We start from the raw sequence: 57,671 nt of genomic DNA, 5'->3' as shown, positions 1-57,671 counted from the left end.
CGTTGCGTGAAGGAAAAATTGTCGCAGAGGGGGCGCCGAAGGAGATTGTCACCGCAGAATTAATTGAGAAAATCTATGGGTTGCGTTGCATGATTATCGACGACCCGGTAGCGGGCACACCGCTGGTGGTGCCTCTGGGCCGACGTTAACCGCTGGCCGGAAGGCGCTGAGCCTTCCGGTCGTCAATCAGACCAGATGCTCCCGGATCATGGTTTCATCCCGTTTACGCGATACCATAGCATGCTGGAGAAGTACACCAGCACAGGCCATAATCCCTCCGATCAGTGCAGCCAGCACAACCACGATCATTCTACCCGGCCCCTGTTTTTTCACCGGTAATGAAGGCTTGAGCTGATATTTGAACGGCGAGAATTTCACATCCTGAACATTGACTGACTCCAGTTGCTCAACATAATACTGCCGGTTTTTTAACTCGGCATTCAGTTCAGCCACATCCGTGACCGATTTTTCAATCTCCAGCTTTCGCTGGATCCCATCAGCGCCCAAAGAAATAGAAAAATCAGGATCGTCTTTCACCGCCTGGCCATTACTGTAAACCGGTTTTTTAATTCCGGCGGCATTTGCAATCTCCAGAGAATAATTGAGTCGTTGAATATTGGTATCCAGCTGATTTTTAAGTTTGACGCGATCCAGAGCCAGACGCTCTTTCTCAAAGCGGGTTTTGACTTCCAGCTGATTGCGAATATTTTCCAGCGAGTCCTGCACGACTATCTCAGAAATAAACTGGATATAGCCCGCCAGTACCTGCTGCGCCTCTTCTTTGGCTGGAGCCGTAAAACTCAGCACCCATGACGTGTACAGTGCCGTTTCGTTTTTCTTTCCGGCATTGCTGTCCACCGCGCTCATCTTTTCGCTCAGCGCGACAATGGCCCGATGCAGGTCCATTTCATCGATTTTCGCCCCTTTTAACTGCTCCATCACATACGGTGATGAGCGTAAATATTGCTCCAGCAGTGAAGACGACTGAAATTTTTTGATGAAGAGATTGAAGGTATTGTTACGATCCACACTGACATCAAGGTCCAGAACACGTAATCCCGTCAGCGTTCTTTGCAGATCCTGCCACTGAATTGGCTCAGCTGGCGTCACCACCGCTTCGCTGGTCCAGCGTTGTGGCAAAAAGAAGGTGATGAATAGCCCCACACACGCAAACGCAAACGTGCACGCAATAATGCGTTTTTTCGCCTGCCATAAAATATCAATCAGGTTTAATAAATCGATTTCATTACTCTGGGTCTGCGGCAACGGAAAACTCGTAAATTCCGTATTTTTATCCTGCTTCACATTGAGTGACGGCATACCGTACGTCCTGATGCTTGTTCCATGAAAGTTATTTATGCCAATAGCGTAGCAAACCCCTAAAACATTCCGAAATACTAATGCACGGATAAAGTCAAATTCAGAATTTGACCCCTGGCGGTAATATTCCTAATAACAGAATTATCACAATAAAAAATCCCCCGTAACAATGACGCGTTGTTACGGGGGACAAATAACTGGCTCAGTATTAATCAATCACGGTTATATTTATTACAACACCCGGCGATGATTGGACCAATATTTTCAAAGGCTGACGGAGAGATAATCTCCACATGTGCACAGTCCTGGCGATACACCTCCAGCTCCGCGATCCACGGCGCCCAACTGCGCTCCGGACTTACGCCTTCCGGCAGGGTGCGCTCGGCAACAAACAGCGTCGCGCGCCCATCAAAGGGAACGCTGTGCGCGCTGGTCAGTAAGCGAACCGCATCAGCGTAGTTCCCTTCAATAGTGCTAAACAATTCGCCAGAGGCGTTCCCCTGCTGCGCGGCCAGAAAGGCTTCCCGCTCGCGGTCAATTTCTGCCAGTACTTCCGGGTCGAGTCCATTGGCCTCTTTTTCTGACCAGTTCTGCGTTTCCGGCGGCCAGGTATCTAGCAGGCCGAGGAAGGCGACGGTTTCACCCCGCGCCCGCAGGCGTGCGGCAATACCGTGCGCCAGCGTGCCACCAAGAGAATAGCCCAGCAGGTAATACGGACCGTGCGGTTGTTGTTTAAGGAGCATCGCCAGATGGTGTTCGCAGACCGCGTCCAGATCGGCTGCCGTCTGCATCGGCCCTTGCGGACGCGGCGACTGGATACCGGTAATGGACCATTGCGGACTGAGATAGCGCGACAGTACGCTAAACTGCCAGGCAAATCCTGATGCCGGATGGAAACAAAATAGCGTTGGGCCGTCGCTTTTGCGTAACGGCAGCAGCGTTTCAAACCCCAGACGCTGTACCTGTGCGTCATCATCCGCATCCAGCAGCGCCGCCAGTTGCGCTACCGTCGAGGCCACCATGACCTGCCCCGGCGTCACCTGACGGGTGACGGTCCGGCTCAGTTGCGCCGCCAGCTTCATGGCCAGTAGCGAATGGCCGCCCAGCGCAAAGAAATCGGCCTCAACGTCGTTGACGTCACAGCCCAGCAGCTCACTGAATGCCTTCGCCACCGTTGTTTCACTGCCCGGCTGTGGGGCTCTTCCTTTGGCTCGCGACGTTAATTCCGGCATCGGTAGCGCTTTACGATCCAGCTTACCGTTGGCGCTGAGCGGCAGTTGCGCCAGCTGCAGCAACACCACTGGCACCATATGCGGCGGGAGCTTTTCCCGCAGTTGTGCCTGGAGCGCGGGGATATCAAGCGGAAGTCCTGACTGCGAGACCAGATACCCCACCAACTGGCGGGCATCGCCCCCTGTTGCCGCCGCCTGATTAAAGACGCAGGCGTGAACCACCGCCTGTTCAACATCAGGCAACGCCTGCATCACACGATCGATCTCGCCCAGTTCGATACGCTGACCGCGGATCTTGAGCTGATCGTCACTGCGTCCCAGATACTCCACCGCACCGTTATCCAGCCAGCGCGCAACGTCTCCGGTACGGTACATTCGCTCTCCCGGCGCAAACGGATCGGCGATAAACCGACTCGCCGTGAGGTCCGGCCTGCCAAGATAGCCCTGTGCGAGTTGGATACCGGTCAGATAGAGATCGCCCGCCACGCCAACAGGAACCGGATGCATCATCGCATCCAGGATCCGCAACCCGGTATTCCATACCGGGAAACCAATCGGTACGCTGCTGCCAGTGACGTTTGCCAGTTCATCGCCCCAGGCCGGATACCAGCTGACATCAACCGCCGCCTCCGTTGGGCCGTACAAATTATGTAACGGGGCATGCGTCAGCCGTTCCCATTCACGACATAAATCAGCAGGTAAGGCTTCGCCGCTGCAAAAGACATGCTTTAACGTTGCGCAGCTTTCACCGGCACTCTCTGGCGTCAGTGAGGCGACGAATGCCGCCAGCATCGATGGCACAAAGTGGGTCGTTGTCACCTCGTAGTGGGCAAAGAAGCGCTGCATGGCCAGCGGATCGCGATGCGCTTCCGGTTCCGCCATCACCAGCTTCGCCCCGGCGATAAACGGCCAGAAGAATTCCCACACCGAGACGTCAAAGCTGCACGGTGTTTTTTGCGCCACGACGTCCTTCGCCGTCAGCCCATACTGGTTTTGCATCCACAGCAGACGGTTAACGATGGCGGTTTGCCCGACCATCACCCCTTTCGGTCTGCCCGTTGAACCAGAAGTAAAGATGATGTACGCCGTATGCTGCGGTTGCGATAACCCCAGCGGCGCGCTATCGCCTGCCGACAGCGGTTCACTATAGCAGAGGCTTTCCAGCCCCGGAATATCGCTAAAGCGTGGTAACTGTTCTGCTGTGGTGATCAGCAGTTTCGGCTGCGCGTCTTCCAGCATCATTCGCAGACGATCGTCCGGATAACCGGTATCTAATGGCAGCCAGGCCGCACCGGCCTCAACAATCCCGTGCAACGCCAGCGTCAGAAATACGGAGCGCGGTAAGGCCACCGCGACGCTATCACCCGGCTGCACACCGTGTTCTCGCAGCATACCGGCGAGCGCCACCACCTGTTCGCGCATTTCGCGGTAGCTGAAATCATAGCGGGCATCCGCCAGCGCGGGCGCGTCCGGCGTTCTGCTCGCCTGTTCCGCCACCAGCGCACTGAGCGTCGTGGACGGGATCTCAACCGCCGTGGCGTTGACCTGCGCAATCTGCTGATATTCAGCAGGAAGCAGCAGATCGGCATCACCACAGCACAGGGCTGGATTAGCGGCAAACTGTTCGATCAGCGCCATCAGACGCAACGCATGCTGTTTGAGCGTGGCTTCATCATAACGTTGTTGGTTGGCGAGAAGCTCAATGCTCAGTCCGCCTTCTTCATCCGGGAACAGCGCCAGTTCAAGATCGTTAACCGGTCCCGTCGCCAGCGTATGGGTTTGCGCCGTGACACCCGGGATCTCCAGTTGATAGTCGAAGACTTTGACGTTAAGCACCGGGCCAAAAAGCGGATCTTCTCCGGCCGCCCGGCCGCTGTCGCGGACGATTTGCTCCGCATCATAGCGCTGATGACGGCGCATTTTCTTAAGCTGAGCGGACAACCGTTTTGCCAGTTCTGGCAGTTTTTCTGCAGCATCAATACGCACGCCCAGCGGTAACACGTTGAGCACGGGGCCGGTGGCGGTCAGCGCCGCCGAGCCCATGCGGCGCATAAAGATAAAGCCTGCCGCGTATTCCATCCGGCTGCACAGTCGTCCCAGCCAGAGCGCTACCAGCGCCAGCGCCAGATCGGTTCGCTGCACGTCAGGCAGTTGTGCCGCCAAGTGGCGAAACGCGCCTTCCGGGGCGTTAAGCTTCATGCGGTAAATGTCAGACGTCGCCGCCCGCCCCGGCAGCGGTGCGGGTGAAAGCGACGCTGGCGGCGGAAGCTGTTTGCGCTGCTCGGCCCAGAACGCGCCATCGCGTTGCCAGGCCTCACTCTGACGATACTGCTGATACTCTTCCACCACCTCAGCAAACGGCGTGAAGGGTGAGTCAGGCGTCGCGTCCCCCCGGAGCCATGCGCTGTAAATTGCCGCTATCTGGCGGGTAATCGCCGGGAAACTGAAACCATCGACCAGTAAATGATGATAGCGCTGATACCAGTACCACTGGTCGTCACCAACCTGGAACAACTGATGATGTACCAGCGGCTTGCCGCCATCGACGCGCAGATTTTGCTGCAGGTCGGCCTGCATCAGCGCCAGCGCGGCATCATGCGGGTTCGCCGCGCTGCGGAGATCGCAAATCTGCGGTTCAGCAAACGTAAAAGCGTCATCGACCCATTGCCAGACGTCGCCGTTATCCTCGGTAAAACGCATCCGTAAGGTATCAGCCTGCTGTAAACCGGTGACGACTGCGCGCGCCAGTCGTTGCGCATCCAGTTCACCGGTTAACACCACATAATGTGCGACGCTCCAGGCGGAAGGTAATGTGGAGAGTTTTTCCGCCATCCAGATGCCAGGCTGTGCGGCAACAAGCGGTAAACGAGGGCTCATTGCGCCTCCTGCGAAACGGCGTAATAACCGGGAATTAACGTGGTCCAGTGACGCGCCAGCCACTGCTGGCAAGCTTCCTGAGACTGCGGTTCGCATACCATCTGCCAGCCAGTAGGTAATGCGCAATGCTGCGGCCAGAGGCTAAACTGTTGTTGCGAATTTTGCAGAATGTAGAACTGTCCCTGCGGGTTATCGAAGGGATTACTGAATTCCATACTCAACTCCTGTCGTGGAAAATCGTTCGCTCAGAGCAGCGGCTTCCAGAGGTCGATCAACCCCTGCGTCAGGCCACCACGCCAGCAAAGCGCATCATGTCCGCCGTCAACCTGACGCCAGAAAACCGACTGCTGTGTCGTCTGTAGTTGTGTGTAGAGCGCCTGGTTCGCGCGAAAGATAACCGGCTCGCGGACTCCCGCCTCGAGGACAATCCGCAATCCCTTTGCGGACAGCGTACCGGTGCGAAGTTGTTCAATAATCAGCCCGTTCTGTTGACCGCCGCGATGGGGCCACCAGTAAGAACCGGACTGGCTGAGCACGCAGCCAAAGCGCTGCGGCCAGTGCAACCCGGCAAACAGCGATGACAACCCGCCAAAACTTTGCCCTGCAACGACCGTGCGCTCAGGACGATCGCTGAATGGCGCAACGCGCCGGACCTGCGGCAATAACTCGTGTTGCACCGCCAGCCAGAAATCCGCGTTGCAGGGAAGTTCACGGCTGCGGTGTGTGGTATCAATGGCATCAATAAGCAGATAAACCGCTGCTGGCAGTTGCCCCCGCTGAGTGAGTGAAGTGAGCGCTGGCCAGACGGGCATGCTCTGCGCCCAGAATTGCCCATCGAGGAGAACCGCCAGGGGGCGATCATCCGGCTGCGCATCACCAGTCGTAAAGACCCATACCCGACGCGTATTGCCCAGACGCACGCTGTTCCAGTGCAGAACCACCGGCGATGACACTGGCGTTTGTGGGGAGTCCCAGCCCGGTTGTGCAGGGGCCTGCGGCATCTCAAGCGCCGACACGGCGTGCCCTCGCCCTCCTTTCCAGCTCACCGGATTAAGCGGATCGGCAATCGCCTGTGGCAACAGTTGCCGCCAGCCTTCGCGCAATGCCGTGCGATCCAACACGCCATCAGCCTTCAACGAGGCAAACGACTCGTCCCGCGTTGAGGGAATAAAACAATAACTGCCGCGCCAGTTAGCGCTTAATACAGTCTGCCACTGCCAGACATCCGTTCCGGCAATACGCTGCATCGTCTGAGGAAAGACATTCTGGTGATGATCGGTAACGCCAGTGATGTATACCCAGACGCGCTGAATGGCTGAGTGAAACTCACTCCCCTGCGGATCGCGCCACCAGAAGGTCACCCGGTAATTTCCGTCTGCTTCACGCGTCCATTGCGGACCGTTTTTTGACTGCCACCAGGCCTCACTGCCTACCGTTAACGCCGTCACCGTCATAACCTCATGTTTATTGTGATTTTTTTCATTGTTTGATGAAATATATTGATAATATTATTGATAACTATTTGCATTTGCAATAGCGTATTGACGCGCCGTGGGAAGCGCGAACAGTTTTTAACCAACCGCGCTGCGGGCTTTTCTGGAACGGAGGGTTTTCGCAGAGGCGGGCGACATCGGGCCGGATACCGATCTCAGGTGTCTGGTACACGTGGCTAAAGAAAAGCAGGAAATACAATGAACAAGAAGATTCATTCCCTGGCCTTATTGGTCAACTTAGGGATTTACGGGGTAGCGCTGCCCGCAATGGCAGAAGAAACCGCTGATAGCACCGCCGTCTCTCATGAAGATACTATTGTGGTTACCGCCGCCCAGCAGAACTTGCAGGCTCCTGGCGTGTCGACTATCACCGCAGATGAAATTCGCAAAAACCCTCCCGCTCGCGACGTCTCTGAAATCATTCGTACCATGCCTGGCGTTAACCTGACCGGTAACTCGACCAGCGGCCAGCGCGGCAATAACCGTCAGATTGATATTCGTGGGATGGGGCCAGAAAACACCCTGATCCTGATCGACGGTAAACCGGTGACCAGTCGTAACTCCGTGCGCCTCGGCTGGCGCGGTGAGCGCGATACCCGTGGCGATACGTCATGGGTGCCGCCGGAGATGATCGAACGCATTGAAGTCCTGCGCGGGCCTGCTGCCGCACGTTACGGTAACGGCGCCGCCGGTGGCGTGGTGAATATCATCACCAAAAAGGGCAGCAACGAGTGGCACGGCTCCTGGAATACCTATTTCAACGCACCGGAACACAAAGAGGAAGGCGCGACCAAACGCACTAACTTTACCCTCAACGGTCCGTTGGGCGGGGATTTCAGCTTCCGCCTGTTCGGTAACCTGGATAAAACGCAGGCCGATGCGCGTAACATCAACCAGGGCCATCAGTCTGAACGTACCGGCACCTATGCCGACACGCTGCCAGCCGGTCGTGAAGGCGTCATCAACAAGGACATTAACGGTGTGGTGCGCTGGGACTTCGCGCCGATGCAGTCGATTGAACTGGAAGCCGGTTACAGCCGTCAGGGTAACCTGTATGCCGGGGACACGCAGAACACCAATACCAACCAGTTGGTGAAAGATAACTACGGCGAAGAGACCAACCGTCTCTACCGTCAGAACTACTCGCTGACCTGGAACGGCGGTTGGGATAACGGCGTCACCACCACCAACTGGGTGCAGTACGAACATACCCGTAACTCCCGTACGCCGGAAGGTCTGGCGGGCGGTACTGAAGGGATCTTCGACCCGAAAGCGTCACAGAAATATGTTGATGCCGACCTGAACGACGTCACGCTGCACAGTGAAATCAGCATGCCGTTCGATTTGCTGGTTAACCAGAACCTGACGCTGGGTACTGAATGGACCCAGCAGCGCATGAAGGACATGCTCTCCAACTCGCAAACCTTTATGGGCGGTGATATTCCAGGCTCCAGCAGCACCGACCGCAGCCCTTATTCAAAAGCAGAAATTTTCTCGCTGTTCGCTGAGAACAACATGGAGCTGACCGACAGCACCATGCTAACGCCGGGCCTGCGTTTCGATCACCACAGCATCGTGGGCGACAACTGGAGCCCATCGCTGAACCTGTCACAGGGCCTGGGCGATGACTTCACTCTGAAGATGGGCATTGCGCGGGCGTATAAAGCGCCAAGCCTGTATCAGACCAACCCGAACTACATTTTGTACAGTAAAGGCCAGGGCTGCTATGCCACGGGTGCCGCGACCGGCATCGGCTGTTACATGATGGGTAACGACGATCTGAAAGCAGAAACCAGCATCAACAAAGAGATTGGCCTTGAGTTCAAACGTGATGGCTGGCTGGCAGGTGTGACCTGGTTCCGCAACGATTATCGCAATAAGATCGAGGCCGGTACGGTACCGATGGACCGCACATCGATTACCAACAAAGGCAAAACCACCTACACCGATATCTATCAGTGGGAGAACGTGCCTAAAGCGGTCGTGGAAGGGCTGGAAGGGACGCTGAACGTACCGGTTAGCAACACCGTTAACTGGACCAACAACATCACTTACATGCTGCAGAGTAAAAACAAAGAGACCGGCGAACGCCTGTCGATTATTCCAGAGTACACGCTGAACTCAACGTTGAGCTGGCAGGTACATCAGGATGTTTCTCTGCAATCCACCTTTACCTGGTACGGCAAACAAGAGCCGAAGAAATACGATTACCAGGGTAAACCGGTGACCGGTTCGGATAAACAGTCCATCAGCCCGTACAGCATCGTGGGTCTGAGCGCGACCTGGGACGTGACCAATAATGTCAGCCTGACCGGCGGCGTGGATAACGTCTTCGACAAGCGTCTGTGGCGTGAAGGTAATGCGCAAACGACCGGTAGCACGACCGATGTCTCTTATATGCGTGGCGCAGGTGCGTACACCTATAATGAACCGGGTCGTACGTGGTACATGAGCGTTAACACACACTTCTGATGCCCTCTTCCCTCCTCCATTCGGAGGAGGGATTTTGATGACGCGATGCAGACAACCCACTTCCCTCTGATTCTGGCGCACCATACGTTGCAATGTGTGACGTTCGAGCCGGACACCTTCCACGAGCACGATCTGCTGTGGCTTCCTCATCATGCGCAACTGGCACGAGCCGGGCGTAAACGTAAAGCCGAACACCTGGCCGGTCGTATTGCCGCCGTTCATGCGCTACGCGAGTGGGGTCATAAAAACGTACCGGGAATCGGTGAACAACGACAACCGTTATGGCCACATGGTCTGTTCGGCAGCATCAGCCATGGCGCCACTACCGCTCTGGCGGTGGTTTCCCGCCAGCCAGTAGGCGTCGATATAGAAACGATTTTCACACCGCAGACGGCGGCTGAGCTGGCAAGCAGTATCGTCACTGAAACAGAAAAAGTTCGATTGGCAGGAAGCGGATTACGCTTTGAACAGGCGCTCACACTGGCATTTTCCGCCAAAGAGAGCGCCTTTAAGGCAACCCCGGAACGCTCGCAGGCAGGCTGCGGATTCATGCACTATCACATTCTCGACGTTCAACATAACCAGATAAGGCTACAGGCCTTCGACCAGATCTGGCGTGTGCAGTGGCTCGTAAAAGATAGCCATGTCATTACCGTGGCAACGGGTTAGCCCTTACAGCATCGCCCGGGCCTGAGCCGCAATCGACTGTGCATCGAAACCGTGGTGCTGGCGCATCCAGCCGCGATCTGCTGCCGCAGCATATTCACCATCCGGGATACCTAAGCGCTTCAGAACTGCAGCCGTGCCGCCTTCCGCCAGGACTTCCGCCACCAGGCTTCCCAGCCCACCGTTGATATTATGTTCTTCAACGGTGATCACCGCTTTGCAGCCTTTCAGTGCCGCTAACAGGGCTTTGGTATCGCACGGACGAATGGACGGTACACTCACCACCGTCGCCTGAATACCGGAGTCGGCTAACAACGCGGCCGCATCAACAATTTCGTGAACAGTTGAGCCCGTCGCCACCAGCGCCAACGTGTCGCCTTCACGTAAAGTCACCACGGCCCCCGGAACAAAGCGATAGCTCTCGTCATGCAACTCCGGAAGCGCCTTTCCGTCCATACGAATATACACCGGCCCCTGATAGCCAATGGCATAGTCAATGATCTGCCGACATTCTCGCGGTGAAGAAGGGGCGAAAATCTGGATATTGCCAAACCCACGCATAATAGCGATATCGTCGATCGCATGGTGCGTGCTCGCCAGCGGGCCATAGCTGGCTCCCGCGTTCAGACCAAACAGCTTCACGTTGGTATTGTTGTAGCAGACATCAACTTTAATTTGCTCATTAGCACGGGAAATCAGGAAAGGTGCCGCGTTACAGGTGACCGCAACCTTGCCACCGAGCGCAAGCCCTGCCGCTGTCCCGACCATACTTTGTTCGGCAATCCCCACGTTGACCAGTCTGTCCGGATACTGCTTAATGAAGGGGCCAATTTTCGCGGTGGAGGTTGAGTCCGCCACGACCGGCACCAGATCAACGCCATTTTCTACCGCATCGATAAACGCCTGAACCATGACGTTCGCGAGGTGTTCTGCATTACTCATCTTTCAACTCCTCCAGAGCCAGTTCAATCTCTTCACCTTTCGGCACCCGGTGGTGCCACTCAGGACGCCCCTGGATAAACGAGATACCCGCGCCTTTTGTGGTATTGGCAATCACGACGTTAGGTTTCCCTTCCTGTTTCAGTCCTTCCAGCGTACTGACGACCGACGCCATATCATTTCCCTGGCATTCGGTAACCTGCATGCCGAAGGCGCGCCATTTATCCGCGAGCGGATCGGTATTCATGATTTCACGCGTGGGTCCAGCCAACTGGAGATTATTCTTGTCATTAATGATCACCAGGTTATCGAGTCCATAATGCGCCGCCGCGAGCGCAGCCTCCCAGTTGCTGCCTTCAGCCAGTTCACCATCGCCGGTAATTAAAAAGATGCGGCGGGCACTGTTGCTTTTCTTCGCTGCCAGCGCCAGTCCCACCGCAACAGGCAAACCGTGGCCCAGCGCGCCAGTGTTCAGTTCAATACCCGGCGTTTTCTGGCGTACCGGGTGACCCGGAAGATGGGAGTTGGCGTGCTGGTATGTGCTCAGCCAGTCAACCGGGAAAAAACCGGCCTCCGCCAGAACACAGTAGTAGCAACCTACCGCGTGGCCTTTGGACTGGATATAGATGTCCCGATCCTCATCGGCGATACGATCCGGAGCGACATTCAAAATACGGAAATAGAGTGCGGTGAGCAGTTCAACCTGAGACAGATCCGCACCGGTATGCCCTCCTGCTGGGCTGTAGGCGTTTAATTTAACGATGTGACGGCGCACCGCTCGCGCTGTGCGCTCAAGAGTCTGGATATCATAGTGCCAGGGATTCATTTAACACCTCTGAATTTATTTTCAATATGGAATATTTATTCCATCAGGGACTAAAAAAACCAGAAATCCCTTTGCTTCGCATCAAACGGCTTACGCCACGACATCTTACCCAGGAACATTCTGCCTCCTCACCGCGACCACATTAACGTCGGGAATAATCAGTTGACCTGAAATCACCATGAATATATATTCACAAATGATTCTTTATTCAATTATGCAACCACATTTCCGTATTTGTCCATCCCTGTTTTTGAGGATTGGTTAAAGTTAGAGCTTTATCACACTTACCTGCCTTTTGTTTTCGCGTATGATAAAAGTCTCTAAGATAATGGCTGTACGTAAATGATTTTCGGGGAAATATATGGCTAAGCAGGATGAACAACGGCTATTGGTTAAAATCGCCACCCTTTACTATCTTGAAGGACGTAAACAGTCCGATATTGCTCAACTTCTCTCGCTTTCTCAGTCGTTTATCTCCCGAGCCATCACCCGCTGTCAGAAAGAAGGGGTGGTAAAAATCAGCGTCGTACAGCCCTCAAATATCTTCCTGAATCTTGAAAAAGGGATCGAAGATCGTTACGGACTCAAACAGGCAATCGTGGTGGATACCGAAGACGATGCTACGGACCACAGCATCAAACGCGCCATCGGTTCCGCCGCCGCCCACTATCTTGAAACTCGCCTGCGGCCCAAAGATCTGGTGGGCGTCTCCTCGTGGAGCTCAACCATCCGGGCGATGGTTGACGAAGTGCATACCCAGAATCTGAAAGCGGGTGGCGTGATCCAACTCCTCGGCGGTGTCGGACCAAACGGCAATGTGCAGGCGACTATTTTGACCCAGACGCTGGCGCAACATCTTAACTGCGAGGCCTGGCTGCTCCCTTCACAAAGCATTGAGGGGTCGGTTGAGGAGAAAAATCGTCTGATCGCCAGCAAGGATGTCGCTGAGGTGATCTCGCGTTTCGATAATGTCGATATCGCCATTGTGGGGGTGGGCATTCTGGAGCCGTCCCAGTTGCTTAAGACGTCAGGTAACTACTACCACGAAGATATGTTACAGGTCCTGGCCGATCGCGGCGCGGTGGGAGATATCTGCCTGCACTACTACGACAAAAACGGTGAACCGGTTTTACAGGATGATGAAGATCCGGTCATTGGCATGGCGCTCGATAAAGTCAAAAAATGCCCCAACGTGGTAGCGCTGGCGGGGGGAACAGACAAAGTTGCCGCCATCAAAGGGGCGCTGAACGGTGGTTATATCGACGTGTTGATCACTGATTATCCTACCGCGCGGATGCTAGTCACTGCCTGAGCCCTCTCTCTCTTCGGTCTTTGCGTAAAACGGACTCAACGCAAAGATCGTATAAAAATCCCTATATTTCAATAAACTGAAAGGATTCACCTCTGCGTTAATTTCGTACAAACCTGATATTCTTCCCGTTGTGTAAGTGTGATTCCCAGCACAATTGATGATTTTTTCTATAGCCCAACTGAAAGATTCTGGCTAAGGTATTAAATAAATAATCAGTATCGAATATATATTCAAGACATTAAAAATACACAATGTCACAAACAAGCCTGATTAAGTAAAGACGCGACAGTAAGGGAGCCCTCTTCCCTTCAACGCCGGGACGCAATGTGACTCAGGAGATAATCATCTATGTGTGCAGCAACGAAAGAGTTCATCATTGCGCTGGATGAAGGTACCACCAACGCAAAAGCCGTAGCACTGGACGCACAGGGTCAGGTGATCGCCAAATTTTCTCAACCGCTGGCTATTCAGACGCCGCGAGAAGGTTGGGTTGAGCAATCCGGTGAGGTATTGATTGATGCCTCACTCGATGTGATTGCGAAAGCGATCAATCATGTTGGTGCTGACAACGTCGCAGCCCTGGCGATCAGTAATCAGCGTGAAACCGCCATTGGCTGGTATCGCCAGACGGGCAAACCGTTGAATTCCGCCATCACCTGGCAGTGCACACGCAGTGCGGCGTACTGTGAAGAACTGCGCCACGAAAACAAAGAACACCTGATCAAAACCACCACCGGCCTGCCGATTGCACCGCTTTTTTCCGCCTCTAAAATGCGCTGGCTGCTGGAGTCGGTAGCCGATGGCCCGCAGCTCGCGGCCCAGGGGAAAATCTGTCTGGGCACTATCGACAGTTGGTTGCTGTGGAATTTAACCGGCGGTGAGGCCTTCTGCTGCGACTACTCCAACGCAGCCCGCACCCAGTTGCTCAATCTGCACACCGGGCAGTGGGATGACACCATGCTGGAACTGTTCCACATCCCTCGCGCCGCATTACCGGAAATTAAGCCCTCCAGTGGATTATTTGGCTATACCCGTGGCCTGAGCGGCATTCCGGATGGCATCCCGGTGATGTCGATGGTCGGCGACTCGCACGCCGCGCTGTTTGGTCACGCCCTCGGCGAGATGGGGTGTGTCAAAGCCACTTACGGCACCGGGTCCTCCGTGATGGCGCCGGTGACCTCAGCCCAGTGCGATATTGGCGCACTGGCGACCACCATTGCCTGGCACGATGGTGAGAACATCATTTATGGCCTGGAAGGGAACATTCCACACACCGGGGATGCGGTAGCGTGGATGGCAGATAGCACCGGGTTAAGCGAACTCACTGACGCCGAACTGGCTCATGAGCTTAATACGCTTCCCGCTTCCGTTGAATCAACCCTGGGCGTGTACTTCGTCCCGGCATTAACCGGACTCGGCGCGCCCTGGTGGGATGACAGCGCGCGCGGCGTGATCTGCGGACTCAGTCGCGGCGTCAAACGCGCTCATCTGATCCGCGCCGCCCTGGAGTCGATCACCTATCAAATCGCCGATGTAGTGGTCGCCATGCAACAGCATGAGGACTTTAGCTTGTCGGCACTAATGGTCGACGGCGGCCCAACAAAGAATGACTGGTTAATGCAATACCAGGCAGACCTGCTGGGTTGCCCGGTGATGCGCAGTGATGTGCCTGAGTTGTCGGCCATTGGCGCCGCGTTACTGGCGCGCAAAGCGCTCCATCCTGGCTCGCTCACTGATTTAAAAGCCTTTTTAACCGTACATAGCGCATTTCAGCCTGATATGGCCCGCCATCATCGCCTGCAAAAAAGATGGCAAGAGTGGCGCAATGCGGTGAACAGAACACGATGGAAACCGGCCCCGTCCGCCTGACGCCTCACCAGGGAAGATGCGTGACGCCCCTACTCATTAACAAAAGGAGAACTCCGGACCATTAGCCCTGTTTACAAGAATTCATGCTTTACGTTGTTTCACCGTACCCGACAATAACAACACAGAGAGAACATTGTCATGAAATTACGTTTAACGCTGTTAACCGCTGCAACCCTGACTGCTTTGTCTTTTTCTGCCCATGCGGCAGAAAAAGGGACAATTATGATTATGGTGAATTCACTGGATAATCCGTATTACGCGTCGGAAGCCAAAGGTGCCAGTGAAAAAGCCCAGGAGTTAGGCTACAAAACCACAATTTTGTCGCACAGCGAAGATGTCAAAAAACAGAATGAATTGATTGATACCGCTATCGGCAAAAAAGTTCAGGGTATCGTTCTGGATAATGCGGATTCAACGGCCAGCGTTGCCGCCATTGAAAAAGCGAAAAAAGCCGGTATTCCCGTCATATTAATCAACCGCGAAATTCCCGTTGATGATGTGGCGCTGGTGCAAATTACCCATAATAACTTCCAGGCCGGTTCTGAAGTTGCCAACGTTTTCGTTGAGAAAATGGGGGAGAAAGGGAAATACGCCGAGCTGACCTGTAACCTCGCCGATAATAACTGTGTTACCCGTTCAAAATCCTTCCACCAGGTTATTGACCAATTCCCGGATATGGTCAGCGTTGCCAGACAGGATGCCAAAGGGACGCTTATCGACGGTAAGCGAATTATGGACAGTATTCTGCAAGCTCACCCGGATGTGAAAGGCGTCATCTGCGGTAATGGTCCTGTTGCGCTGGGCGCTATCGCTGCGTTGAAAGCCGCAAATCGCAATGACGTTGTGGTCGTCGGCATTGACGGCAGCAACGATGAGCGCGATGCGGTGAAAGCCGGCACCTTGCAGGCCACCGTCATGCTGCAGGCTCAGGCGATCGCCGCACAGGGCGTAACCGATCTGGATAACTACCTGCAAAAAGGGGTGAAACCAGAGAAACAGCGGGTCATGTTCCGCGGCATTCTCATCACCAAAGATAACGCAGATAAAGTACAGGATTTCAATATCAAGTCCTGATCTCGGGTAGTTGCGCCTCTCCGGAGGCGCAGAGGAGAACATTATGTCTAAAAAAGCCTGGCTGGCGCTGGTCGTATTGACTGTGGGCGGATGCCGCATTGTCTCGCAGCAGGAGCTTGCGGATCTCAAATCTCCGCCAAATCCTCATATGGCCAATATAGACCAGACGTGGCAAAACAAAATTGTGCCGCAAATTGTTGGGCAGGCTCGTCCGGTGGCAGATTTAATCACTGCTTTACAGGCCGAGAAAGACTTCGACAGCGCCTGTAAAAAACTGGGCTATCGTTCTCAGGAAGAGAATCCCTGCATCTTTTACGTCAAGGTTGAAGGCAACATTGGCACAATCGATACCGCCTCCCGCAGCGGAAAGATGACCGTCGCAGATAAAAGCGGCAGCAATATTATTGTTCAGATTGGTCCAACGCTACGCGGTACACAATTACGTGATGCCTATAAAGGGGCGACTTACGGTGATTTTAACGACCAGGTGTTATTTGGCGAGTATGGACGCGCCATTAACGACCAGGCGATAAAAATGATTCAGGCGGCCCAACTTAAAACCGGTGAAGCCACGCAAGTGTATGGCGTATTTTCCGCCTGGGATATTCCTCAGACAATCCCTGATATTACGCCCGCAAAAATTGCGCCTGCAGGAGGACAATAACATGCAACAGCAAGATATCGTCGCTCCCCAACCCGTCGAATCAGAAGTCATTATCGAAACCCGCAGCCTGTCTCGTGTCTATCCTGGCGTGGTGGCATTAGATAACGTCAATTATCGGGTATATCGGAATAAAGTGAATGTTCTGATCGGAGAAAATGGTGCGGGTAAATCCACCATGATGAAAATGCTTGCTGGTGTCGAAACCCCATCCTCCGGTGAAATTTTTCTGGATGGTACGTCTGTTTCGATGAATTCGACGCATCAGGCTGAAAAATTGGGTATTAGTATTATTTTTCAGGAGTTGAATTTATTCCCGAATATGAACGTCATGGACAATATTTTCATGGCGAATGAGTTTTTTCAGAAAGGGAAAATTAACGAAAAATACCAGTACGCGCTGGCACAAAGTCTGCTAAAGCGACTGGAACTGGATGTTGATCCCTACACGCCCTTAGAAGAGCTGGGGATCGGCCACCAACAACTGGTCGAGATTGCCCGCGCGCTCTCAAAAGATACGCGCGTCTTAATCATGGATGAACCCACCTCTGCGCTGAGCCAGTCTGAAGTCAAAATCCTGTTCAACGTGATTGAGCAACTCAAACGACGCGGCGTCACCATTATCTATATTTCCCATCGGCTGGAAGAGCTGATGGAAATTGGTGACTACATCACGATTTTCCGTGACGGTCGCTTTATCAGCGAGCGTCCGGTCAGTGATGCCAGCATTCCGTGGATCATCGAACAGATGGTGGGCGATAAGAAAAAACACTTCGATTATCAACCGGCTCCGCAAGGCAATACGGTTCTCGACGTGCAGGGACTGACCGCGCTCCATTCCAGCGGCGGCTATAAACTCAATGACGTGTCGTTTAGCCTGAATAAAGGCGAGGTAATTGGGATCTACGGTCTGCTGGGTGCCGGACGCACCGAGCTGTTCAAAGGACTGGTGGGCCTGATGCCCTGCCAGAGCGGGAGCGTTCAACTGAACGGTGAGTGTATCGATAAAGCCCACTTCCAGTCTCGACTTAAGAAAGGGCTGGCGCTGGTGCCAGAAGATAGACAGGGCGAAGGCGTCGTTCAGATGATGTCGATTCAATCCAATATGACGCTCTCTGACCTCAGCCTGCAGGGTTTTCGTCGAGCCTGGAAGTGGCTCAATCCACAAAAAGAGCAGGTCAGCGTGAAGGAGATGATTCAGCAACTTGCCATCAAAGTCAGCGATCCCGAATTGCCCATCACCTCACTCAGCGGTGGAAACCAGCAAAAAGTGGTGCTGGGTAAAGCATTGATGACGCAGCCGCAGGTGGTGTTTCTCGATGAGCCGACCCGTGGCATCGACGTCGGGGCGAAAACCGACGTGTATCACCTTATCGGCAGAATGGCGCAACAAGGGCTGGCTGTGATGTTCTCTTCATCAGAGCTGGACGAAGTGATGGCGCTGGCGGACCGTATTCTGGTGATGGCGGATGGCCGGATCACCGCTGATGTCCCCCGTCATGCAGTCACCCGCGAGAAGTTGATCGCGGCTTCTACACCGCAAGATTAATCAGGCTGGAATCCATCATGAACCAGAAATATATGATTTACATGTACCTGCTGAAGGCCAGAACGTTTATCGCGCTACTGCTGGTCATCGCATTCTTCAGCGTGATGGTACCGAATTTCCTGACCACATCTAACCTGCTGATTATGACCCAGCACGTTGCGATTACCGGCTTACTGGCAATTGGGATGACGCTGGTGATCCTCACCGGTGGCATTGATCTGTCGGTCGGCGCCGTTGCAGGCATCTGCGGCATGGTGGCGGGAGCGTTACTCACCAATGGCTTGCCCATCTGGGGCGGTAACATCATCTTCTTCAACGTACCGGAAGTGATCCTCTGTGTCGCCATCTTCGGCGTTCTCGTCGGGTTCGTAAATGGCGCCGTCATCACCCGCTTTGGTGTTGCGCCTTTCATCTGTACCCTCGGCATGATGTACGTTGCCAGGGGATCTGCCCTGCTGTTTAACGACGGTAGCACCTACCCCAACCTTAACGGTATGGAAGCGCTGGGAAATACCGGTTTTGCTACTCTGGGTTCCGGCACGCTGCTCGGGATTTACCTGCCAATCTGGTTAATGATTGCCTTCCTGGTGCTGGGCTACTGGATCACCACCAAAACTCCGCTTGGCCGCTATATCTACGCGATCGGCGGTAACGAATCCGCGGCGCGTCTGGCCGGTGTGCCGATCGTCAAAGCGAAAATTTTCGTGTACGCCTTCTCCGGGTTGTGCGCTGCCTTTGTTGGGTTGATTGTCGCGTCTCAGCTACAAACATCGCACCCGATGACCGGCAACATGTTTGAGATGGACGCCATCGGCGCCACCGTCCTGGGCGGAACCGCGCTCGCTGGCGGTCGCGGACGGGTATCCGGTTCCATCATCGGGGCCTTCGTCATCGTCTTTCTGGCCGATGGCATGGTGATGATGGGCGTCAGTGATTTCTGGCAGATGGTCATTAAAGGTGTCGTGATCGTCACCGCCGTGGTTGTCGACCAGTTCCAGCAAAAGCTACAGAACAAAGTCATTCTGATGCGTCGTCATGAAGAAAAACAGACGACAGCACCCTCAACAAATACCGTATCCAGTTAAGTAGCATCACTCCGCCGGGCATCGCGTGTCCGGCTTATACAGGGGAAAGAAATATGCAACGTGATTTTCATGGTAAGACGGTCGTCATCACCGGAGCATGCCGGGGGATTGGCGCAGGTATCGCTGAACGTTTCGCCCGGGACGGCGCAAACCTGGTGATGGTCTCCAACGCTGAGCGCGTTCACGAAACGGCAGAGCAACTGCGCCAGCGCTACCAGGCTGATATTTTATCATTGCAGGTTGATGTCACTAACGAAGAGCAAGTACAGGCGTTGTATGAACAAGCCGCTGTGCGCTTTGGTACGATTGACGTCTCCATCCAGAACGCTGGCGTAATCACCATCGATTACTTTGACCGGATGCCAAAAGCAGATTTTGAAAAAACCCTTACCGTCAATACCACGGGGGTGTGGCTCTGCTGTCGGGAAGCGGCGAAATATATGGTGAAACAGAACCACGGTTGCCTGATTAATACCTCTTCCGGTCAGGGACGTCAGGGCTTCATTTACACCCCACACTACGCCGCCAGCAAAATGGGTGTGATTGGTATCACGCAGAGCCTGGCGCATGAACTGGCCCCGTGGAACATTACTGTCAACGCCTTCTGTCCAGGGATCATCGAAAGCGAAATGTGGGATTACAACGACCGCGTCTGGGGCGAGATCCTCAGTACCGATGAAAAACGCTATGGCAAAGGTGAACTGATGGCGGAGTGGGTAAAGGGCATCCCCATGAAACGCGCGGGTAAACCTGAAGATGTCGCCGGACTGGTCGCCTTCCTTGCCTCTGACGATGCGCGCTATCTTACCGGACAAACCATCAACATTGATGGTGGCCTGATTATGTCGTAATACCCGACAGGGTATTTGTGAAGAGAGTTATCACTATGATCGCAAAAGATTTTGCTCAACAACTGTTTAATCTGCAAGGACGCGTCGCTTTCGTCACAGGCGCGGGTAGCGGCATCGGTCAGACCATTGCCTGGGCACTTGCCAGCGCGGGTGCACGGGTTGTCTGTTTTGATCTACGCGAAGACGGCGGACTGAAAGATACGGTCAATCATGTTGAAGCGATTGGCGGCCAGGCGGCACTCTATACGGGAGATGTTCGTCAGCTTAATGACCTTCGCGCCGCCGTTGCCCTGACCAAAGAACGGTTTGGTCGTCTGGATATCGCGGTCAACGCCGCCGGTATTGCCAACGCCAACCCGGCGCTGGAAATGGAAAGCGAACAGTGGCAGCGCGTTATCGACATCAACCTCACGGGCGTGTGGAACTCCTGTAAGGCCGAAGCGGAACTGATGCTGGAATCTGGCGGCGGCTCGATCATCAACATCGCCTCGATGTCCGGGATCATCGTCAACCGTGGCCTTGAACAGGCGCATTACAACAGCTCTAAAGCGGGGGTGATTCACCTCTCGAAGAGCCTGGCGATGGAATGGATTGAGAAAGGCATTCGCGTCAACTCAATCAGCCCGGGATACACCGCCACGCCGATGAACACCCGTCCTGAAATGGTTCATCAGACGCGTGAATTTGAGAGCCAGACGCCGATCCAGCGCATGGCAAAAGTGGAAGAGATGGCAGGTCCGGCGCTATTCCTCGCCAGCGATGCAGCCTCGTTTTGCACCGGCGTCGATCTCGTTGTTGATGGCGGATTTATCTGCTGGTAAACCGAAATTCGCCCGCAGCCATGACTGACTGCGGGCGATGGATAAAGCGGGCGCCGTCTCATCCAGACCTGACAAGCGGATATGCGGGGATAACTCCCCGCATAACGGCTACTTCTTCGATTCGTAAGCGAGAACTGCCTTAAACTCAATACCACGCTCCCTGACGCTAAACTCACAGAGTGAGTCCCTCACCAGAAGCGTGAATCCCAGCACCGTAATACAGAGTGCGATGACTGCCATTAAGGCATATTTCGTCAGCATGTATTGCCTCCATGCGAAGAAGAGACTACCATCCGAATTGTTCAGGTTTGGAATGGTAGCCTCAAGGTTGATAGTACTGTCACCTTGGGGCTTTCTTCTTTCCAGACCTCAGCAATGGCCTGAAGCTGGACAGCATCAGGCACCCGCCGTTATCGTACTCTTCTTCTCACCCATCACTGTATATTTACACAGCTAAAGCGCATTTTCGGAAAACGTATAGAGTGTCCTACATACCCGGGAACAGCACGCCATTGCCTGGCGCTTCGCGATCCAGATGGATGAAATTCAGATGGCGTTCATACTGGTCGAGAATATCGGTAATCACCTGCTCTTTGCTGTAGTCCATCAGGTCATTGCCCTGACTGCCTTCCAGCAGGAAGGTCTCCAGACGGTAATAGGTCGATTTCCCGCTGCGTGCGCGATAGGTAAAACCCGGAATCGCATACTGCTGCGGCCAGATTTGGTAGATAAAGTTACGTTCATCCCCCATGTGCACCCGCAAATCAAGGTGCCCCAGGCTTTCGCCTTCTACCGGCGGCAGACTTTTCAGTTCTACGTGCGCACCACGCAGTGTTAACTCTTGCGCCACCTCTTCCATCGCCGGGAAACACACGTTTTCCATCATCTCGCGGGTGTAGCGTGTGCCGGGATAGTTCATCAGACGTGACAGACGTTTTTTCCAGCTCAACCGGTCCTGTACGCCCATTGGTCGCGGCGCCGTATTCCGGTTAGCACTCTCACGGCGATAATCTTCCACCTTCAGCGACTTATACAATCCCGCCATAATAAAGAAAATGACGAAGCTGAACGGTAGCCCCATGATCACCGTGGTGTTCTGCAAGGCTGAAATTCCGTTCGTCATCAGCATTCCCAGGGTCAGCAAACCGATCGCCACCGACCAGAAGACACGCAGCCATGACGGCGCATCGCTGTTGATATCTTTCAGCTTCGAGGTGAAATTTCCCAGCACCAGCGCGCCGGAATCCGCTGAGGTCACATAAAACAGCAGGCCCGTGATGGTCGCCACCGAGGCGCTGAAGGTAAACGCCGGATATTGCGCTAACAGGCTGTAGAATCCACGTTCCGGATGCGCCATCGCCTCCTGAGCAAAACCCGCATCGCCGTGGATAATTTCATACAGCGCGCTGTTGCCGAATACCGACAGCCACAGCAGCGTAAAGGTGAACGGAATAATCAACGTACCGAAGACAAACTGACGGATGGTGCGCCCACGTGAGATTCGCGCGAGGAACAGGCCAACAAACGGCGACCATGCCACCCACCACGCCCAGAAAAATAGCGTCCAGTTATTCATCCACTCAACCGGACGATCGAAGGCAAAGCTGTTGAGCGTCATCCCCATAAAGCGATTCACATAGTCGCCCACATTGAGCACCAGTGCGTTGAGCAGAAATGAGGTGTCGCCCATAAACAGAACAAAGAGGATCAGCCCCAACGCCAGCAGAACGTTAAGCTCTGAAAGTACGCGGATGCCCTTATCCACCCCGGACGTGACCGAAATCGTGGCGATCACCACTGACAAGACAATCAGTGCCGCTTTCGCCGCCATCGAATCCGGGATATCAAACAACACGCTCAGACCGTAGTTAAGCTGAACCACACCAATCCCCAGCGTCGTGGCGATACCAAAAATAGTACCGATAACAGCGGCGATATCGACGCTATGCCCAATCGGTCCGTTGATACGTTTACCAAAGATCGGATAGAGCGCAGAACGGATGGTCAGCGGCAGATTATAGCGATAGCTGAAATATCCCAGCGCCATGCCCATCAGGGCATACATTGACCAGCCGGTCAGACCGTAGTGAAAGAGCGTCCAGACCATCGACTGACGCGCCGCTTCAATGGTCTGCCCTGCCCCTTCCGGCGGCTGCATATATTGCGTCACCGGCTCCGCCACAGAGAAGAACATCAGGTCGATACCAATCCCGGCGGCGAAGAGCATAGCTGCCCAACTGAGCAGACTGAACTCCGGTTTCGATTGCTCCGGCCCGAGCTTTACCGAGCCAAAACGCGAGCAGGCAATGAAAACAACAAAGACAATGTACAGCGTGGCCGCCAGCAAATAGTACCAGCCAAACGTTTTTGAAACCCAGTTCAACGTCCGGCCAATCCAGACTGCGGAGAAATCACTAAAAAAGATGGTGGTCAGGGAAAACAACAAAATCAGCCCGGCGGACGTGTAGAAAACCACCGGATTGATTTTGTCCTTTTCTCTGCGCTGGGGAAGGTCTGACATCCAGTATCCTCACATTTTTTGTAACTATTAAAAATCAAATTCGCAACAATTAAGACACATTTTATATTGAACGTCCAATCAAAAACCGCTTTAATGGTGAAACAAAACTGATGAATGGAGTCCCAAAATGCCCAAACTGGGGATGCAGTCGATACGGCAGCGGCAGCTGATTGACGCCACGCTGGAAGCGATAAATGAAGTCGGGATGCACGATGCGACGATTGCGCAAATCTCCCGTCGTGCCGGTGTTTCTACCGGGATCATTAGCCATTACTTTAAGGATAAGAATGGATTGCTGGAGGCAACGATGCGCGACATCACCAGCCAGCTGCGTCATGCCGTTTTGCATCGACTCCATGCGCTACCGGGTGCGCGCGCCGAGTTGCGATTGCGCGCCATCGTGGCGGGAAACTTTGACGAGACCCAGATCAGCCACGCCGCAATGAAAGCCTGGCTGGCGTTCTGGGCCAGCAGCATGCACCAGCCGATGCTGTACCGCCTGCAGCAGGTCGCCAGTAAACGCCTGCTGTCAAATATCGTGGCCGAATTCAAACGCGAGCTACCGCGTGAACAGGCGCAGCAGGCGGGCTACGGATTAGCGGCGCTGATAGACGGGCTATGGCTGCGTGCTGCGCTAAGCGGTAAGCCGTTCAACCTCAGTCTCGCCCAGGCGCTGACCACCCATTTCATCAGTCAGCACTTACAAAAAAGTCACTGACTCACCGAGGAGAATGCATGTCCCGAATGGCAGAACAACAGCTTTACATTGATGGTGGCTATACTGCTGCCACCAGCGGTCGGACTTTCGAGACGATCAACCCTGCCAGCGGCGAGGTCCTGGCCACCGTACAGGCCGCAGGACGTGAGGATGTCGACCGCGCGGTGAAAAGCGCTCAGCGCGGACAAAAAATCTGGGCGGCGATGACCGCCATGGAACGCTCGCGCATTCTGCGCCGGGCAGTGGAGATTCTGCGCGAACGTAATGACGAACTGGCGACGCTGGAAACGCTGGATACCGGCAAACCGTTCAGCGAAACCGCCAGCATCGATATCGTCACCGGCGCAGACGTACTGGAATACTACGCCGGGTTGATTCCCGCGCTGGAAGGCAGCCAAATCCCGCTACGCGAGACCGCGTTTGTCTACACCCGTCGCGAGCCGCTGGGCGTCGTCGCCGGGATTGGCGCGTGGAACTACCCGATTCAAATCGCATTGTGGAAATCCGCACCAGCCCTGGCGGCAGGCAACGCGATGATCTTCAAACCCAGCGAAGTCACCCCGCTGACCGCCCTGAAACTGGCAGAAATCTACAGCGAAGCCGGCCTGCCGGACGGCGTCTTTAATGTCCTGCCGGGCGAGGGCGCGGAAACGGGCCACTATCTGACCGAACATCCGGGTATTGCCAAAGTTTCCTTCACCGGCGGCGTCGCCAGCGGCAAAAAAGTGATGGCGAACGCTGCCGCGTCCTCGCTCAAAGCGGTGACGATGGAACTGGGCGGGAAATCGCCGCTGATCGTTTTCGAGGATGCCAACGTCAACCTTGCCGCTGACATCGCGATGATGGCGAATTTCTACAGCTCCGGCCAGGTCTGCACCAACGGGACGCGCGTGTTTATTCCGGCACGGATGAAAAGCGCATTTGAGCAGACCATTTTATCCCGCGTGGCGCGGATCCGCGCAGGCGATCTGTTTGATTCAGCGACCAATTTTGGCCCGCTGGTCAGCTTCCCGCATCGCGAAAATGTCCTGCGCTATATCGAAAGCGGTAAAAACGAAGGCGCGACGCTGCTTTGCGGTGGCGATGTACTGAAGGGCAGCGCATTCGACCATGGCGCCTGGGTTGCCCCGACGGTGTTCACCGACTGCCGTGATGAGATGACCATCGTCCGCGAAGAGATCTTCGGCCCGGTCATGACAATTCTGACTTACGAGAGTGAAGACGAGGTTATTCGCCGCGCCAACGACACCGACTATGGTCTGGCCGCTGGCGTCGTCACCCAGGATCTCAATCGCGCGCATCGCGTCATTCACCAACTGGAAGCCGGGATCTGCTGGATCAACACCTGGGGGGAATCCCCCGCAGAAATGCCGGTTGGCGGCTACAAGCATTCCGGTATCGGGCGTGAAAACGGCGTGATGACGCTACAAAGCTATACCCAGGTGAAATCCATTCAGCTCGAGATGGCGCCATTCCAGTCTGTATTTTAAGCAGGAGGTTTCATTGCATTTTGACTATATCATTATTGGTGCCGGTTCTGCCGGCAACGTACTGGCAACACGACTGACAGAAGACAGCAATACCACCGTTCTGCTTTTGGAAGCGGGCGGCCCGGATTACCGTGCGGACTTCCGCACCCAGATGCCGGCGGCGCTGGCTTTCCCGTTGCAGGGGAAGCGCTATAACTGGGCATATGAGACCGAACCAGAACCGCATATGAACTATCGCCGCATGGAGTGCGGCCGCGGCAAAGGGCTGGGCGGATCCTCGCTGATTAATGGCATGTGCTACATCCGTGGCAATGCGCTGGATCTCGACCACTGGGCAGAAGAACCCGGACTTGAGCACTGGAGCTACCTCAACTGCCTGCCCTATTACCGCAAAGCGGAAACCCGCGATGTCGGCGCGAATGACTATCACGGCGGCGACGGCCCGGTCAGCGTGACCACCTCAAAATCGGGCGTGAACCCGCTGTTCGACGCGATGATCGAGGCGGGCGTCCAGGCGGGTTATCCGCGAACCGATGACCTGAACGGCTATCAGCAGGAAGGCTTTGGCCCGATGGACCGCACCGTCACGCCACAAGGGCGTCGCGCCAGCACGGCCAGAGGCTATCTGGATCAGGCGAAAAAACGGCCGAACCTTACCATCGTGACCCACGCGCTGACCGACCACATCATTTTTGACGGTAAAAAAGCGATCGGCGTGGAGTGGCTGGAAGGCGACAGTACAATCCCCGTCCGCGCGACGGCCCGGAAAGAGGTGCTGCTGTGCGCGGGCGCGATTGCTTCACCGCAGATCCTGCAACGCTCTGGCGTAGGCGATGCCGCGCTGTTAAAAGCGCATGCCATTCCGCTGGTTCACCATCTGCCAGGCGTCGGTGAAAACCTGCAGGATCATCTGGAAATGTACCTGCAGTATGCATGTAAAGAACCGGTCTCGCTCTACCCTGCTCTGCAGTGGTGGAATCAGCCGAAGATCGGCGCTGAATGGCTGTTTGGTGGTACTGGCGTCGGCGCCAGCAACCATTTTGAAGCGGGCGGATTTATTCGCAGCCGTGAAGCATTTCGCTGGCCGAACATTCAATACCATTTCCTGCCAGTGGCGATTAACTACAACGGTTCGAACGCGGTGAAAGAGCACGGTTTTCAGTGCCACGTTGGTTCGATGCGCTCGCCGAGTCGCGGTCATGTACAGATCAAGTCGCGCGATCCGCGCGAGCATCCGGCGATTCTGTTTAACTACATGTCGACAGAGCAGGACTGGCAGGAATTCCGCGATGCGATTCGCCTTACCCGTGAAATCATCAACCAGCCGGCGCTGGATAAATTCCGTGGACGAGAGATCAGTCCCGGCATTGACTGCCAGAGCGACGAACAGCTGGATGCGTTTGTTCGTAACCACGCGGAAACGGCGTTCCACCCCTGCGGCACCTGTAAAATGGGCTTTGATGAGATGGCCGTAGTCGATGGCGAAGGCAACGTGCACGGCGTGGAAAATTTACGCGTGGTGGATGCGTCGATCATGCCGCAAATTATCACCGGCAATCTGAATGCAACGACTATCATGATTGGCGAGAAAATTGCCGATGCCATTCGCGGTCGCGCGCCGCTGGCAAAAAGCACCGCACGCTATTACGTGGCGGGCGATGCGCCGGTACGTAAACCGGCACAGCGCTAAGGAGATTTCCGCTCTGGTAACAGAGCGGAATGTCGTTTATGGCAACCGACACTGCGCCAGCGTTTGCCGCTGCCGACCGTGCTCGTCAAAATTCTCCGGCGCTAACCAGCGCTGTAATGCGCGGTCACACTCAGGCCACTCGCGATCAATCATCGACAACCAGTCGCTGTCCCGATTGCGGCCTTTGCGGACAATTTTCTGGCGAAAACGGCCTTCAAACACAAACCCTAACCGCTCTGCCGCCCGGCGCGACGCCAGGTTCAGAGAATCACATTTCCACTCCACGCGGCGATAGCCCAGCGCAAACGCATACCGCAACAGCAGCCAGACGGCTTCTGTGCCCAGTACGCTATTTTTCATCCGCGGCGACCAGGTGACATGGCCGATTTCAACGCTGCCGTGCTCGCGTTCGATCGCCATAAAGCAGACTAACCCCACCGCACGGTCAGCGCGGATATCCACCACGGTGAAAGGCACCAGCGCGTCATCATTCGCTTTCCCGCTGAGCCAGTGGAACGTCGCCTCTACGCTGTCGGGGCGACTGCTCGCCAGCCACGTCCAGTCCCGCTCGTCATCGGCCTGCGCATAGGCGTCGAACAGATCTCCGGCATGACGTTCTGGATCGAGCGGCTCAAGGCGGCAGTAACGACCTTCCAGCACGGTTCGTTGCAGAACCGACGCGCCATGCCAGTCCGGCAACGCGTCGCCAACCGTCTGACCATACTGATTAATTTCCGGCACAGCTCACTCCTTACGCAACGGTAAAATCTGGTTATAACAGTTCCCGATTCGTCTTCAAAGCGCCACTTTCAGATTTCTTCTGCCGCTGCGGATTGACCTATCGCTTCTATACTAAAAGCACATCACCAGGGGAGCGAATGCCATGCCACTACCCGATTTTCACGTCTCGGAACCGTATACCCTCGGCATTGAACTGGAAATGCAGGTGGTGAATCCGCCTGGTTATGACCTGAGCCAGGACTCTTCGACGCTGATTGCCGCAGTGAAAGATCGGGTGAGCGCCGGAGAGGTGAAACACGATATCACCGAAAGCATGCTGGAGATGGCCACCGACGTCTGCCGCAACATCGATCAGGCCGCCGTGCAGTTTTCCGCCATGCAACAGGTGATCCTCGAGGCGGCGGCCGACCATCACCTTGAAATTTGCGGCGGCGGCACTCATCCGTTTCAGAAATGGCAGCGCCAGCAGGTGTGCGACAACGAGCGCTATCAGCGTACGCTGGAGAACTTTGGGTATCTCATCCAGCAGGCCACCGTATTTGGGCAACATGTCCACGTCGGCTGTCCCAGCGGCGATGACGCCATTTATCTGCTGCACGGACTGTCGCACTTTGTCCCACACTTTATTGCGCTCTCGGCGGCGTCACCCTATATGCAGGGCTCCGACACCCGCTTTGCCTCGTCGCGCCTGAATATTTTTTCCGGATTTCCTGATAATGGCCCGATGCCATGGGTCAGCAACTGGCAGGAATTTGAGGGACTTTTCCGCCGGCTCAGCTATACGAGCATGATCGACAGCATTAAGGATTTGCACTGGGATATTCGCCCCAGCCCGCATTTTGGTACCGTCGAAGTGCGGGTGATGGATACGCCGCTGACCCTGTCGCATGCGGTGAATATTGCCGGGTTAATTCAGGCCACCGCCCACTGGCTGCTGACCGAGCGCCCATTTAAGCATCAGGAGCGTGATTACCTGCTGTATAAATTCAACCGTTTTCAGGCCTGCCGTTATGGGCTGGAGGGTATTCTGACCGATGTGCATAGCGGCGATCGCCATCCGCTGTCAGATGACACCCTGCGCCTGCTGGAAAACGTGGCGCCCTCGGCAGATAAAGTGGGGGCGACCAGCGCTATCGAGGCGTTAACGCGCCAGGTGAAAAACGGCCTCAATGAAGCGCAGACAATGCGTGACTTTGTCAGCGAGGGCGGTTCGCTCATCGGGCTGGTGAAAAAACATTGTGAGATCTGGGCAGGGTAAACGGAGCGGGTTTGCGTTAATGGAGAAGATCCCGGACAATGGCTTTTTTAACTCAAGTTTAACAATGCCATGAAACACCCGCTTGAATCCCTGATGACCGCTGCCGGTATTCTGCTGCTGGCTTTTCTCTCCTGCCTGCTGCTTCCCGCGCCGTCACTGGGACTGGTGCTGGCGCAAAAGCTGGTGGAGACCTTCCATCTGATGGATCTCAACCAGCTCTATACGCTGCTGTTCTGCCTGTGGTTCTTAGCGCTTGGCGCTGTTGAATATTTCGTGATTCGCTACGTCTGGCGTCGTTGGTTTTCGCTGGCTCACTAAGCCGGTGAAATCCCGCATTCCGTAGACCAGCGCTTCACACCACGCGGTATAGTCGTGGCCGCTTGACCACGGGTGAAAGCTGACCGTGTAGCCTTTCTCCCGAAGCACCTTTTCAAACGCCCGCGTATTGCGATAAATGCCGCCGTTTGGCCCCTGCATTTCAAAGCGTCCGGCCTGCAGCCAGAATTTCACCGGATAACGCGGTGAATCCTGATACTGCCGGGTCAACCAACTGGCCTCCTCCCCTTTCGGCGCCCACCAATAGGAACCAGACAGACTTAGCACGTTGCCAAACAGGCGCGGATAGCGTAACGCCACCCATGACGATGCCAGCCCACCATAACTGGATCCCGCCAGCACCGTTTTTTGTCGCGTGAGAGCAATGCCCTGCTGACGCAACCAGGGCAGCAATTCGTAAGCCATAAAATCGGCAAACGCCGGGTTTGGCGGCAGCTCTTTACCGCGCCGTGGGTGATCGAGAGAATCCACAAACACCACATTGACTGGCGGGAGTTGATGACGAGCAATCAGCCCATCAATAACCCGATCGATATGGTATTCATCCAGATAGGTTTTGCCATCAAACAGGATCAGCGTCCAGCGCGCCGGTTGCGCGGTGTGCGGGCGGTAAATCGCCACTTCCCGCGTATTACCCAGTCGCTCGCTGGCGATCGTTTTCCGCATCAGAGAACCGTGACGCAGTGGCTGCGACATGGCCTGAACCGAACAAAAACGGGATGGACTGAGATCGAGCAGCGACGACTGATTCCAGCGATCGGCAAATTTCGCGCCGATCGTCAGCGGGTTGAACGGATCGGCCTGCGCGCTGACCAGGATGGCACGCCGCTGATCGCGAGGCGATCCGTTGATCAGTGGGACATCCGGCGCCAGCTTATACTGCATGACTGTATCCTTCGGAACGACATAGCTACGAAACCAGACGTCGGAATGGCCTAAACGAAACAGCGGATCGTGATCGCCCGCCGGTGAACCGAAAAGAAAAACGTTCTGTTTTGCGCCACGCCAGAGAAAAGTCACGCGTTTGTGGTCGGCATCGTAGGGTTCCACCAGCGGCGTGCCGTAACGTTGACGATCCTGCCAGAATTCGGTGGTGCCTGCTCCCGCCGCAAGGGCTTTTTCCAGTTGCTGCAAAACGGGACTGACGGGGGCCATGCGCTGAGTTCGCGGTAAAGGCGTCGTCTCTCTCATCTGCCAGGAGAAGCGCCAGCGCATGCCTTCATTGCCGTGTAGCACCAGCGAGGTGACCTGTTGCTGAGGCAGTGAAAACAATAGCTGATGCTCACCATCTGCAGGGCCGCCTTCCAGCAATGTACGAATACGTCGGTTCTGACCATCAAGCAATCGGGCATCAGTAATGCCGGAAAGCGTCGCAGAGACATAGTTTTCATTTAGCGCAGGAAGGACAAAACAGATTTCCCCGCTGGCATCAAATTTCCCTTGCTGCTCCCCTTGCACAGAGGGAGTCGAACACGGCATTGCCTGAGCCGACATCGTCCCCAGCCCAAGCAGCAAACCACTCCACGCCATCTTCATTGGCCAACCGTTCCTCATGAAATTTGTTAGCCACGCTAATGTAAATGGGAATGATTTGCAATAAGATTTAGGTAATTGCAGCGGCGCGTAGAGTGGGGGAAGTGTTCCTGATAGCTCTCGCTATCAGGAAAGAATCAGTGCGTCCGACTGTGATTTTCTTTGCGGTAGGCGCCTGGCGGCTGGTTAAACGTGCGGGTGAAAATGCGGGTGAAAGTCTGCTGAGAGTCAAACCCGTAGCGCAGGCAAATGTCATACACTTTTTCGTTGGACTCGCGCAGATCCCGCGCCGCCAGCAGCAGTTTGCGCTCGCGAATGTAGCGCCCCAGGCTCTCCCCTTTGTACTGCAAAAACAGACGCTGCAAGTGCCACTTGGAGTAACCCGCATGACGGGCGATGTCGTCAATGCGCAGCGGCTGATTCAAATTATCATCTATCCACTCGACAATGCTGTCGATAACCTGAGCAGAAATGGTCATTCGGAACTCCTCTCCTGCAATTGTGTTGCCTGATCCCACCATGGGGTGAACCGTTGTGCTGAATCATCCAGCTTCACCGGTTCCCCCTGCATCGGAGTGAGCAGACGGTAGGCTTTATTCCGACTGGCCAGCGCCAGTCGTTTGTAAGGGTCATCCCAGCTATGCTTTGCCAGCACAAAGCGTCCGGCATGACCGGGCAATATCGCTTTTGCCCGCAAATCCAGAGCCGCCTGCGCGGTCTCTTCCGGCATCATGTGAATGTATTTCCAGTCCTGGTCATATTGACCGTTCTCCATGATGGCAAGGTCGATGCCGCCAAACTGTTCGCCAATCGCCCTGAAATGGGGGCCATAACCCGAGTCGCCGCTGTAATAAATTTTCTGTTCCGCCGTTTCAAACAGAAAACTTGCCCACAGCGTCTGGTTGCGCTTGATGCCACGCCCGGAAAAGTGTCGCGCGGGCAGCACATGGATCATCAGCGAATCGTCGACCCTGACGGACTGATTCCAGTCGCGCTCTTCAATAATGTCGCCGTTCATTCCCCAGTATCGCAGATGAGAGCCAACGCCCAGCGGCGTGAGCACACGCTTCACCTTTGGCATTAACGCAGTGATGGTGGCGTAATCCAGATGGTCATAGTGATCGTGAGAAATGATCAGCAGGTCGATCGCCGGCATTGTCTGCGCCGTCCACGGATACTCGCCGGCGAACGCTTTGTTAAGGAACGAAAACGGTGCGGCGTAGCTGCTGAAAACCGGGTCAATCAGAATGCGTTTGCCGTCCAGTTGTAGATACCACGAGGAGTGCCCCAGCCAGATCAGGGTATTCTGCTCAACCGGCAGGCTGGCAAGATCGGTGGCAACCAGCGGTAAGGGCTGCGCAGGCCGTGCATTTTCACGCTTCGCGACCAGAAACTCCCACCATGCCGCGAGCATACTTTTGTTTCCGGTATAGCCCGGCGTTGGCACCTGATTATGGAATTGCCCATCACGGTAGTTTGCAGATTGTTCTACCTGGCTAAGCTGAGCGCCCTGCGGCGCCTGGCCGAAGCCAGCATTGAGGACAAACGGTAACGTTGCTGCACTGGCAATGAGCATAATAACGACCACACAAACGGAGAGAGGCTTCATATCCTGACCTGTAAAACGCGCTCCGGTCCGATGGTTTGCGCGGCTGACTCTTGATTATGAGTGAGTAAGCACTCATTATAGAAATCGGAAGTTTCGCGTCAAGATGATTTTCAATCTTTGACATTCACCGTTGCGGCGCTGCAAAGGCCGTGTTTCAATCACCTTTTTAAACAATCTTAAGGGTAAAGTGTAGTGGCTCGTCCGAAGAGTGAAGACAAAAAACAGGCATTACTGGAGGCTGCAACCACGGCCATTGCGCAATCCGGGATCGCGGCATCGACCGCTGTGATAGCCCGCAACGCAGGCGTGGCAGAAGGAACGTTGTTTCGCTATTTCGCGACAAAAGACGAGTTAATCAACGAACTTTATCTTCATCTTAAACAGAGCCTATGCCAGTCGCTGATCGAGAATCTCGATCGTTCACTGACGGATACCAAAGTGCTGACCTTTTTCATCTGGAGCAGCTATATCAGCTGGGGCCTCAACCATACCCAGGGACATCGCGCCATTCGCCAGTTAGCGGTCAGTGAAAAAATCACCAAAGAGACGGAACAAAAAGCCGACGACCTGTTTCCTGAGCTACGCGATCTCTGCCACCGTTCGGTGCTGCCGGTCTTTATGTCCGATGAGTATCGGGCTTTCGGCGATGCGCTGTTTTTAACGCTGGCAGAAACGACAATGGAATTTGCCGCTCGCGAACCGGCTCGCGCCAGTGAATTTATCTCCCTGGGCTTTGAAGCGATGTGGCGCGCCCTCACCCGTGAGGAAGCATAATGGACGAAAAAACGCTGTACGCGTGCGCGCAACGTCTGGCGCTGGCGTTTCCGTTTACCGAACACTGTTGGCCGTTCGGTCCGGAATACGACGTGTTTAAAGTTGGCGGCAAGATTTTTATGATCGTGACCGAATTTAATCGCCGTGCGGTGATTAACCTGAAAGCCGATCCGGAAAAATCACTGCTGAATCAGCAGATTTACCCGAGCATTACCCCCGGTTACCACATGAACAAAAAACACTGGATTTCCGTCGCCCCCGGCGATGACATCAGCGAGTCATTGCTGGAAGAACTGGTCGACGATTCGTGGAATTTAGTCGTCGATGGCCTGGCTAAACGCGACCAAAAACGAATCCGCCCTCTGTGATTGGTCGCGTAAGCCGAAAACTGTTTTCGTATTATCTCTCTTATCATCGTCCAGAGAACCTTGTACCCTGCGAGTATTAAAACCAACCGGGAGTAGTTATGGATATCGTTTCAGTGGCCTTAAAGCGTCACTCCACCAAGGCATTCGACCCTAATAAAAAGCTGACCGCTGAAGAAGCAGAGAAAATCAAAACGCTGCTGCAGTACAGTCCGTCCAGCACCAACTCTCAGCCGTGGCATTTTATCGTTGCCAGCACGGAGGAAGGCAAAGCGCGTGTGGCCAAATCTGCCGCCGGTAGCTATGTCTTCAACGAGCGCAAAATGCTTGATGCCTCGCATGTTGTGGTGTTCTGCGCCAAAACGGCCATGGACGATGCGTGGCTGGAGCGCGTGGTCGATCAGGAAGAGGCCGACGGGCGTTTTGCTTCTGCCGACGCGAAAGCCGCCAACCACAAAGGGCGTACTTTCTTCGCCGATATGCACCGAAAAGATTTGAAAGATGACGCGCACTGGATGGCAAAACAGGTTTATCTGAACGTCGGTAACTTCCTGTTAGGCGTTGGCGCGCTAGGTCTGGACGCGGTACCGATTGAAGGGTTCGACGCAGCCATTCTCGACGCGGAATTTGGCCTGAAAGAAAAAGGCTTCACCAGCGTGGTCGTGGTTCCGGTTGGCCATCACAGCGTCGAAGATTTCAACGCGTCGCTGCCCAAATCTCGCCTGCCGCTGGAAACCACGCTGACAGAGGTGTAATTCACCCAGCGCCCCTCCGTTTGCATAATTTCCCCTCAGCGGTCATCATTGACCGCTGTTTTATAAAGGAGAGGTTATGCAGGAATTAATTACCCAGGTCGAAGATTTAGCGGGTATTGAGATGAATCACACCACCTCGCTGGTGATGATTTTCGGTATTATTTTTCTCACTGCCGTCATTGTGCATATTATTTTGCACTGGGTGGTACTGCGCACATTTGAAAAACGCGCCACCGCCAGTTCCCGTCTGTGGCTACAGATTATTACCCAGAACAAATTATTCCATCGTCTGGCGTTTACCCTACAAGGGATTATCGTCAATATTCAGGCCGTGCTGTGGTTGCAAAAAGGCAGTGAAGCGTCAGACATTCTGACCACCTGCGCGCAGTTGTGGATCATGATGTATGCCCTGCTGTCGCTGTTTTCATTACTGGACGTCATCTTAAATCTGGCGCAAAAAATACCGGCAGCCTCTCAGCTTCCGCTCAAAGGCATATTTCAGGGCATTAAACTGATTAGCGCGATTATCGTTGGCATTCTGGTGATCTCGCTGTTAATGGGGCAATCCCCGGCAATCCTGATTAGCGGCCTGGGCGCGATGGCGGCCGTGCTGATGTTGGTATTTAAAGACCCGATTCTGGGACTGGTTGCCGGCATTCAGCTTTCTGCTAACGACATGCTGAAACTGGGCGACTGGCTGGAAATGCCGAAATACGGCGCGGACGGCGCGGTCATTGATATTGGTCTGACAACGGTGAAAGTCCGCAATTGGGACAATACCATCACCACCATCCCCACCTGGTCACTGGTTTCGGACTCGTTTAAAAACTGGAGCGGTATGTCGGCTTCCGGTGGTCGACGGATTAAACGCAGCATCAGCATTGATGCCACCAGTATTCATTTTCTGGATGATGATGAAAAGCAGCGCCTGTATAAAGCGCGTCTGCTGAAGCCTTATCTGGATACGCGCCATCAGGAAATCGATGAATGGAATCAACAACTGGATGCGCCTGAATCGGTATTAAACCATCGACGGATGACCAATATCGGGACTTTCCGCGCCTACCTGAACGAATATCTGCGCAACCATCCGCGCATTCGTAAAGACATGACTTTAATGGTACGCCAGTTAGCGCCGGACGATCATGGTTTACCCGTCGAGATTTACGCCTTTACCAATACTGTGGTCTGGCTGGAATATGAAAGTATTCAGGCGGATATTTTCGACCATATTTTTGCGGTCGTGGAAGAATTCGGCCTACGTATTCACCAGTCACCCACCGGCAATGATATTCGCTCGCTGGCGGGCGCGTTCACCAAATAACTCAGGTACTGGCGCGTGAAATAAAGCGCCAGTCCATCATCACTCTTTCCGTTGGCGCATTCGGATTATCGATTTTATTGAGCAGTAAGGTAACCGCTTTGCGGCCAATCTCCCGCGACGGCTGTTCAATGGTGGTGAGCGACACCATCTCAGAGAGTTCAGTGCCATCGAACCCAACCACGGCGATATCCTGCGGTACGCGAAGACCCGCCTGCTCAATGGCGCGCAGCGCCCCTGCCGCCAGCGTATCAGAAACGGCAAACACCGCGTCCGGCGGGTTTTCTTTTAGCAGCGTTTGCATCGCCGCCATCCCGGCTGCTGAACTGAGGTCGCTGGCATATTCCACCGCCTGATAGGCCAGATCACGCAAATGAATCACGCTCTTATAACCGCGTTCGCGCAGACGGGCATATTTGTAGCTTAAATCGTGGTTAATCAAGGCGATCCGCTTACGTCCGCTGTCAGCAAGCTGGCTTACCACGTGCTGCGACGCATCCACATCATTGATCCCGACACAGGAAACCGTCCCCGCATCGGCATATTCGGCACACTGGACCCAGGCCGCGTTGCCGATTAATTCCGCAAGTTCCGGCAGCCGGGAGAAGGCATCCATGGTGATAATACCGTCAACGATTTTCCCCGACAGCAGGCTTAACCCTGAGCGGGAACGATCGATATCGGAACCTGAATTGCACAGCAGGATACGGTAGCCGTTTTTCTCGGCCTCTGCTTCGATGCCCTTGACCACCTCGGCGCAGAACGGGTTGGCGATGTTGGATACCATCACCAGAATCATATGGCTGCGCGCGGTACGGAGCTGACGTGCCAGCAGATTGGGCTGGTAATTGCTCTCCTTGATCGCCTGCAAAACCCGCTCACGGTTTTTCGCTTTCACGCTGTCGCTGTTGTTCAACACGCGCGACACCGTCGCCACCGAAACCCCGGCCAACTGAGCGATTTTCTGAATAGACATAACGACGACACATCCTGCGGTTAGCGTTTTATGCAGGCTATCATAAATTTGTTGCCCGGCGAACCGGGCAACGCGTCATCGCTCAACGCGTACCCAGCGTTGCTGCTGATGACTTTTTACTATCGCATCAATGATATACATCACATTCGCGCCATCATGGAAGGTAGCAAACAATGGCTGTTCCGGCATTTTCCCAGCCTGAACGGCACGGTAGAACTGCGCCATCATATTTTTGAAGGCATCGGGCCAGCCTTCAATATGCCCGCCGGGAAAATGCGCGCTGTCGACGACATCGCGGTTCATTAGTGCAGGATCATCGCTCAGGATCTGATTCGCCTGCGCACGATGCCCCACCCATAACTGCTGCGGCATCTCCTGATCCCAGGCAACGGACTGCTCGCTGCCGTTGATTTCAAATGTCAGGCCATTTTTATGCCCGGCGCTCACCTGTGAAACGCGAAAACTGCCTTTGCTGCCATCATCAAAGCGGAACAATACCGAGCCAAAATCTTCAGTGCTTACCGGTTTATCTTCATACCGGGCGTTCGAGTCGTGAGTAAAAGTCTGGTTACCCGCAACGTTTGCCTTGCGCGTCGGCCAGACGATCGCGAGATCGGCCATCACTTCTGTGATGCGCCGTCCGGTGACAAACTGCACCGTGTCGCACCAGTGAGAGCCAATATCCGCCACGGCGCGCGACGCCCCGCCGAGCGCCGACTCTACCCGCCAGTTGTAATCGGTTTCCAGTAGCATCCAGTCCTGCAAATAGCTGCCATGAGTGGCAAACAGTCGCCCGATACTTCCTGCGCGCATCATACTGGCCGCCTGCCGCACCATCGCAAACTGACGATAAACAAAGCTGACGCCGTGCACCACGTCGGCCTCTTCCGCCAGCGTCACCAGTTCCCGCGCCTCTTCCGCCGTCATGCACAGCGGCTTTTCAGAGAAGACGTGCTTGCCTGCCCGCAAGATCTGCCGGTTAATCTGCGCATGCAGATGGTTCGGCGTACAGTTATGCACCACCTGCAGATTCGGATGCGCAAGCAACTCCTCAACGCTGCCATAGGCATGCGGCACGTTCAGTGCCTGCGCCTTCTCCCGTGCCTGAGAAAGACTTCCGTCGCACAGCGCCACCACCTGAACAAACCCGAGGCGGCGCAGCGCTTCGATATGCGCAGGGCCAATAAATCCGCTGCCAATAATGCCAACATTAATCACTGGCGCCTCCGGCAGCAAAATCATCAAACGCCCGTCCGGAGACCGGAATAATATGGCGGCGGATGAATTCGCTGCCTTCGCTGGCCCCGATCTCACCGTCTTTCAGGCAGCATTCCCACTCCAGCACCGCCCAGCCGTTAAAGTCATACTGCGTCAGCTTGCTGAAAATACCGTTGAAATCGATCTGCCCGTCACCCAGTGAGCGAAAGCGCCCTGCCCGGTTGATCCACGGCTGATAGCCGCCGTATACCCCACTGCGTCCGTTTGCCCGGAACTCCGCATCCTTCACGTGAAATGCTTTGATGCGCGTGTGGTAGATGTCGATAAAGGCCAGGTAATCCATCTGCTGCAACAGCATATGGCTGGGATCATAAAGAATGTTGCAGCGCGGGTGGTTGTCCAGAAGGCGCAAGAAACGCTCGAACGTGACGCCATCATGCAAGTCTTCCCCGGGATGTAGCTCAAAACAGACATCCACACCGTGCGCATCGAACGTATCCAGTATCGGTCGCCAGCGGTTGGCCAGTTCGCTAAACGCCTCCTGAAAACGCGGTTCATTGTGCGGCGGCCACGGATAGAAAAACGGCCAGGCCAGCGAACCGGAAAATGTGGCATGCGCATTAAGTCCCAGTTTTGCCGACGCCGCGGCCGCCTGTTTTAGCTTCTCCGTAGCCCATGCCTGGCGCGCCGCATCGTTACCGCGCACCTCCTCTGGCGCAAAATGGTCAAAGGCGTCGCTATAGACCGGGTTAACCGCGATCAGCTGTCCTTCCAGATGGGTCGACAACTCGCTGATGGCTACCCCGTATTCCGCCAGCTTACCGTTGATGTCATCGCAATAGGCCTGACTTTGCGCCGCTTTTGCCACATCAAAAATATGCGGCTGATGGCAGGGGATCTGTACCGCTTTATAGCCCTTGCCCGCCGCCCAGCCCGCCAGCCCCTCCAGCGAGTTAAACGGCGCTTGCTCCCCGATAAACTGTGTCAGAAAAATACCCGGCCCTTTAATCGTCCTCATACCACCTCCAGAAAATTACGCCTTGTCATCGTCATACTTAAACGAGAACAGGAAAATCAGTGCAATCACCGCAGCCGCCACCGCCGGGATCCACCAGAATGAGACCCACGCCTGCGGCACGGTTTGCCCGGCAACCAACCGGTTATACAACGCCCCGGAAATCTGCGAGCCCAACAACATCCCGATACCGTAGGTGAACATCACGATCATGCTCTGTGCCTGACCTTTTACCTTTTCACCCGCCACACGGTCGGTGTAGATAAAGCCGACAACAAAGAAAAAGTCATAGCACACGCCGTGCAGCAGAATGCCGAGATACAACAGGAAGCGCCCCTCTTCGCTTACGCCAAGCGCAAAGAATGCATAACGGACGAACCACGCCAGCATGCCGATCAGCAGCATGTACTTCACGCCCAGACGGCGGAACAGCAGTGGGATCACCAGCATGAAGAAGATTTCTGACATCTGCCCGAACGACATCGCGGTGCTGACATCCGCAATACCGGCATCCGCCAGATAAGAGGCGGTGTAAGCGTAATAGGTGCCGAGCGGTACCGAGATCAACATCGCACACAGCGAAAAGATAAAGAAATGACGCGTTTTGAGCAGCGCGAACGCATCGGCACAAAACAGATCGCGCACCTGAACTGGCTGTCCCTTCGCAGGTGCCGGCGTATGCGGCAACGTCAGACTGTACAACGCCAGCAGTACGGAACTGGCCGCCGCCACCTGGAAGATGGTTATGCTGGATGCCACGCCGGTGACGCCGATGAAAATCCCTGCCACGATCCAGCCGATAGTGCCGAACACGCGTACCACCGGGAAGGTTTTATCGACATTCGACAAACTGTGAAACGCAATGTTATTGGTCAGCGCCAGCGTCGGCATATAGCACAACGTATAGCCGAACAGCAGGCCAATCAACAGCGCCCCGTTCTGGGCAATCAATGCCCCCGGCACAAACCACAGGATCACCGCTCCGGCCAGATGCATCACCGCCATCACCTTTTGCGAGGCAAAGAAGCGATCCACCAGCATACCGAGCACAAACGGCGAAAGAATAGAGGCGATCGGCCCTGCAGAAAACGCATCGCCAATCAGCAAAGACATGTTGTGTTGCGTCATGACCAGACCGAGCGTCACCGACCAGCTTCCCCAGATAAAAAACTGTAAAAACATCATCAGCGACAGTCGGGGTACCAGCAGCCGATGCTGCCCTATCGCCTTTCCACTACTTTCCGTTGTTGACACCATTTTGAGCCTCGCCTTTAAAAAGTAATCGATTACAAATTGCATCACATGAAAAGTAATCGATTACAAAACAAAGATCCTGTGGATCGAAACAGAATTGGGAGAGGGGTCACGATAAAGTTGGAGAGTAGCGGTGGCGAGTAATAGGTTTTGTCGGCCCGGTAAGCAAAGCGCCACCGGGCATCAACAGGTTACTTTTTGCGGGACAGTTTGAACGCGATAAACAGGAAGATGACCCATACCGGCAGCAACATCGCTGACAGACGCATGTCGTCGATGGTGCACATCAGCACAAGGATCATCGCCAGAAAGGCGATACAGATGTAGTTCCCTGCCGGGTAGAGCAACGCTTTGAACTGGGTATCGCGCCCTTTGCGACGCATCGCGGCACGAAAACGCAGGTGCGCCAGACAGATCATGATCCAGTTCAACAGCAGCGTCGCCACCACCAGTGCCATCAGCAGGCCGAAGGCCTCTTTCGGCAGCAGATAGTTGATAAGCACCACCAGCGAAGTGATCGCACCAGAGAGTAGCAGTGAGTTTACCGGCACGCCACGACGGCTGACGCGGGTCAGAAACTTCGGCGCGTTGCCCTGCACGGACAGACCAAACAGCATACGGCTGTTGGAATAAACACCGCTGTTATAAACCGACAGAGATGCCACCAGAATCACGAAATTCAGTGCAGAAGCCACCACGTTGCTGTTCAGATCGTGGAAAATCATCACGAAAGGGCTGCTGTCAGATTTCACTTCTACCCACGGGTAGAGCGCCAGCAGAACCACCAGTGAACCGATGTAGAACAGCAGAATACGATACACCACCTGATTGACTGCTTTCGGAATGCTTTTATGCGGTTCGCGCGCTTCCGCCGCGGTGATGCCGATAAGTTCCAGCCCGCCGAAAGAGAACATAATCACCGCCAGCGACAGAACAAGCCCCTTCCAGCCCGTCGCCAGAAAACCGCCGTGCTGCCACAGGTTATCGATAGTCGCCCGCTCGCCACCGTTGCCCGAGAACAGCAGCCACAGGCCAAAACCGATCATGCCGATAATCGCCAGCACTTTGATGAGCGCAAACCAGAATTCGGTTTCACCGTACAGACGGACGTTCACCAGGTTGACGGCGTTAATGATAATAAAGAAGGCCGCAGCCCAGACCCAGGTGGGGACGTCGGGTAACCAGTATTGCATATAGATACCGGCGGCCGTCAGTTCAGCCATCCCGACCAGCACAAACATCACCCAGTAGTTCCAGCCTGACAGGAAGCCCGCAAACGGTCCCCAGTATTTATAGGCAAAGTGAGCGAAGGAGCCCGATACCGGTTCTTCGACGACCATTTCGCCGAGCTGGCGCATGATCAGAAAGGCAATAACCCCGGCGATGCCATAACCCAGCAGCACGGCAGGCCCCGCCATCTGAATTGCCGGACCGATGCCCAGAAACAGCCCGGTACCAATCGCGCCGCCAAGGGCGATTAACTGAATATGTCGATTTTGCAAACCACGTTGCAGCGTCGGACTCTGTTCCGACGACGCTTCAGAACGGCCGTTGCCTGAAGCGGATGACGCGTCTTTCACGCCCTACCCCTGTCTCTTTTTTAGAAGGGGCACGTTTTAACACTTCATGCTGGAGGTGGCAAGTTAAAGGCACGGGAATGGATGGGGCATCCTTGCCCCTGATAACGAGGTGGAACTCAGAACTCGTAGCCAACGGACACTTTGAAGGTACGCGCTTCCCCCTGGGTAACGTACGTGCCGGAATCATCAACACTGGCCCAGTAGTTTTCGTTGGTAACGTTGTCGATGCCCGCGCGAACGGTCATCTGATTTTGATTCTGGTTAAGCGCGAAGCGATAGCGCATGCCCAGATCCAGAGTGGTGTAGCTGTCGAGCTTTTTGGTATTGGCCAGGTCCGCATACTGAGAACCGGAGTGGTTCACACGCGCGGTAGCGGTCAGACCTTCAATCGGTTTGATGTCATACTCGGCGCCCAGCACGGCGTAAAAGTTTGGCACGCCGATAACATCATTGCCCTGATTCAGGCCGTTGTTGGTTTTGGTCATCTCCGCCTGCAACCAGGTGGCGCTGGCGTTCAGACGCATGCCCAGCATCGGTTCGCCGAAGACATTCAGCTCAACGCCACGGTTACGCTGCTCGGCATCCAGACCATAATGTTTGGTTTCACTGTCAAGAATTGCCGACGGCATCTTGATCTCAAACAGCGCCAGCGAGCCGCCAACACGCCCGAAGTCTGCCTTCACACCCACTTCATTCTGTTTGGAATGGACGATACCGGTACTCTGACCATAGTTGGTTGCAGTATTGGGTGCCGTTTTACCGGGCTGTAACGCTTCGGTGTGGTTGGCGTAGAAAGAGATCTCTTCCCACGGTTTATAGACGACACCGTAAGTCGGCATCCAGCGACTGCCGTCAAAACCGTCGGCGGCGTTTTCCGCTCCGGTGATTTTGTCATAACCCCGAATCACCACTTTCTGATGGCGCGCCCCGACGGTAAACAGCAGTTTGTCATCCAGCACGCCCAGCGTATCGCTCAGCAACCAGCCCTGAGTGCGGGTGCGTCCGCTGGTCAACGGATCGCTGTAGTTACCGCCTTTACCGTTCGAGTTGGTACTGGCCGGCGCATCAACGCCGCTGTTGTGGTAGATGTTGGTATACGGGTTATCCGCCGCTTTAGACATTTTCCACGCAATTTTTTCGTTTTTGCTTTGTGCTGAGTAGCCGACGTTCACTTTGTGCGAGACAAAGCCGGTATCGAAATTGCCGCGAATCCCCGCCATACCGCTTACCGTGTCGCTGATGCGGTTAGTATCAAGACGACTGGCGGTGGCTGTACCGCTCTTATCCAGCAGTTTTGGCGCGCTGTAGAGACCTTCTTCGTGCGCGTGCTGAGCGCCAAGTCCGGTGTAGGCAGTCCAGTTGTCAGTGATGTCGTATTCACTACGCCACATGCCGAACTCGTTTTCAATGTCGCTATACGCCCATTTCTGCGAGAAGTTGCGGTCATTTTTTGGCGGCGTCGGAACGAAATCGACCGCAGAAATGTTGACGCTGGTTGGGCTACCGTGGAAGGTTTTCTTCTGATAACCCACGTCCAGTGAGGTGCGGAAGTTATCGCTTCTGTAGTCCAGACCGGTGGAGAGCAGCGTGGTGCGACGGCGATCGTCCTGAATTCGGGTTTCGCCTTCACGGTGGACCAGATTCACCCGCGCGCCAAACTGATCGTTGTCGCCAAAGCGACGACCGGCATCCAGCGTGGTGCCAATCTGTGAATCAGAGGTGTAGTCCACGCCGACTTTGGCCTGCGGGATGTCGCCTGCATGTTTCGGCTCAAGGTTGATCATCCCGCCGACGGCAGAACTCGCGGCGCCGTTCATCAGGGCGTTTGCCCCTTTGAAGTTTTCGATGCGATCCACCATCTGCGCATCCACCACCTGACGCGGCAGAATGCCGGACAAGCCGCCAAAGGTCATATCATCGCCGTCAAATTTCAAGCCACGAATGCGGAAACTTTCCGCGCTGTTGCCGTAGCCCTGGACATACTGCACGCCCGCATCGTTTGCCACGACGTCGGCGATGGTTTTTGCCTGTTGATCCTCAACCAGTTTAGAGGTGTAGCTGATGACGTTGAAGGGAACGTCCATCGCGCGTTGCTGGCCGAGCATCCCCAGTCTGCCGCCGTTGGCGACTTGTCCATCAAGAAACGCCGGCAGCGGCGTGTCGCCGCCGGGTTTGAAATCACTATGGGTTGTCGCCTGAACCACAATGGTGTCTTCTGCTTTTTTCGCGGTGTCTGCCGCCCAGGTCGTGCCAGAGATTGCGCCAATCGTCAGCGCCAGAATTGTTTTGGTGTTGTTCATGTGAATGCCATCAAAAAGAGTCAATGTCGCGGGGGACAACATCCGTCCCCCGGCTGATTTTTATTATTTATTCAGCTCAATACGTACAACGCTGTCCGGCGCGTCGGTTGAGTGGTCTTTATTAAATTTCTGTTTCACGGTGACATACAGCGTCTGGCCGTCAGCAGAGAGCAGCAGGCTGTTTGGATTCGGCGGCAGGTCCCAGCTTTTCTTCACGCTGTAATCAGTCGCGTTGAGGCTGAGCAGCTTCCCGGAATCACGCTGGGTGATGTAAATTTCGTTGCGTTTCGCGTTGAATTTAACGGAGAGCGAATCGCCCACGTCCAGTTGCTTCAGCACCTTGCCGGTGTGGATATCGAGCACCAGCGTGGTTTTCGCTTTGGAGTTATCGGTCACGAACAGACGTCCGGTTTGTGGGTCTTCTGCCATATTCAGCAACAGCGCCGGCTTGTCGCCCAGCGGCTTCCAGCGTTTCTCAACGCGCTGGTTACGCGGGTTGATCACCAGGATTTCACCGCCGCCATTCGCGGCGTAAATGCGCTGGGTCGTTTCGGAATAGTGCAGACCGGTCATCCATTTGCCGGTGTTTTTAATACGCGTTTTCAGCTTCAGCGTTTCAGCATCAACCACCCAGATCACCGCTGGATCGGCAACCGCGCCGATATACAGCAGGCCGTTATGCAGCAGTACCTGGCGTGCGCCATACGGGAAACCTTCCGCGTTCCGCTCCGGGAACAAGACGCGATGTTTGACTTTGCCATCCGCAGTGTTCAGCGCGCTCAGGCCACCGTCCAGCGAGTTGGTGACGTACACCGTTTTGCCGTCAGGCGAAATCGCCATACCAAAGTTTTTCAGATCCGTGTGGCTGCGACCGGTAGTCTTAAGGGTTTTGGCATCCAGTTTGTAAACCACCCCGCCCTGAACATCTTTAAAGCCTTCGGCACTGGCGACATACAGCGCGTCACCGGCTGGATTTAACGCCATCTCATACAGGCCATCCGCCAGATCGCGTTTTAACGAATCGGTCGCCACCGCTGGCGTCGCCGCTTTTTCAACGGTATTTGTCGCTGTAGTGGCGGGCGTCGTGGCCGCGCAACCGCTTAATGCCGCCGCGATCAGCACGGCCAGCGCAGTAATACTTTTTTTCATTCCTGGGTTCCTTACCAAAAAAAAGACACGCATTAAATAATAAAGAGAATGAGAACTATACTTATTCTCCTTTTCGAAGCAAGCGTATTTCGCGCAAAAAATACCCTTAATGAAACAGAGGTTCGAATTGTGAGAGCTCAAACGAAAATGGCGAGTGAACGATAATTTCTGCGAATTATTCTGGACGAACAGGCCCCACAGGCCACAGAATGCGATTTGCACTTTTTTTATATTTTTCAAACGAATGACTTAACCTAAATATCGTCATTCATGTGTCGGTCACGCCAGGCAACGGTGTCATGAATAAAATCATCAAACGACTCGAAATCATTAAAAGCGCCATCGAACTTGAGGATGAGGAGATCATCCAGCAGCAGCTTGTGCATCTGCAGCGGGAATCTGGCGATCCCGTAATAACGGCAATTGCCCGGGCTATCGAGACGCGTCGGTTCAGTGATGCAATGCGTGAAATTGCCACCTGGCTACAAAATCAGCGCGCCATAACCAGCTGGCAGGATCCGGCGATTGCCGCCAGCAAGCTGGAACTTAAGGCGCTGGAAAGTCAGTTGCGGGAGCTAATCGACACCCGTAATACCCGTATTCAAATTCTGGATGAGTTTAACGACCAGTATCATCTGCGCCTCGGGCCATTAATGAGCCGTATTCTCGAGCTGCGTAAACAGCTCGCCGCCAGCGCCTTGCGTCGTCAGGAAGCGGAACGCAGACGCCGTGAGAAAGATTACCTTTCCTGTCAGCAGTACATCTCGCTGGCTGTCGATCGCTTAGCCCAACTCAAACAGCAGTGGATGGGCATGGATTCGGCTTCTCGTGCCGCTGTCGACATCCGTCAGCGCATTCAGCAGCAAACGGAGCTGATTACCGATCTGCTCGCCGAGATCCGTGAACTGGAAGCCGATTTTTCCCGTCAGGATGACAGCGACACGCGGCAGGCGCAGGAAGAGGCAGCCCATGAATATGAGGAGTATCAGGAACAGCAGCAGGATGCTCAGCACCGTTTCGCACGCGATCAGCGTCTTTCAACGGATGAGCGTAATGAGCTTAAGCGCCTGTGGCGTCAGGCCAGCCGTTTGTGTCACCCGGACGTCGTCGCTGATGAACTGAAAGAGAAAGCGCACCAGATGATGGTGCAGCTCAATCTGGCGCGGCAAAATGCCGATCTGGCGGCCATTCGCGCCCTGCTCACGCAGTTACAAAGCGGTCTGGAACCAATGATGGCCAGTGACCGACTGAACAATCTCGACCATCTGCGGCAGAAAATCCAACAGTTGCGGATCCAGATTGACGCGCTGCTGAAAGAGATCGCCGGGCTGGAAGCGGAAAATGCCTGGCGTCTGGCGACCTCGGTTCGCGATAAAGAAGCGTACTTTTCCGAGCAGGAGCGCGCGCTGGCTGAGCTTCGCGATACACTGGAGAACCAGGTAAAACATGTTGAGCAGGATCTGCTGGCGGGTTAAGACTTTTTTGCAAAAAAAACGTTCTGGCGCCGCTGGACTACCTGAATAATCCGAAATTAGCACAAATAATCAAAAACAACATTTAACCATGCCGATGAAGACAAAAAAGGTATTTTATTTCAAATTAAAACGACAAATGCAGATTCATTAACTGACAACCTCTATTTTTTAAACAGTTCACACTATCCATCACATCTCCATTGCGACATTCACCAGGAATATTCCTAACGCACAATACCCGGGATCGCCATGCTAATCCCACTTCACCTGATTGCGCTCCTTCCCTCCCTTTTGTCTCCGCTATTTTTTAGGACTTCCCCGCAAACTCTCCATTATTTTTCCACCTATTTTCATCAATCCATAAGTGAAATCTATCAATCATTCTCCAGAAGGTGAAATAAACGATTTATCTTAAATTTTAACAAAGCGTAATATTTCACTTGAGAATAATCCCAATACAAGATGCGGATTTAAACAGATTCCCGGCCAGGGAAAGAACCCTTTTTTAATGCGTTAAAGAGGGGCAGGATGCTATCGCCGATTCAAGGAGAATTTAATGTCAAAAGCTATTTTTATGGGTGATGATTATTACACCTGGCTTGGCATGAAAAATATTCTGCGCGGCACATCAATCTATTATGGCATGCAATATTATGCAGCCTGTTCACCGCCCTCTTCCCTCCCGGTTGTTCAAAATAATGATTACCTCATTATTCATCCCGAACAGACGGATATTCTGAAATACGCCAGTATCATTCGCCGTCTCTCCTCGCGTTCGTCACTGATGCTTTTTGTGCTGACGAATGCCGAAACCTTTGCGGTATTCCAGACCATTTGCGGCATGCAGATGCACTTTCTCGACCGCAAGTTGAGCCTTGACGCGCTGCACCGCCGGGTGACTCAACTCATCAACTGCAAGAACACCAGTGTGAACCAGCCACTGGCTAATGCCATGAGCGTGAATGAATTTAACGTCATGATGATGTATTCCCGGGGGTGGTCGCTGTCCAGAATTGCCACTATTGCGCATAAAAGCGAAAAAACAATCGGTACCTATAAAAGCAATATTGCCAAAAAGTTAGGGCACAACAACACCCATCTGAAATATATATTCTCCCACTATCGCTAACCATCTACTAAGGAAATACGACACGGACGACTGAGCATAATTTAAGGCGTTATCAATCACTAAAAATTATTCCGCCCTGCGGAAGGGACTCCTGTTTTCGAAATTTGACAACCCAGGCCAACTCATCGCGAGCCAACCCTAACCACAAACGCAACGTGTCAACCAACTAAAAACAGAAATGCAGACGAGGTTATTATGAATAAGGTTTACAACATCATATGGAATGCGACACTCGGGCTTTGGGTTGTCGCCTCCGAATTATCAAAAGGGAAGAAAAAAAGCAGTTCGCGTAAAACGGGACTGCTGGTTGTTTCCGGTTTATTTGCTGGCGTTTCTCTCACGACCGTCGCTGCGCCGATCGTGACCGATGGCACACGCGATATCGCCGTGGATTACCAGGATGGCATCTCCGCCGGTGTCCATCAGGACGTATTCAACTACGGTTTTTTATATGAAAACCAAAACAACGCCAATGAACTGAATATCACCGGCGCGATCCCCAACATCGCCTACGGACAGACCGGCATTGTGGAATCGTCGACCATCCGGGATCTGCTGGAAAGCGGCAAAATTATTATTACCGCCACCAACCTCGCCCACGAGCAAAAATCCATCACCACAATTGAAGAACTGGCGGAATACCTGAGTCATACACAGTCGTCTACCCCGCAGCAAAGCGTGGAATTTCAAGTGATTGACCCGGCCGATCCCGAGACAACCTCCACTCTGAAGGTGTTTGATACCGCAAGCCTGGCAAACTTTATTAGCGTTTCGCAGATTGGCGATGCCGTGCTTAACACGTTTGATGCCAATGTGTCGCAAATCTATAAGCAGTTTGGCTTTGCCCTTGCCAAAGATGGCGCAACCGCCAATCTCAATATTGGCGATAATTCACTGAAAGTAAGAGAAAATGCCATCCGTCTGCTGGCAAAAGACTCTTCTCTGCTCAAAGCGCAAGACCCGAACAGCAAGGTCAACTGGCAATCCGATAACTACATTCAGTTTGGTGCTGCGCCGGTCGTTCCGACCAAAACCTTTGCCGGTTCGAAACAGACCACCGAGTTTGGCAAAGACATTACCTTAATGACCTACGGCTACGACGAAGAGGGCAATGTCGTTGAAACGGGTAACCGCACCTTTTCCATCAAAAGCACGGCGGACCTGGCGAATTTCAACAACTGGCTGATTGGCGCCGGCAGTGAGAGCGCCAAAACCCCCGATGGGCAAGATATCAGCCAGATCCAGCTCTGGCTGGATTCTGGCGCTATCAGTAAAGTTTCTGACGCACAGACCTACTACGCGAGCCTGATCAATCAACTGCTGACCTCCGGTACCAATGCCGACCTGCTGACCTGGGATTACGATGTCTGGACGGACGGACAGGCGCACACCAATAACACCACGGCGGCCACAGGGGAACTGCATGCCATCTACGCTAATGGCCAGGGCACCACCGGCACATTGGTTGCGGGCACAACTCTGGCTGTCGATGGCAGTATCAATGGGGCAATGAAGGCCGATGGCGAGGGTTCTATCGTCAATGAAGGCGCCCTGAACGTGCTGCGAACCGCTACCGGACAAGGGTTGGCGATTGGCATGCTGGCCAGTGATGCCAGTGCCACTAACCACGGCACGATTAACTCCGGTTTGTTTATCGACAAAGATGGTAATCAGAACGTCAGCAGTTACGGTGCCTACGGTATGCAGGGGCTGGGAAACAGCACCGTGGTGAACGAAGGGACCATTAACCAGGCCATCACAACGAACAACTACGGAACCGCAGCTGCAGCCGACCCATGGTCAACCGATAAACCCAACAGTTCTCTGACGCTCGCTATCGGTATGCAGTTGTCCGATCAAACCAACGGGAGCAACAGGGGTGAGATTAACGTCGTGGACGGACGCGCTAACGGCGTCTCATTTGGCAAGGGAACGGCTTACGCCGTTGAAGTGTCCGGTGATGCCACCTTCACAAACGCCGCTAGCGGTACCCTTTACCTCGGGCGTGATGCCGTCACCCCCGCTGACGATGTTGCGATGGGCGGCGGTGCCAGCCCCAGCGCCGGGATCCTGACCCGAAGCTCAGGCGATGTCACCAATGACGGAACGATCACCCTCGGAAAAGGCGTACGTAACGCGGCGGGGATCCTGGTCGGCAACGCCACCGGGAATGTGATCAACACGGGTAAAATCACCCTCAATGGCGACTCGTCGTCCGGCACCAGCCAGAACTTCGGTATTTCCGTGCGCGACAGCGGCAGCGAAAACGGCCAGCAGATCCGCAACGACGGCGAGATTACCGTCAACGGCCACAACAACATCGGTATCCATCTGACCGCCAGTTCGAAGAACGCGCATGTAACATCCAGCGATACAGGGGCGATCACGGTCGCGGGCGACGGTGGCACGTCAAACCGTAACTATGCGATCTGGGCTGAGGGAAGTACCACATCCCAGGCCACCGTCGACGTGTATTCCACAATCACGCTGGAAGAAGTCGGCAACATTGGCGTTCATGTCCGCGATAACGCGGTGGCTAACATTAACAGTACCAGCAGTCCGCTGTTCAACAATAGCGATCAAATAGGCTACTACCTGTACGGCAAAGGCGCGACCGCCAATATCGGCGAAGCCGTTATGAACGATAACGGTCAGGCGCGCACCACGTTATTCCGCATTGCGAATGGCGCAAACTTTGCCGGCAATACGTTCGACCCGCTGACGCACCAGCCATCTAAACTCGAGATGACCTTAACGGGCGAAAAATCAATTGGCGTCTTCGCGACCGGTAAAGGCAGCACCGTGGATACGGGTGAAGCAACATTTACGGTAAGCGGCAACGGTGCGGCGGCACTGCTGCTCGAAGGGGGCGCAGAAGGCACCATCAGCGATAAGACCCTTATTGAACTGACCGGCTCAAATACCACTGCCGGGATTGTCGATGGTCAGGCGCATCAGTTGAACGGTAACAAACAGGGCACCCCTGTCGAAACCATTCTTAACTCCAGCGCCATCATTAAATCCCTGGATACTGGGCTGAACGTCATCGCCTATGTGGCGAAGAATCTCGGCAACATCGTTCTGCAACAGGACGCGGTTGTCGATCTCGCCAGTAAAGACAGTATCGGTGTTGACGTGCAAGAAGGAGGACGGTTAACCAACAACGCATCCCAGGCATTGCATGTCAGCAACGGGATTGGCGTTCGCGCCTCTGGCAAAGATGCGCAGATCAAAAAGCTGGGCGCGATTGAGGTCGATGACGGTACCGCAGGCGTGCTGCTGACCAATGGCGCAACGCTGAATATCACTGCGGGAACCGGTGGATTAGCCGATACCATTACGACCAACGGCACGGCGGATGGGATTCGTCTTGAAGCCGGTGCGGGGTCGCTGGCCGCCAAAGGCGTCACCATCAGCGCATTGGGCAGCGGCGCAGGCATTCAGAACCATGCCGAAAGTTCGGATATCACGCTGAACGACGTCACGATTAACGCCAACGACGGTCCGGGGATCCGCACCAGCGTGGCGCTGAACGTGAAAGACGGCGCCAATAATATGCTCAACGTCACTGGCTCTGGATCAGGCTTTGCCTTCATGAAAGAGAACGGCGACAACGCGACCGGCGATTTGGTTATCGGCACCGGTTACACCGTGCTGGTACACAACGATACCGGAAACGCCACGGGGAACGGGATCGATGCCCGCACCAACGGCAGACTGACCACCCGCGCCGATATTACCATTCAGGACGCGACGGGCGGTTCAGCCATTCTGGCAAAAGACGTTTCCGCCATCACCAACAGCGGCAACATCACCTCCAACAGCGTGAAGGGTCCGGTGGTGGATGCCAGCGGCGACAGCAGCAAAACCATCACCAACAGCGGCACGATCCTCGCCGCCACCGATCAGGATGTCGCGATTCAGTCCGGTAAAGGCAATGACACCATCAACATCAGCGGCGGCAATACGCGTGGTGTCATCAATACTGGCGCCGGTAGCGATCGTTTTATCTGGAACAGCGGAACGTTCGCCGGGGAGGTGAACTTCGCGGGGACAACCAACAACAAGGCCAACATCGGCAACGTATCGCTGGCGAACACGCGCCACATCACCACGCTCGCCGGTACGGGTAACGCCCTCACCTTCACAAACACCAAGGGTAATATCGGTACGCTGCTGGCGGATGACCTCAGTCTGGGAACCCACATCGGCAGCGGCTGGAATACCTTAACGCTGACGGGCGCGCAGGCGGATATGCGCATCGTGGATAGTCTGACACTGACTGACGGCACCCTGGCCGTTAACGACGGCGCGACGCTGCGCACGGGCGACCATCGCGATGCCAGTAATACCGGCGCGACCATTGGCAACTACAGCATTACCACCAGCGGTAAGGCCAGCAACATCATCTTTGATACGCTGGGCAATGACGCTGACAGCCAGATTTATCAGGGCACTATCAGCGGTAGCGGCAACTTTGTCCGTGCAACGGGTGGCACGACGGTGTTCACCACCGACAATAGCTACAGCGGTTCCACTACGATCAATCAGGGCGGGATTTTACATCTCGGTCAGGGCGGCACGACGGGCGGTATCAACCCGGTTTCGCAGATCATTGATGACGGTATTCTGACCGTGAATCGCAGCAACAACGTCCTGCTTAACGGAGTGATTTCTGGTATCGGCGCGCTGGAGCAAATCGGTAAAGGTATCACCCGTTTAACCGGTGCCAACAGCTATAAAGGGGAGACCACCGTCGACAACGGCACACTGCTGGTCAATGGCGATCAGTCTGCCGCGACGGGCATAACCACCGTGAACGGCATTGCAACCCTGGGCGGCACCGGCACCCTCGGCGGCGACGTCGTGATGAATGACGCCACCACCCTTAGCGCAGGCGACGACGGCGCAGGGACGCTGAAGATCAACGGTAGCCTGCAACTGGGTAGCAAAACCACCTCCGCGTTTGAACTGGGACAAGCCTTCGTGCCCGGCGGCGCACAAAACGATCTGGTCGATGTCACCGGCAATCTGCTGCTCGACGGCACGCTGAACGTCAGCCAAAGCACAGGCGGCACGTTTGGTCCAGGCGTCTACCGTCTCTATAACTACGGCGGCACGCTCGACAACCAGACGCTGGAGTTAGGCGACGTTCCGGCGGGTCAGGATAAGAGCAATCTTTTTGTCCAGACGGTGCTGGATAAGCAGGTCAACCTGGTCAACGCCAACGGCGTCACGCTGCAGTTCTGGGACGGCGCGCAGACGGGCGAAAACCACGGTAAAACCGGGATTGAAGGCAACGGTAAAATTGACGGTGGCGATGGCAAATGGATGGCTATCGGCAGCCTGGGCGATAACAACTGGACGCAGCAGGATGGTATCGGCAACGCGCCATGGGCGCAAAAAGCCTTTGCGGTCTTTACCGGCAACGCCGGTACGGTCGAAGTCGATCAGAGCGCCGGCAATGTTCAGTTCTCTGGCGCGCAGTTTGACGCGGACGGCTATGTCATCAAAGGCGATGCGCTAAACGCATGGGAAACCACCGCGGGCAGCAATGAGCTGATGCTGCGCGTCGGTGCCGGTGGCGCAGGCGATAACTTCACCGCAACGATCGAATCGACGATCCGCGAAGGTGACAGTGCGGATAGCCTGACGCTGGTCAAAACCGACCAGGGACGTCTAATCCTCAGTGGCGACAACACGTATCATGGCGGCACGCGTATCGATGGCGGCACGCTACAAATCTCGACGGATAACAATCTGGGCCAGGCGGGAACCGGCGTCACTATCAACAACGGTTCAACGCTACAGCTGGGCGCGGATTTTACCACTCAGCGCACTCTCACCCTGGGGACATCTGGCGCGGATGCAGTGTTCGATCTGAATTCGCACCACTTCTCCCCTGTTGGCGATATCGCGGGCGCGGGCAACCTGAAAGTCACCAGTAGTACCCATGATGCGGCCAGCACGCTGTCGCTCGATCGGGCTAACCGCTATCAGGGCACGACGCTGATTGAAGGTACCGGACAAGCGCACAACGTCACGGTAAATGCCAGCCAGACGGGAACATTTGGTAGTAACGCCAGCAGCACGGTGAGCGTAACGAAAGGCGCGACGCTGAACATCAGCGGCGCAGCAACCGGTCTGCAATCCCTGACGCTGGACATTGCCGACAGCCTGTTAACGCTAAAAGACACGGTCACTGCCGCCGACGCGATGCTGAATCTGAACGGCACAGCAAAGGCGCTGATTGCAGGCAATGCAACCGCAGGACAGTCGACCATTAACGTATCAGAAGCGAGCACGCTGGCGCTGGAAGAGGATGCCAGCGGCGGCAGCGCAACGGTGACCAACAGCGGACTGATGTCCTTTGCCGATCGTGCGCTGGCGGAAATGACTACCGTGAAAAACCTCTCCGGCGGCAACGTGGATGTCAGCAACGTCGACAGCGCGACGTCCATCGGTTCGTTGTCCGGCGCGGGCAACGTTGTGCTGGGCGATAAAACCCTCTCCCTCGGTAATCTGGCGCTGGATGACACCATCAGCGGCATCATCAGCGGTGACAGCGGCAATCTGGTGAAAATCGGCGACGGAACGCTAACCTTAACCGGCGACAACACCTGGACCGGCACCACATCGGTCGATGAGGGCGTACTGCTGGTCAACGGTAATCAGGCGGCAGCGACCGGTGACGTAACGGTCAAGGCGGGCGCGACGCTGGGCGGCAACGGCATTATTGGCGGCGCGGTGAATGTTGCGGATAACGGCCATATTACCGCCGGTTCCACACTTAACAGCGTCGGCAAACTGACCACCGGCGCTCTGACGCTGAATGAGCTGTCGCAACTGGATTATCAGTTTGGCCAGGCGTATACCCCAGGCGGTGCCTTCAACGACCTGATTAACGTCAACGGCGATCTGGTACTCGACGGCAAGCTCAACATTGAAACCTCACCCGGCGGCAGCTTTGATGTCGGCGTCTATCGCGTCATTAACTACTCCGGCACGCTGACCAACAACGTGATGGACATTGCCAACGCCCCGACGGCGGCAGACAGTCTGTACGTGCAGACATCGGTTAACAATCAGGTCAACCTGGTAAACCACGGCGGTCTGACGCTGCGCTTCTGGGACGGCACCGGCGGTGAGAATGGCGAACTGAAAAACAACGGCGTGATCAACGGCGGCGACGGTATCTGGCAATCCAGCCACGGCAACGATAACTGGACCACCGATGAATCCACACCGGAAGGCGCGCTGAACGCTCCGTTCACCGATGCCGCGTTCGCCGTCTTCCAGGGGGTGGCAGGCAATGTCACCGTGGATAACAGTCTGGGTGATGTGATCATCAGCGGCGCGCAGTTTGCCACCGATGGCTACCGCATAGCGGGCGATGCCATCACCACTGACACCGCCAATACGTTGATTCGCGTCGGCGACGGCACCGTCGATGGCGCAGGGTATATCGCCACCATCGACAGTGAGATCCGCGGCACCGGCGGCGTCAATAAGAGCGACCTCGGTACGCTGATCCTGACCGGCGAGAACAGCTACAGCGGCGGTACAACGATTACGGCAGGGACACTGCAGGTTTCCGGCGATAAAAACCTCGGCGCAGCCAATACCGGGATCACCTTTAACGGCGGCACGCTGAAGTATGGCGATGCGTTTAATACCGCCCGCCAGGTGACGCTGGAGTCCGGCGGCGGGACCTTCGACACCAACGGCTTCAACGTCGAACTGTTGACCGACGTTGAAGGCAGCGGCCAGTTAACAAAAACCGGCCAGGGTACGCTCACGCTTACGCTCGACACCACTTACACTGGCGGTACCCACGTCGTGCAGGGCACGTTGCAGTTGGGTAATGGCGGTGAGATCGGCAGCGTACAGGGCGATATCATCGCTGACGGCATACTGGATGTGAAACGCTGCAACAGCTACACCCTGAGCGGCAATATCAGCGGCGAAGGACAGCTCCACCACACCGGCAGCGGCATCACCACGCTGGAAGGCGCGAACAGCTACAAAGGCGCAACGCTTGTCGCCAACGGGGTTCTGCAGGCCGGTGGCACCAATACGTTGAGCGCTGCATCTCATCACTATGTGGCGAGCGAAACCGCGCTGAAAACGCAAGGCTACGACCAGACGGTCGCCGGATTAACCAACGGCGGCAGCGTGTCGCTGACGGGGGCGGCGATCGGTTCCGCGTTGACGGTGAAAGGCGATTACAGCAGCAAAAACGGGACGCTTGAATTAGCCGCGGCGCAGAACAGCAGCGGTCAGGGTATTGCGGACCGACTGGTGATCGATGGCGGTAAGGTCAGCGGCAGCACGCTGCTGAATGTAGACGGTTCCGGACTGGGCGCGCCGACGGTGGGCGATGGGATCGAAGTGGTGACGGCGAAAAACGGCGCCACCACCACGGCACAATCCACGCGTGACGGCTTCTATCTGGCGAGTAACCGGATGTCTGCCGGGGCGTTTGAATATCAGTTGTATGCCGGCAACGCGAAAGGCCAGGGCGAAAACTGGTACCTGCGCAGCGAATATCGTCCGGAAACCATGCTCTACTCCGGTCTCGCCAGCGTAGTGCGTCAGGGCGACCTGAGCCTGTTAGGCAATATGCACCAGCGAATGGGGGACGATGCGCGACCGGGTCTCGATGAAGACAACCGTGCGTGGGCGAGAATGATTGGCTACTCCGGTAAAACCAAACTGGACGATGTCACCGGCACGCAGACCACCAGCCACACGATGGGGATTCAGGCAGGGGTTGACCTTTACGCGGATACCAGTTGGAAAGCCGGTGTATACACCAGCATTCTGGATATCGACAGCAGCGTCAAAGGCAGCAACGCGGGTAGCGCGGGTAAAGGCGGTAACATCGATGACAACGCGTTTTACCTGGGCGGTTACGCCACCTGGTTCTCCACCGATGGCATGTATGTGGATAACGTCCTGCAATACGGTAACCATGACGCTCGCCTGTCGGCATCCGGAAACACGGGTTCCCATACCGTGAAAGGCCATACGCTGACCGCCTCGACGGAGATCGGCAAAGCGTTCCGCTTAGGGGCAAGCGCATGGAGTCTGGAACCCCAGGCGCAGTTGATCTATCAGTACAGCGATTTTGATGACAGCACGCTGGGCGGCGCGACGAAGACGAAGGTCAGACTCGATACTGCCGATGCCTTCACCGCCCGTGTCGGGCTGCGACTGAAAGCTGACTATGACACCCGCCACGGTAAGATTCAGCCATATGGTCGCGTCAACCTGTGGCAGGGCCTGGGGTCGAAAGACAAAACACACTTCAGCAATGCGGTTGCCACCACGACGCTGGAATCCTCGCAGCAGTACTCCAGTACCGAAGTCGCGGCGGGTCTGAGCTGGAATATCGACCGCGACCTGCAGGTGTAC

At 54.9% G+C, this 57,671-nt stretch carries 42 protein-coding genes (2 of these 42 running past the window's edge); 23 read left to right on the top strand and 19 right to left on the bottom strand.

All coding sequences use genetic code 11. The features are described 5' to 3' along the window. Positions 1-149, top strand: partial view of an iron-enterobactin ABC transporter ATP-binding protein gene (gene fepC / locus AL479_RS16025; protein WP_043001464.1) — the 3' portion only. 646 nt of this gene lie to the left of the window's left edge; the window shows 149 of its 795 coding nt (coding positions 647-795); the start codon falls outside the window, past its left edge; the stop codon is at positions 147-149. Between the two features lie 37 nt (positions 150-186). On the opposite strand, the gene wzz(fepE) is transcribed toward fepC, so the two are convergent. The 4 genes from wzz(fepE) to fes form a co-directional block, all read right to left on the bottom strand. Continuing rightward, positions 187-1,320: an LPS O-antigen length regulator Wzz(fepE) gene (wzz(fepE), locus tag AL479_RS16020; protein ID WP_061076785.1), complete on the bottom strand. Its 1,134-nt coding sequence runs from the start codon at positions 1,318-1,320 to the stop codon at positions 187-189. Positions 1,321-1,532: 212 nt separating this feature from the next. Next, positions 1,533-5,429 carry an enterobactin non-ribosomal peptide synthetase EntF gene (gene entF / locus AL479_RS16015; protein WP_105291770.1) on the bottom strand — a complete coding sequence of 1,299 codons (3,897 nt, stop codon included), beginning with the start codon at positions 5,427-5,429 and terminating at the stop codon, positions 1,533-1,535. Then, complete coding sequence (locus tag AL479_RS16010; RefSeq protein WP_061076784.1) at positions 5,426-5,644, bottom strand: MbtH family protein; 219 nt, start codon at positions 5,642-5,644, stop codon at positions 5,426-5,428. The genes entF and AL479_RS16010 overlap by 4 nt, the downstream gene beginning before the upstream one ends. 30 nt (positions 5,645-5,674) lie before the next feature. Continuing rightward, the gene (gene fes / locus AL479_RS16005) at positions 5,675-6,883 is read right to left on the bottom strand and encodes an enterochelin esterase (protein WP_071887642.1); all 1,209 of its coding nucleotides are present in this window, start codon (positions 6,881-6,883) and stop codon (positions 5,675-5,677) included. A gap of 237 nt (positions 6,884-7,120) precedes the next feature. Here fes and AL479_RS16000 point away from each other — a divergent pair, with 237 nt between their 5' ends. Beyond that, positions 7,121-9,394 carry a TonB-dependent siderophore receptor gene (locus tag AL479_RS16000; protein ID WP_061076783.1) on the top strand — a complete coding sequence of 758 codons (2,274 nt, stop codon included), beginning with the start codon at positions 7,121-7,123 and terminating at the stop codon, positions 9,392-9,394. A gap of 45 nt (positions 9,395-9,439) precedes the next feature. Further along, positions 9,440-10,063 (top strand): enterobactin synthase subunit EntD, encoded by a 624-nt coding sequence (gene entD / locus AL479_RS15995; protein ID WP_061076782.1) that lies wholly within the window; start codon positions 9,440-9,442, stop codon positions 10,061-10,063. Positions 10,064-10,066: 3 nt separating this feature from the next. On the opposite strand, the gene AL479_RS15990 is transcribed toward entD, so the two are convergent. Together AL479_RS15990 and AL479_RS15985 are read right to left on the bottom strand one after the other, a co-directional pair. Further along, a complete protein-coding gene (locus AL479_RS15990; RefSeq protein ID WP_061076781.1) occupies positions 10,067-11,002 on the bottom strand; it encodes a transketolase family protein in 936 nt (311 codons plus the stop codon). Then, complete coding sequence (locus AL479_RS15985; RefSeq protein ID WP_061076780.1) at positions 10,995-11,825, bottom strand: transketolase; 831 nt, start codon at positions 11,823-11,825, stop codon at positions 10,995-10,997. The genes AL479_RS15990 and AL479_RS15985 overlap by 8 nt, the downstream gene beginning before the upstream one ends. A gap of 361 nt (positions 11,826-12,186) precedes the next feature. On the opposite strand from AL479_RS15985, the gene AL479_RS15980 reads away from it, so the two are divergent. From AL479_RS15980 to AL479_RS15945, 8 genes are all read left to right on the top strand, one after another. Then, positions 12,187-13,137, top strand: coding sequence for a sugar-binding transcriptional regulator (locus tag AL479_RS15980; protein WP_061076779.1), 951 nt, complete (start codon positions 12,187-12,189; stop codon positions 13,135-13,137). Positions 13,138-13,485: 348 nt separating this feature from the next. Then, entirely contained in the window at positions 13,486-15,006 is a 1,521-nt protein-coding gene (locus AL479_RS15975) for an FGGY family carbohydrate kinase (RefSeq protein WP_061076778.1), read from the top strand. A gap of 138 nt (positions 15,007-15,144) precedes the next feature. Beyond that, complete coding sequence (locus AL479_RS15970) at positions 15,145-16,080, top strand: D-ribose ABC transporter substrate-binding protein (protein ID WP_061076777.1); 936 nt, start codon at positions 15,145-15,147, stop codon at positions 16,078-16,080. Between the two features lie 43 nt (positions 16,081-16,123). Continuing rightward, entirely contained in the window at positions 16,124-16,744 is a 621-nt protein-coding gene (locus AL479_RS15965) for a DUF2291 family protein (RefSeq protein WP_061076776.1), read from the top strand. 1 nt (position 16,745) lies between these two features. After that, positions 16,746-18,290 (top strand): sugar ABC transporter ATP-binding protein, encoded by a 1,545-nt coding sequence (locus tag AL479_RS15960; protein ID WP_061076775.1) that lies wholly within the window; start codon positions 16,746-16,748, stop codon positions 18,288-18,290. Positions 18,291-18,307: 17 nt separating this feature from the next. Next, on the top strand, positions 18,308-19,375 hold the full coding sequence (locus tag AL479_RS15955; RefSeq protein ID WP_061076774.1) for an ABC transporter permease: 1,068 nt from the start codon (positions 18,308-18,310) through the stop codon (positions 19,373-19,375). Positions 19,376-19,428: 53 nt separating this feature from the next. Beyond that, positions 19,429-20,226 carry an SDR family oxidoreductase gene (locus AL479_RS15950; protein ID WP_061076773.1) on the top strand — a complete coding sequence of 266 codons (798 nt, stop codon included), beginning with the start codon at positions 19,429-19,431 and terminating at the stop codon, positions 20,224-20,226. A gap of 35 nt (positions 20,227-20,261) precedes the next feature. Then, positions 20,262-21,047, top strand: a complete 786-nt coding sequence (locus tag AL479_RS15945) for an SDR family oxidoreductase (RefSeq protein ID WP_061076772.1) — start codon at positions 20,262-20,264, stop codon at positions 21,045-21,047. Positions 21,048-21,155: 108 nt separating this feature from the next. Here the strand turns inward: AL479_RS15945 and AL479_RS15940 are convergent, their stop codons facing one another. Both AL479_RS15940 and AL479_RS15930 read right to left on the bottom strand, forming a co-directional pair. Next, entirely contained in the window at positions 21,156-21,308 is a 153-nt protein-coding gene (locus AL479_RS15940; RefSeq protein ID WP_046477188.1) for a Hok/Gef family protein, read from the bottom strand. 226 nt (positions 21,309-21,534) lie between these two features. Further along, positions 21,535-23,568: a choline transporter gene (locus AL479_RS15930; RefSeq protein WP_061076771.1), complete on the bottom strand. Its 2,034-nt coding sequence runs from the start codon at positions 23,566-23,568 to the stop codon at positions 21,535-21,537. 127 nt (positions 23,569-23,695) lie between these two features. Between AL479_RS15930 and betI the strand changes: the two genes are divergently transcribed. The 3 genes from betI to betA are packed head-to-tail and all read left to right on the top strand — an operon-like array spanning position 23,696 to position 27,466. Beyond that, complete coding sequence (gene betI / locus AL479_RS15920) at positions 23,696-24,286, top strand: transcriptional regulator BetI (protein ID WP_061076770.1); 591 nt, start codon at positions 23,696-23,698, stop codon at positions 24,284-24,286. A 17-nt stretch (positions 24,287-24,303) separates the two neighbouring features. Beyond that, positions 24,304-25,776, top strand: a complete 1,473-nt coding sequence (betB, locus tag AL479_RS15915) for a betaine-aldehyde dehydrogenase (RefSeq protein ID WP_061076769.1) — start codon at positions 24,304-24,306, stop codon at positions 25,774-25,776. Positions 25,777-25,789: 13 nt separating this feature from the next. Next, positions 25,790-27,466, top strand: coding sequence for a choline dehydrogenase (gene betA, locus AL479_RS15910; RefSeq protein ID WP_061076768.1), 1,677 nt, complete (start codon positions 25,790-25,792; stop codon positions 27,464-27,466). 36 nt (positions 27,467-27,502) lie between these two features. On the opposite strand, the gene AL479_RS15905 is transcribed toward betA, so the two are convergent. Then, positions 27,503-28,207, bottom strand: coding sequence for a GNAT family N-acetyltransferase (locus AL479_RS15905; protein ID WP_061076767.1), 705 nt, complete (start codon positions 28,205-28,207; stop codon positions 27,503-27,505). Between the two features lie 142 nt (positions 28,208-28,349). Here AL479_RS15905 and AL479_RS15900 point away from each other — a divergent pair, with 142 nt between their 5' ends. Together AL479_RS15900 and AL479_RS15895 are read left to right on the top strand one after the other, a co-directional pair. Beyond that, positions 28,350-29,465, top strand: a complete 1,116-nt coding sequence (locus AL479_RS15900; protein WP_061076766.1) for a YbdK family carboxylate-amine ligase — start codon at positions 28,350-28,352, stop codon at positions 29,463-29,465. 69 nt (positions 29,466-29,534) lie between these two features. Then, entirely contained in the window at positions 29,535-29,783 is a 249-nt protein-coding gene (locus AL479_RS15895) for a DUF1158 domain-containing protein (RefSeq protein ID WP_061076765.1), read from the top strand. On the opposite strand, the gene AL479_RS15890 is transcribed toward AL479_RS15895, so the two are convergent. The 3 genes from AL479_RS15890 to AL479_RS15880 form a co-directional block, all read right to left on the bottom strand. Beyond that, positions 29,712-31,337, bottom strand: a complete 1,626-nt coding sequence (locus tag AL479_RS15890) for an alpha/beta hydrolase-fold protein (RefSeq protein WP_061076764.1) — start codon at positions 31,335-31,337, stop codon at positions 29,712-29,714. The two genes, AL479_RS15895 and AL479_RS15890, sit on opposite strands and share 72 nt — an antisense overlap. 134 nt (positions 31,338-31,471) lie before the next feature. Then, on the bottom strand, positions 31,472-31,813 hold the full coding sequence (locus tag AL479_RS15885; protein WP_061076763.1) for a RamA family antibiotic efflux transcriptional regulator: 342 nt from the start codon (positions 31,811-31,813) through the stop codon (positions 31,472-31,474). Next, the gene (locus tag AL479_RS15880) at positions 31,810-32,943 is read right to left on the bottom strand and encodes an MBL fold metallo-hydrolase (protein ID WP_061076762.1); all 1,134 of its coding nucleotides are present in this window, start codon (positions 32,941-32,943) and stop codon (positions 31,810-31,812) included. The genes AL479_RS15885 and AL479_RS15880 overlap by 4 nt, the downstream gene beginning before the upstream one ends. 192 nt (positions 32,944-33,135) lie before the next feature. On the opposite strand from AL479_RS15880, the gene AL479_RS15875 reads away from it, so the two are divergent. The 4 genes from AL479_RS15875 (at position 33,136) to AL479_RS15860 (ending at position 36,161) form a co-directional block, all read left to right on the top strand. Further along, entirely contained in the window at positions 33,136-33,717 is a 582-nt protein-coding gene (locus AL479_RS15875) for a TetR/AcrR family transcriptional regulator (protein WP_061076761.1), read from the top strand. Next, a complete protein-coding gene (locus AL479_RS15870; protein ID WP_061076760.1) occupies positions 33,717-34,085 on the top strand; it encodes an MmcQ/YjbR family DNA-binding protein in 369 nt (122 codons plus the stop codon). Before AL479_RS15875 ends, AL479_RS15870 begins: the two co-directional genes overlap by 1 nt. A 98-nt stretch (positions 34,086-34,183) precedes the next feature. Then, a complete protein-coding gene (gene nfsB / locus AL479_RS15865) occupies positions 34,184-34,837 on the top strand; it encodes an oxygen-insensitive NAD(P)H nitroreductase (RefSeq protein WP_061076759.1) in 654 nt (217 codons plus the stop codon). Between the two features lie 76 nt (positions 34,838-34,913). Then, positions 34,914-36,161, top strand: coding sequence for a mechanosensitive ion channel family protein (locus AL479_RS15860; RefSeq protein ID WP_061076758.1), 1,248 nt, complete (start codon positions 34,914-34,916; stop codon positions 36,159-36,161). A 1-nt stretch (position 36,162) separates the two neighbouring features. Here AL479_RS15860 and AL479_RS15855 read toward each other — a convergent pair whose 3' ends face one another. From AL479_RS15855 to AL479_RS15825, 7 genes are all read right to left on the bottom strand, one after another. Further along, the gene (locus AL479_RS15855; protein WP_061076757.1) at positions 36,163-37,134 is read right to left on the bottom strand and encodes a LacI family DNA-binding transcriptional regulator; all 972 of its coding nucleotides are present in this window, start codon (positions 37,132-37,134) and stop codon (positions 36,163-36,165) included. Between the two features lie 75 nt (positions 37,135-37,209). Continuing rightward, entirely contained in the window at positions 37,210-38,352 is a 1,143-nt protein-coding gene (locus AL479_RS15850) for a Gfo/Idh/MocA family protein (protein ID WP_061077992.1), read from the bottom strand. Then, a complete protein-coding gene (locus AL479_RS15845; RefSeq protein WP_061076756.1) occupies positions 38,345-39,370 on the bottom strand; it encodes a sugar phosphate isomerase/epimerase family protein in 1,026 nt (341 codons plus the stop codon). Before AL479_RS15845 ends, AL479_RS15850 begins: the two co-directional genes overlap by 8 nt. 15 nt (positions 39,371-39,385) lie before the next feature. Further along, the gene (locus tag AL479_RS15840) at positions 39,386-40,624 is read right to left on the bottom strand and encodes an MFS transporter (RefSeq protein WP_061076755.1); all 1,239 of its coding nucleotides are present in this window, start codon (positions 40,622-40,624) and stop codon (positions 39,386-39,388) included. 188 nt (positions 40,625-40,812) lie between these two features. Beyond that, a complete protein-coding gene (pheP, locus tag AL479_RS15835; protein ID WP_061076754.1) occupies positions 40,813-42,201 on the bottom strand; it encodes a phenylalanine transporter in 1,389 nt (462 codons plus the stop codon). 116 nt (positions 42,202-42,317) lie between these two features. Beyond that, on the bottom strand, positions 42,318-44,501 hold the full coding sequence (locus tag AL479_RS15830) for a TonB-dependent receptor (RefSeq protein WP_061076753.1): 2,184 nt from the start codon (positions 44,499-44,501) through the stop codon (positions 42,318-42,320). A 63-nt stretch (positions 44,502-44,564) separates the two neighbouring features. Continuing rightward, positions 44,565-45,650 carry a YncE family protein gene (locus AL479_RS15825; protein WP_061076752.1) on the bottom strand — a complete coding sequence of 362 codons (1,086 nt, stop codon included), beginning with the start codon at positions 45,648-45,650 and terminating at the stop codon, positions 44,565-44,567. A 299-nt stretch (positions 45,651-45,949) separates the two neighbouring features. On the opposite strand from AL479_RS15825, the gene AL479_RS15820 reads away from it, so the two are divergent. From AL479_RS15820 to AL479_RS15810, 3 genes are all read left to right on the top strand, one after another. Further along, on the top strand, positions 45,950-47,125 hold the full coding sequence (locus AL479_RS15820) for a DnaJ family molecular chaperone (protein ID WP_061076751.1): 1,176 nt from the start codon (positions 45,950-45,952) through the stop codon (positions 47,123-47,125). 556 nt (positions 47,126-47,681) lie between these two features. After that, entirely contained in the window at positions 47,682-48,254 is a 573-nt protein-coding gene (locus AL479_RS15815) for a helix-turn-helix transcriptional regulator (protein WP_061076750.1), read from the top strand. Between the two features lie 195 nt (positions 48,255-48,449). Further along, positions 48,450-57,671: the 5' portion of an autotransporter outer membrane beta-barrel domain-containing protein gene (locus AL479_RS15810; protein ID WP_061076749.1), read on the top strand. It continues 93 nt past the right edge of the window; the window shows 9,222 of its 9,315 coding nt (coding positions 1-9,222); it begins with the start codon at positions 48,450-48,452; the stop codon falls past the right edge of the window.

It is taken from the genome of Citrobacter amalonaticus, assembly GCF_001559075.2.
In the GTDB taxonomy this organism is placed as follows: domain Bacteria; phylum Pseudomonadota; class Gammaproteobacteria; order Enterobacterales; family Enterobacteriaceae; genus Citrobacter_A; species Citrobacter_A amalonaticus_F.
The sequence above is the reverse complement of the archived record's forward strand: the minus strand, read 5'-3'. Positions and strand labels throughout refer to the sequence as shown.

Excerpts from the sequence above, each read along its gene's own strand:
- entF (WP_105291770.1), bottom strand. The coding sequence starts at position 5,429 with ATGAGCCCTCGTTTACCGCTTGTTGCCGCACAGCCTGGCATCTGGATG.
- AL479_RS16010 (WP_061076784.1), bottom strand. The coding sequence starts at position 5,644 with ATGGAATTCAGTAATCCCTTCGATAACCCGCAGGGACAGTTCTACATT.
- fes (WP_071887642.1), bottom strand. The coding sequence starts at position 6,883 with ATGACGGTGACGGCGTTAACGGTAGGCAGTGAGGCCTGGTGGCAGTCA.
- AL479_RS16000 (WP_061076783.1), top strand. The coding sequence starts at position 7,121 with ATGAACAAGAAGATTCATTCCCTGGCCTTATTGGTCAACTTAGGGATT.
- entD (WP_061076782.1), top strand. The coding sequence starts at position 9,440 with ATGCAGACAACCCACTTCCCTCTGATTCTGGCGCACCATACGTTGCAA.
- AL479_RS15990 (WP_061076781.1), bottom strand. The coding sequence starts at position 11,002 with ATGAGTAATGCAGAACACCTCGCGAACGTCATGGTTCAGGCGTTTATC.
- AL479_RS15985 (WP_061076780.1), bottom strand. The coding sequence starts at position 11,825 with ATGAATCCCTGGCACTATGATATCCAGACTCTTGAGCGCACAGCGCGA.
- AL479_RS15980 (WP_061076779.1), top strand. The coding sequence starts at position 12,187 with ATGGCTAAGCAGGATGAACAACGGCTATTGGTTAAAATCGCCACCCTT.
- AL479_RS15975 (WP_061076778.1), top strand. The coding sequence starts at position 13,486 with ATGTGTGCAGCAACGAAAGAGTTCATCATTGCGCTGGATGAAGGTACC.
- AL479_RS15970 (WP_061076777.1), top strand. The coding sequence starts at position 15,145 with ATGAAATTACGTTTAACGCTGTTAACCGCTGCAACCCTGACTGCTTTG.
- AL479_RS15965 (WP_061076776.1), top strand. The coding sequence starts at position 16,124 with ATGTCTAAAAAAGCCTGGCTGGCGCTGGTCGTATTGACTGTGGGCGGA.
- AL479_RS15960 (WP_061076775.1), top strand. The coding sequence starts at position 16,746 with ATGCAACAGCAAGATATCGTCGCTCCCCAACCCGTCGAATCAGAAGTC.
- AL479_RS15955 (WP_061076774.1), top strand. The coding sequence starts at position 18,308 with ATGAACCAGAAATATATGATTTACATGTACCTGCTGAAGGCCAGAACG.
- AL479_RS15950 (WP_061076773.1), top strand. The coding sequence starts at position 19,429 with ATGCAACGTGATTTTCATGGTAAGACGGTCGTCATCACCGGAGCATGC.
- AL479_RS15945 (WP_061076772.1), top strand. The coding sequence starts at position 20,262 with ATGATCGCAAAAGATTTTGCTCAACAACTGTTTAATCTGCAAGGACGC.
- AL479_RS15940 (WP_046477188.1), bottom strand. The coding sequence starts at position 21,308 with ATGCTGACGAAATATGCCTTAATGGCAGTCATCGCACTCTGTATTACG.
- AL479_RS15930 (WP_061076771.1), bottom strand. The coding sequence starts at position 23,568 with ATGTCAGACCTTCCCCAGCGCAGAGAAAAGGACAAAATCAATCCGGTG.
- betI (WP_061076770.1), top strand. The coding sequence starts at position 23,696 with ATGCCCAAACTGGGGATGCAGTCGATACGGCAGCGGCAGCTGATTGAC.
- betB (WP_061076769.1), top strand. The coding sequence starts at position 24,304 with ATGTCCCGAATGGCAGAACAACAGCTTTACATTGATGGTGGCTATACT.
- AL479_RS15900 (WP_061076766.1), top strand. The coding sequence starts at position 28,350 with ATGCCACTACCCGATTTTCACGTCTCGGAACCGTATACCCTCGGCATT.
- AL479_RS15895 (WP_061076765.1), top strand. The coding sequence starts at position 29,535 with ATGAAACACCCGCTTGAATCCCTGATGACCGCTGCCGGTATTCTGCTG.
- AL479_RS15890 (WP_061076764.1), bottom strand. The coding sequence starts at position 31,337 with ATGAAGATGGCGTGGAGTGGTTTGCTGCTTGGGCTGGGGACGATGTCG.
- AL479_RS15885 (WP_061076763.1), bottom strand. The coding sequence starts at position 31,813 with ATGACCATTTCTGCTCAGGTTATCGACAGCATTGTCGAGTGGATAGAT.
- AL479_RS15880 (WP_061076762.1), bottom strand. The coding sequence starts at position 32,943 with ATGAAGCCTCTCTCCGTTTGTGTGGTCGTTATTATGCTCATTGCCAGT.
- AL479_RS15870 (WP_061076760.1), top strand. The coding sequence starts at position 33,717 with ATGGACGAAAAAACGCTGTACGCGTGCGCGCAACGTCTGGCGCTGGCG.
- nfsB (WP_061076759.1), top strand. The coding sequence starts at position 34,184 with ATGGATATCGTTTCAGTGGCCTTAAAGCGTCACTCCACCAAGGCATTC.
- AL479_RS15860 (WP_061076758.1), top strand. The coding sequence starts at position 34,914 with ATGCAGGAATTAATTACCCAGGTCGAAGATTTAGCGGGTATTGAGATG.
- AL479_RS15855 (WP_061076757.1), bottom strand. The coding sequence starts at position 37,134 with ATGTCTATTCAGAAAATCGCTCAGTTGGCCGGGGTTTCGGTGGCGACG.
- AL479_RS15845 (WP_061076756.1), bottom strand. The coding sequence starts at position 39,370 with ATGAGGACGATTAAAGGGCCGGGTATTTTTCTGACACAGTTTATCGGG.
- AL479_RS15840 (WP_061076755.1), bottom strand. The coding sequence starts at position 40,624 with ATGGTGTCAACAACGGAAAGTAGTGGAAAGGCGATAGGGCAGCATCGG.
- AL479_RS15830 (WP_061076753.1), bottom strand. The coding sequence starts at position 44,501 with ATGAACAACACCAAAACAATTCTGGCGCTGACGATTGGCGCAATCTCT.
- AL479_RS15825 (WP_061076752.1), bottom strand. The coding sequence starts at position 45,650 with ATGAAAAAAAGTATTACTGCGCTGGCCGTGCTGATCGCGGCGGCATTA.
- AL479_RS15820 (WP_061076751.1), top strand. The coding sequence starts at position 45,950 with ATGAATAAAATCATCAAACGACTCGAAATCATTAAAAGCGCCATCGAA.
- AL479_RS15815 (WP_061076750.1), top strand. The coding sequence starts at position 47,682 with ATGTCAAAAGCTATTTTTATGGGTGATGATTATTACACCTGGCTTGGC.